Source organism: Methanolobus chelungpuianus (assembly GCF_024500045.1).
GTDB lineage: Archaea > Halobacteriota > Methanosarcinia > Methanosarcinales > Methanosarcinaceae > Methanolobus > Methanolobus chelungpuianus.
On record NZ_JTEO01000002.1, the window covers coordinates 1 to 57,671 of the forward strand.

At 47.8% G+C, this 57,671-nt stretch carries 52 protein-coding genes and 1 tRNA gene (1 of these 53 running past the window's edge); 33 read left to right on the forward strand and 20 right to left on the reverse strand.

Features of this window, described 5'->3' with window-relative positions; translation table 11 throughout:
* Positions 1-147 precede the first annotated feature (147 nt).
* Positions 148-1,170, reverse strand: coding sequence for a DUF21 domain-containing protein (locus PV02_RS00880; protein WP_256621449.1), 1,023 nt, complete (start codon positions 1,168-1,170; stop codon positions 148-150).
* Positions 1,171-1,423: 253 nt separating this feature from the next.
* On the opposite strand from PV02_RS00880, the gene tgtA reads away from it, so the two are divergent.
* From tgtA to PV02_RS00920, 8 genes are all read left to right on the forward strand, one after another.
* The gene (gene tgtA / locus PV02_RS00885; RefSeq protein ID WP_256621451.1) at positions 1,424-2,893 is read left to right on the forward strand and encodes a tRNA guanosine(15) transglycosylase TgtA; all 1,470 of its coding nucleotides are present in this window, start codon (positions 1,424-1,426) and stop codon (positions 2,891-2,893) included.
* Between the two features lie 197 nt (positions 2,894-3,090).
* Complete coding sequence (locus PV02_RS00890; protein ID WP_256621452.1) at positions 3,091-4,362, forward strand: rhodanese-like domain-containing protein; 1,272 nt, start codon at positions 3,091-3,093, stop codon at positions 4,360-4,362.
* Positions 4,359-5,333 carry an L-histidine N(alpha)-methyltransferase gene (gene egtD / locus PV02_RS00895; RefSeq protein ID WP_256621454.1) on the forward strand — a complete coding sequence of 325 codons (975 nt, stop codon included), beginning with the start codon at positions 4,359-4,361 and terminating at the stop codon, positions 5,331-5,333. The genes PV02_RS00890 and egtD overlap by 4 nt, the downstream gene beginning before the upstream one ends.
* Entirely contained in the window at positions 5,330-6,511 is a 1,182-nt protein-coding gene (locus PV02_RS00900) for an aminotransferase class V-fold PLP-dependent enzyme (RefSeq protein ID WP_256621456.1), read from the forward strand. Before egtD ends, PV02_RS00900 begins: the two co-directional genes overlap by 4 nt.
* A 7-nt stretch (positions 6,512-6,518) precedes the next feature.
* Positions 6,519-6,926: a SufE family protein gene (locus PV02_RS00905; protein ID WP_256621458.1), complete on the forward strand. Its 408-nt coding sequence runs from the start codon at positions 6,519-6,521 to the stop codon at positions 6,924-6,926.
* Between the two features lie 141 nt (positions 6,927-7,067).
* The gene (locus PV02_RS00910; protein ID WP_256621460.1) at positions 7,068-8,012 is read left to right on the forward strand and encodes a UbiA family prenyltransferase; all 945 of its coding nucleotides are present in this window, start codon (positions 7,068-7,070) and stop codon (positions 8,010-8,012) included.
* A gap of 33 nt (positions 8,013-8,045) precedes the next feature.
* On the forward strand, positions 8,046-9,203 hold the full coding sequence (locus PV02_RS00915; protein WP_256621461.1) for an NAD(P)/FAD-dependent oxidoreductase: 1,158 nt from the start codon (positions 8,046-8,048) through the stop codon (positions 9,201-9,203).
* Between the two features lie 19 nt (positions 9,204-9,222).
* The gene (locus tag PV02_RS00920) at positions 9,223-10,368 is read left to right on the forward strand and encodes a radical SAM/SPASM domain-containing protein (protein ID WP_256621463.1); all 1,146 of its coding nucleotides are present in this window, start codon (positions 9,223-9,225) and stop codon (positions 10,366-10,368) included.
* Positions 10,369-10,487: 119 nt separating this feature from the next.
* Here PV02_RS00920 and PV02_RS00925 read toward each other — a convergent pair whose 3' ends face one another.
* Both PV02_RS00925 and serB read right to left on the reverse strand, forming a co-directional pair.
* The gene (locus PV02_RS00925) at positions 10,488-11,348 is read right to left on the reverse strand and encodes a coiled-coil protein (protein ID WP_256621465.1); all 861 of its coding nucleotides are present in this window, start codon (positions 11,346-11,348) and stop codon (positions 10,488-10,490) included.
* A gap of 69 nt (positions 11,349-11,417) precedes the next feature.
* Positions 11,418-12,083 carry a phosphoserine phosphatase SerB gene (gene serB, locus PV02_RS00930; RefSeq protein WP_425438339.1) on the reverse strand — a complete coding sequence of 222 codons (666 nt, stop codon included), beginning with the start codon at positions 12,081-12,083 and terminating at the stop codon, positions 11,418-11,420.
* Positions 12,084-12,285: 202 nt separating this feature from the next.
* Between serB and PV02_RS00935 the strand changes: the two genes are divergently transcribed.
* Positions 12,286-13,119: a F420-dependent methylenetetrahydromethanopterin dehydrogenase gene (locus PV02_RS00935; RefSeq protein ID WP_256621468.1), complete on the forward strand. Its 834-nt coding sequence runs from the start codon at positions 12,286-12,288 to the stop codon at positions 13,117-13,119.
* A gap of 31 nt (positions 13,120-13,150) precedes the next feature.
* Positions 13,151-13,348 carry a hypothetical protein gene (locus tag PV02_RS00940; protein WP_256621469.1) on the forward strand — a complete coding sequence of 66 codons (198 nt, stop codon included), beginning with the start codon at positions 13,151-13,153 and terminating at the stop codon, positions 13,346-13,348.
* 1 nt (position 13,349) lies between these two features.
* Here PV02_RS00940 and PV02_RS00945 read toward each other — a convergent pair whose 3' ends face one another.
* Positions 13,350-13,937 carry a pyruvate kinase alpha/beta domain-containing protein gene (locus PV02_RS00945; protein ID WP_256621471.1) on the reverse strand — a complete coding sequence of 196 codons (588 nt, stop codon included), beginning with the start codon at positions 13,935-13,937 and terminating at the stop codon, positions 13,350-13,352.
* Between the two features lie 139 nt (positions 13,938-14,076).
* On the opposite strand from PV02_RS00945, the gene PV02_RS00950 reads away from it, so the two are divergent.
* A complete protein-coding gene (locus tag PV02_RS00950; protein ID WP_256621472.1) occupies positions 14,077-14,823 on the forward strand; it encodes a proteasome assembly chaperone family protein in 747 nt (248 codons plus the stop codon).
* Positions 14,824-14,827: 4 nt separating this feature from the next.
* Complete coding sequence (locus PV02_RS00955) at positions 14,828-15,220, forward strand: DUF473 domain-containing protein (protein WP_256621474.1); 393 nt, start codon at positions 14,828-14,830, stop codon at positions 15,218-15,220.
* A 46-nt stretch (positions 15,221-15,266) separates the two neighbouring features.
* Here PV02_RS00955 and PV02_RS00960 read toward each other — a convergent pair whose 3' ends face one another.
* From PV02_RS00960 to PV02_RS00975, 4 genes are all read right to left on the reverse strand, one after another.
* Complete coding sequence (locus PV02_RS00960) at positions 15,267-15,986, reverse strand: endonuclease V (protein WP_256621476.1); 720 nt, start codon at positions 15,984-15,986, stop codon at positions 15,267-15,269.
* A complete protein-coding gene (gene sepS, locus PV02_RS00965; RefSeq protein ID WP_256621478.1) occupies positions 15,979-17,598 on the reverse strand; it encodes an O-phosphoserine--tRNA ligase in 1,620 nt (539 codons plus the stop codon). Before sepS ends, PV02_RS00960 begins: the two co-directional genes overlap by 8 nt.
* 80 nt (positions 17,599-17,678) lie before the next feature.
* Positions 17,679-18,323 (reverse strand): translin family protein, encoded by a 645-nt coding sequence (locus tag PV02_RS00970; RefSeq protein ID WP_256621479.1) that lies wholly within the window; start codon positions 18,321-18,323, stop codon positions 17,679-17,681.
* A 105-nt stretch (positions 18,324-18,428) separates the two neighbouring features.
* Positions 18,429-18,695: a stationary phase-response protein gene (locus PV02_RS00975; protein WP_256621480.1), complete on the reverse strand. Its 267-nt coding sequence runs from the start codon at positions 18,693-18,695 to the stop codon at positions 18,429-18,431.
* A 118-nt stretch (positions 18,696-18,813) separates the two neighbouring features.
* Between PV02_RS00975 and PV02_RS00980 the strand changes: the two genes are divergently transcribed.
* Entirely contained in the window at positions 18,814-19,308 is a 495-nt protein-coding gene (locus PV02_RS00980; RefSeq protein ID WP_256621482.1) for an Sjogren's syndrome/scleroderma autoantigen 1 family protein, read from the forward strand.
* A 51-nt stretch (positions 19,309-19,359) separates the two neighbouring features.
* Here PV02_RS00980 and PV02_RS00985 read toward each other — a convergent pair whose 3' ends face one another.
* From PV02_RS00985 to PV02_RS01000, 4 genes are all read right to left on the reverse strand, one after another.
* The gene (locus tag PV02_RS00985; RefSeq protein ID WP_256621484.1) at positions 19,360-21,636 is read right to left on the reverse strand and encodes a DEAD/DEAH box helicase; all 2,277 of its coding nucleotides are present in this window, start codon (positions 21,634-21,636) and stop codon (positions 19,360-19,362) included.
* A 72-nt stretch (positions 21,637-21,708) separates the two neighbouring features.
* A complete protein-coding gene (gene glyS, locus PV02_RS00990) occupies positions 21,709-23,460 on the reverse strand; it encodes a glycine--tRNA ligase (protein WP_256621485.1) in 1,752 nt (583 codons plus the stop codon).
* Positions 23,461-23,921: 461 nt separating this feature from the next.
* The gene (locus PV02_RS00995) at positions 23,922-24,713 is read right to left on the reverse strand and encodes a 2-amino-3,7-dideoxy-D-threo-hept-6-ulosonate synthase (RefSeq protein WP_256621488.1); all 792 of its coding nucleotides are present in this window, start codon (positions 24,711-24,713) and stop codon (positions 23,922-23,924) included.
* 64 nt (positions 24,714-24,777) lie between these two features.
* Positions 24,778-25,290 carry a deoxyuridine 5'-triphosphate nucleotidohydrolase gene (locus tag PV02_RS01000; protein WP_256621489.1) on the reverse strand — a complete coding sequence of 171 codons (513 nt, stop codon included), beginning with the start codon at positions 25,288-25,290 and terminating at the stop codon, positions 24,778-24,780.
* 203 nt (positions 25,291-25,493) lie between these two features.
* Between PV02_RS01000 and PV02_RS01005 the strand changes: the two genes are divergently transcribed.
* From PV02_RS01005 to PV02_RS01020, 4 genes are all read left to right on the forward strand, one after another.
* Positions 25,494-25,652 carry a hypothetical protein gene (locus PV02_RS01005; RefSeq protein WP_256621491.1) on the forward strand — a complete coding sequence of 53 codons (159 nt, stop codon included), beginning with the start codon at positions 25,494-25,496 and terminating at the stop codon, positions 25,650-25,652.
* Positions 25,653-25,661: 9 nt separating this feature from the next.
* Entirely contained in the window at positions 25,662-27,206 is a 1,545-nt protein-coding gene (locus PV02_RS01010) for an FAD-dependent oxidoreductase (RefSeq protein ID WP_256621492.1), read from the forward strand.
* A gap of 177 nt (positions 27,207-27,383) precedes the next feature.
* Complete coding sequence (locus tag PV02_RS01015; protein ID WP_256621493.1) at positions 27,384-27,782, forward strand: cupin domain-containing protein; 399 nt, start codon at positions 27,384-27,386, stop codon at positions 27,780-27,782.
* A gap of 141 nt (positions 27,783-27,923) precedes the next feature.
* Complete coding sequence (locus PV02_RS01020; protein WP_256621494.1) at positions 27,924-28,832, forward strand: UbiA family prenyltransferase; 909 nt, start codon at positions 27,924-27,926, stop codon at positions 28,830-28,832.
* A gap of 4 nt (positions 28,833-28,836) precedes the next feature.
* On the opposite strand, the gene PV02_RS01025 is transcribed toward PV02_RS01020, so the two are convergent.
* The gene (locus PV02_RS01025; RefSeq protein WP_256621495.1) at positions 28,837-30,384 is read right to left on the reverse strand and encodes an ArnT family glycosyltransferase; all 1,548 of its coding nucleotides are present in this window, start codon (positions 30,382-30,384) and stop codon (positions 28,837-28,839) included.
* Positions 30,385-31,033: 649 nt separating this feature from the next.
* Here PV02_RS01025 and PV02_RS01030 point away from each other — a divergent pair.
* Genes PV02_RS01030 through PV02_RS01065 form a run of 8 tightly spaced genes read left to right on the forward strand, consistent with a single transcriptional unit; the run spans position 31,034 to position 39,790 of the window.
* Entirely contained in the window at positions 31,034-32,098 is a 1,065-nt protein-coding gene (locus PV02_RS01030) for a GDP-mannose 4,6-dehydratase (RefSeq protein ID WP_256621496.1), read from the forward strand.
* Positions 32,099-32,109: 11 nt separating this feature from the next.
* The gene (locus tag PV02_RS01035) at positions 32,110-33,219 is read left to right on the forward strand and encodes a glycosyltransferase family 2 protein (protein ID WP_256621497.1); all 1,110 of its coding nucleotides are present in this window, start codon (positions 32,110-32,112) and stop codon (positions 33,217-33,219) included.
* Positions 33,216-34,349: a glycosyltransferase family 4 protein gene (locus tag PV02_RS01040; protein WP_256621498.1), complete on the forward strand. Its 1,134-nt coding sequence runs from the start codon at positions 33,216-33,218 to the stop codon at positions 34,347-34,349. Before PV02_RS01035 ends, PV02_RS01040 begins: the two co-directional genes overlap by 4 nt.
* On the forward strand, positions 34,346-35,455 hold the full coding sequence (locus PV02_RS01045; protein ID WP_256621499.1) for a glycosyltransferase family 4 protein: 1,110 nt from the start codon (positions 34,346-34,348) through the stop codon (positions 35,453-35,455). Before PV02_RS01040 ends, PV02_RS01045 begins: the two co-directional genes overlap by 4 nt.
* Positions 35,442-36,419 carry a glycosyltransferase family 2 protein gene (locus PV02_RS01050; protein ID WP_256621500.1) on the forward strand — a complete coding sequence of 326 codons (978 nt, stop codon included), beginning with the start codon at positions 35,442-35,444 and terminating at the stop codon, positions 36,417-36,419. The genes PV02_RS01045 and PV02_RS01050 overlap by 14 nt, the downstream gene beginning before the upstream one ends.
* 1 nt (position 36,420) lies before the next feature.
* Complete coding sequence (locus tag PV02_RS01055) at positions 36,421-37,683, forward strand: oligosaccharide flippase family protein (RefSeq protein WP_256621501.1); 1,263 nt, start codon at positions 36,421-36,423, stop codon at positions 37,681-37,683.
* On the forward strand, positions 37,680-38,843 hold the full coding sequence (locus PV02_RS01060) for a prenyltransferase/squalene oxidase repeat-containing protein (RefSeq protein WP_256621502.1): 1,164 nt from the start codon (positions 37,680-37,682) through the stop codon (positions 38,841-38,843). The genes PV02_RS01055 and PV02_RS01060 overlap by 4 nt, the downstream gene beginning before the upstream one ends.
* The gene (locus tag PV02_RS01065) at positions 38,840-39,790 is read left to right on the forward strand and encodes a glycosyltransferase family 2 protein (protein WP_256621503.1); all 951 of its coding nucleotides are present in this window, start codon (positions 38,840-38,842) and stop codon (positions 39,788-39,790) included. Before PV02_RS01060 ends, PV02_RS01065 begins: the two co-directional genes overlap by 4 nt.
* On the opposite strand, the gene PV02_RS01070 is transcribed toward PV02_RS01065, so the two are convergent.
* Entirely contained in the window at positions 39,783-41,903 is a 2,121-nt protein-coding gene (locus tag PV02_RS01070) for a glycosyltransferase family 39 protein (protein ID WP_256621505.1), read from the reverse strand. The two genes, PV02_RS01065 and PV02_RS01070, sit on opposite strands and share 8 nt — an antisense overlap.
* Before the next feature lie 184 nt (positions 41,904-42,087).
* Here PV02_RS01070 and PV02_RS01075 point away from each other — a divergent pair, with 184 nt between their 5' ends.
* The gene (locus PV02_RS01075) at positions 42,088-44,637 is read left to right on the forward strand and encodes a LamG-like jellyroll fold domain-containing protein (protein WP_256621506.1); all 2,550 of its coding nucleotides are present in this window, start codon (positions 42,088-42,090) and stop codon (positions 44,635-44,637) included.
* A gap of 860 nt (positions 44,638-45,497) precedes the next feature.
* Positions 45,498-46,427, forward strand: a complete 930-nt coding sequence (locus PV02_RS01080) for a hypothetical protein (RefSeq protein ID WP_256621508.1) — start codon at positions 45,498-45,500, stop codon at positions 46,425-46,427.
* 77 nt (positions 46,428-46,504) lie between these two features.
* Here the strand turns inward: PV02_RS01080 and PV02_RS01085 are convergent, their stop codons facing one another.
* Complete coding sequence (locus tag PV02_RS01085) at positions 46,505-47,257, reverse strand: acyl-CoA dehydratase activase (RefSeq protein ID WP_256621509.1); 753 nt, start codon at positions 47,255-47,257, stop codon at positions 46,505-46,507.
* 5 nt (positions 47,258-47,262) lie between these two features.
* Positions 47,263-48,408: a double-cubane-cluster-containing anaerobic reductase gene (locus PV02_RS01090; protein ID WP_256621511.1), complete on the reverse strand. Its 1,146-nt coding sequence runs from the start codon at positions 48,406-48,408 to the stop codon at positions 47,263-47,265.
* A 259-nt stretch (positions 48,409-48,667) separates the two neighbouring features.
* Here PV02_RS01090 and PV02_RS01095 point away from each other — a divergent pair, with 259 nt between their 5' ends.
* From PV02_RS01095 to PV02_RS01105, 3 genes are all read left to right on the forward strand, one after another.
* Positions 48,668-49,078: a threonyl-tRNA synthetase editing domain-containing protein gene (locus PV02_RS01095; RefSeq protein WP_256621512.1), complete on the forward strand. Its 411-nt coding sequence runs from the start codon at positions 48,668-48,670 to the stop codon at positions 49,076-49,078.
* Between the two features lie 72 nt (positions 49,079-49,150).
* Positions 49,151-49,483, forward strand: coding sequence for a CGGC domain-containing protein (locus PV02_RS01100; protein WP_256621513.1), 333 nt, complete (start codon positions 49,151-49,153; stop codon positions 49,481-49,483).
* A gap of 533 nt (positions 49,484-50,016) precedes the next feature.
* Positions 50,017-51,315, forward strand: a complete 1,299-nt coding sequence (locus PV02_RS01105; protein WP_256621514.1) for a GntP family permease — start codon at positions 50,017-50,019, stop codon at positions 51,313-51,315.
* Positions 51,316-51,544: 229 nt separating this feature from the next.
* On the opposite strand, the gene PV02_RS01110 is transcribed toward PV02_RS01105, so the two are convergent.
* The 3 genes from PV02_RS01110 to PV02_RS01120 all read right to left on the reverse strand — a co-directional run bounded on the left by PV02_RS01110 (position 51,545) and on the right by PV02_RS01120 (position 52,498).
* A tRNA-Val gene (locus PV02_RS01110) sits at positions 51,545-51,618 on the reverse strand.
* Between the two features lie 65 nt (positions 51,619-51,683).
* Positions 51,684-51,881 carry a hypothetical protein gene (locus PV02_RS01115; protein ID WP_256621515.1) on the reverse strand — a complete coding sequence of 66 codons (198 nt, stop codon included), beginning with the start codon at positions 51,879-51,881 and terminating at the stop codon, positions 51,684-51,686.
* Positions 51,882-52,045: 164 nt separating this feature from the next.
* The gene (locus tag PV02_RS01120; RefSeq protein WP_256621517.1) at positions 52,046-52,498 is read right to left on the reverse strand and encodes a YqaA family protein; all 453 of its coding nucleotides are present in this window, start codon (positions 52,496-52,498) and stop codon (positions 52,046-52,048) included.
* A 201-nt stretch (positions 52,499-52,699) separates the two neighbouring features.
* On the opposite strand from PV02_RS01120, the gene PV02_RS01125 reads away from it, so the two are divergent.
* Positions 52,700-55,036 carry a PAS domain S-box protein gene (locus PV02_RS01125; RefSeq protein WP_256621518.1) on the forward strand — a complete coding sequence of 779 codons (2,337 nt, stop codon included), beginning with the start codon at positions 52,700-52,702 and terminating at the stop codon, positions 55,034-55,036.
* Here PV02_RS01125 and PV02_RS01130 read toward each other — a convergent pair.
* Entirely contained in the window at positions 55,030-56,364 is a 1,335-nt protein-coding gene (locus tag PV02_RS01130) for a DUF4139 domain-containing protein (protein WP_256621520.1), read from the reverse strand. The two genes, PV02_RS01125 and PV02_RS01130, sit on opposite strands and share 7 nt — an antisense overlap.
* 205 nt (positions 56,365-56,569) lie before the next feature.
* Between PV02_RS01130 and nth the strand changes: the two genes are divergently transcribed.
* Entirely contained in the window at positions 56,570-57,181 is a 612-nt protein-coding gene (gene nth, locus PV02_RS01135; RefSeq protein WP_256621521.1) for an endonuclease III, read from the forward strand.
* Positions 57,182-57,346: 165 nt separating this feature from the next.
* Positions 57,347-57,671, forward strand: partial view of a bifunctional 5,6,7,8-tetrahydromethanopterin hydro-lyase/3-hexulose-6-phosphate synthase gene (locus PV02_RS01140; RefSeq protein ID WP_256621522.1) — the start only. Its footprint extends 854 nt past the window's final position; 325 of the gene's 1,179 nt are visible here — the first part of the coding sequence; the start codon lies at positions 57,347-57,349; the stop codon falls past the right edge of the window.

Genomic DNA, 57,671 nt, shown 5'->3' on the forward strand with positions numbered 1-57,671 from the left:
GAGATTGTTCTTTGTTCTGAGTGTAGCAGCGCATGCTGTACATGGTCTTAAGGCCTGCTTTCATCAAGGCCACAGGAACCGTTCTTTCAATTAGACAGATGTGTCATAAAGTAGATAGCAGACTATCCTTTCTCTGTTGCAGGATGTTCACTCCACCCTGACAACTATCCCGCGCAGCAGGCGGCCGAGGATGTCCGAGCCTGTGATGATTCTTTTTTCAGGATCGTCCTTGTTCCAGTAAAGGATTAGATCCTGATCAATAACATCATCTTCTGAATCTATAGGATATACTTTCAGCCGATTAATGACGCTCCCTATCTTTTCCAGGGGGTCTGTTACCACGATAGGATGATGGCAGTACCTATATGGGTTAAAATCCCTGTCAACTCTCAGCGCCCCTCTAAGAAAGGCATCAGAATCGATAGCTATCTTTGGCACGTTCATCTCATTGACAATAATTGTCCACTTCTTGCCGGAAGCTGCTACTTGCTGCACCAAATCATCACCTGTGGTGCTCCCAACTTTAGGGAATATTGGTAAATCCCCCTCAAAGGGCAGCTGTATAATACTGAGCGGGTGGATAATGGATCCTTCCTTCTTGATGTCAAGGTCATCGATAGAAAGGAAATTCAATGCCCCGATTCCCTCACACCTGTCAATGTCCGAACTTGCTGAGCTCATATGCTTCATGATCATAGTCCTGAAAGCCCTTTCCTTAAAGTACTCAACCTTTTCCTTGCCAAGCCACCAGTCGAGGACTATTGCGGAAGGCTTTGCGACAGGATAGAGCAGGATACTGTAGATCTTAACAAGAGGTGACAGATGTGCACCCAGTTTAAGGGCATTACGTGAGAAATATGCCTGGGGTGCCAATTCACCAAAGCAGGCTATCAGCACCGTGGACATTACAAAAGCCAGAGTTCCTACCATTACCCTGTCAGTAAGCATTGCCAGCAGCACGTTTGTCCCTACATTGCCCCAAAGTAAAGTCGCCAGAAGGAAATTAGGATCTCTCCTGAACTCAATAACTTTCAGAGCGTACGGGTTCCTTGACTCAGCCTCGATCTCAAGCCTCAGGGGTGCCAGTCCGAAAAGACCGATGGTCAGCCCTGAGAAGATAGCAGACTGTATGAGACATAGAAGTATGAATAGCCACAGAATAGAGATCATGAGGATCAGCCGGTCTTAGGGAAAGCGGGAATAAGGAGTATACTTTCCAGAGTGTTCTCTAGTGTTCATTAAAGCTGTTACACCGACCTTCTCAACATGCATTGATAAGTAAAAACTAACGCAAGATCAATTCCCGGGCATTTGCGCATAAACATATAACCCCATTACTTTTCTTATAGTATAATAACTCATCGTGCACCGGGCGTCTCATGTAAGAAGTTACATATATCTTTACCTTTATCTAGTCCCCTATATGTCATCACGATTCGATATCATCCACAAGGACACTGCGGGCCGCATAGGCAGGCTCACAACACCCCACGGCGTTGTCGAGACCCCGACGGTCATGCCTGTGATCAATCCCAACCTCCAGACAATAAAGCCCTCCGAGATGAGGGATTTCGGGGCGCAGATACTGATCACCAACTCCTATATCATCTACCGCAAGGACGAACTGAGGGAGAAAGCCCTTCAGGACGGCCTTCACGCACTTCTTGATTTTGACGGACCCATAATGACCGATTCAGGTTCCTTCCAGCTCTCTGTATACGGAGAGGTGGAGGTCACCAACGAGCAGATAATAGATTTCCAGCAGAAGATAGGCAGCGACATAGGCGTACCGCTGGACATTCCAACTCCTCCCGATGTCAGCTTCGAACGTGCCAGCCAGGAACTTGACATCACTATTGAACGCCTGCAGGCTGCCAGGAAGCTCGTGACAGGGGACATGTTGCTGGCAGGCCCGGTGCAGGGCTCCACTTACATGCAGCTCCGGGAGAAGTCTGCAAGGACCCTTTCCGAAACAGGCTTTGACGTCTATCCCTTCGGGGCCGTTGTCCCGCTGATGGAATCATACCGCTATGCAGACCTGGTTGATGTCATAGCAGCCTCCAAGAAGGGTCTTGATCCCTCTGCTCCCGTGCACCTGTTCGGTGCCGGCCATCCCATGATGTTCGCCATGGCAGTGGCACTGGGCTGTGATCTGTTCGACTCGGCAGCATATGCGCTATACGCGAAGGATGGCCGATATATCACTAACAGGGGAACCTACCAGGTAAACGACCTGAAATACTTCCCATGCTCGTGTCCCATATGCCAGAAGTACTCCCCGGAGGAGCTCAGGAAAGCCCACAACTCAACAGAACTGCTTGCACGGCACAACCTGTACGTTACCTTCGAGGAAATACGCACTATAAAACAGGCCATCTGGGAAGGCAATCTCCTGGAACTCGTGGAGCAGCGCTGCCGTTCACACCCGCGGATGCTGGATGCTCTCAAGCAGATGTATACCCACTCAGACTGGCTTGAGAGGCTGGACCCTGCGTCCAAGTCCACATTCTTCTATTGCGGCCCGGAATCTGCAAAACGTCCCGAAGTGCTAAGGTTTGCCAGCCAGCTCGACCGCTTTACCATTCGCGGCTCGGCCCTGATACGCCCGTCTCCGGGAAAGATGGACAGTCAATATGACAACGTGCTTATCTTCAAGCCACCCTTTGGCGCCTACCCCCAGGAGCTTGCCGAGATATACCCGCTCAATGCCGAGGTCGTGAGAAATCCTGACTACGAGTCTCTGGAACAGGCTTATCTTAATACCATTAAACTTGTGGAACTGAACCCTGAAGCCGAGTTCACTCTTGTCATACAGGAGAGATTCGGGCATCCTCTCCTTAAAAAGCTGGAGGGAATGAATAATGTCAAGGTTATTTATCCGCAAGGCGAGTAATTCATTCCTAACCTTTACTTTTTTACATTCTGGGTAGGGGATCATCAGTTCCGTGACCCGTCAGGGCATCCTCGGCTCTGGCTGCTGAATTGCAGATATCAGGAACCAGATATTACTTATTCTTCTTGCCAAATTATATTTTTTATGCCACTAGCTGCTGAATTAGATATATATTCAGAGCAATCTTATATCCCTCTATGGGGAAAATAGGGGAAATTACAACTGAAGAACTATCTGTAGATATGGACAATTACAAACTGATCGATATAAGATCGGTTGATGCCTACAATGGCTGGAAAGAAGGTGGGGAGGTAAAAGGTGGCCACATAAAAGGTTCAAGATCACTGCCATATAAATGGATGCACTATATCGACTGGATAGAGATCGTCAGAAATAAAGGGATCCTGCCGGAAGATTCCCTGGTCATTTACGGTTACGACAGGCAGCAGACAGGGGAAGTGGCAAGGCAGTTTGAAAAGGCCGGTTATCCAGATGTGACTGTTTACAGCTCTTTTTTAGAATGGGCGGAGAGGGATATGCCCATGGAGCATCTTGAAAGGTACAGGCAACTGGTTCCGGCCAACTGGCTGAACCGGCTGATCACAGAGGGCAGCGCTCCTGAGTATGGCAATGACAGGTTCGTGGTATGCCACGCCCACTACATGAATCCTTCCGATTACGAGCAGGGACATATCCCCGGAGCAATATCCGTTGATACTAATTCTCTCGAGTCCCCTGAAACATGGAACCGTCGCTCCCCAGAAGAACTGAAAGAAGCACTGGAAAGCGCAGGCATATCACATGACACCACAGTCATTGTCTACGGAAGGTTCTCCTACCCAAGGAGCGAGGACCCGTTTCCGGGAAGCAGCGCAGGTCATCTGGGAGCCATGCGATGTGCGTTCATCATGCTCTATGCAGGTGTGAAGGATGTCCGCATACTTAACGGGGGTATTCAGTCATGGCTTGATTCAGGTTATGAGCTCACAAAAGAGCCTGCCTGGAAGAGCAGGGTATCTTTCGGGATCGATACCCCGCAAAGACCGGAGATCGCTGTCGACCTTGAAGAGGCAAAAGAGATCCTTGCATCTCCTGACAAGAACCTGGTTTGCGTCAGAAGCTGGCGGGAATACATAGGAGAGGTAAGCGGTTACAACTATATACAGAAAAAGGGCCGGATCCCGGGAGCGGTGTTCGGAGACTGCGGTTCGGATGCCTACCATATGGAAAACTACAGGAACCTTGACCATACAATGCGCGAATACCACGAAGTTGCAGAGAACTGGAGGAAGCTCGGTATCACTCCCGACAAGCGCAATGCCTTCTACTGCGGGACCGGCTGGAGAGGCAGTGAGGCATTCTTCAACGCATGGCTTATGGGCTGGGATAATTCCGCAGTCTATGACGGCGGGTGGTTCGAGTGGAGTAATAATGACCTTCCCTTTGAGACAGGTGTGCCGGTAGAATGATCATAGAGGATTTCATGCAAGAGGTCGGCGAAAGCTCGATCAGGGAAAAACTGCTAAGCTGCCTGAGATCAAACCCAAAGACACTTCCATGCACTTTCTTCTACGACCGCACCGGCTCGGAACTGTTTGAAAAGATTACAACGCTTGAGGAGTATTATCCGCCGAAGGTCGAGATTCCGCTGCTGCGGTCAACAGCCAGGAAATTCGACGGGGAACTTAAGGGCTGTGACATCGTAGAGCTCGGGAGCGGGGACTGTTCAAAGATATCCGTATTTCTTGATGAGGTTCTGGAAGAGAACCGCCAGACAATAGTGTACTACCCGGTTGATGTCTCCAGGGAAGCTATAGAGAAGTCCGGGTCCATCCTCCGGAAGAGATATCCTGAAATGGGACTTCATGGGATCAATGCTGATTTCCTCGAGCATCTTAGGAAGATGCTTGGAAAGAGAAGAGGGGAGAGAAGGAGTTTGTTCTGTTTCTTCGGGAGTACGATAGGTAATCTTGACAGGACAAAAGCTACGGAGTTTCTGAAGGATCTGGATGGGGTCATGAAGAGAGAAGACAGGCTTCTCCTCGGAATGGACATGGTGAAGGATATCGATGTGCTGGAGAGAGCCTACAATGACAGCCAGGGGATCACTGCGCAGTTCAACAAGAACATACTGAACGTTACAAACAGTCATCTTGGAACGGATTTCAATCCTGATGATTTCGAGCATGTCGCTTTCTTTAACAGGAACTATTCCCGTATCGAGATGCACCTTAGAGCAAAAAGGGATCTGGAGGTCACAAGTCCTCTGTTTGATGAGGACATAATCTTCAAAAAAGGCGAAACTATCCACACGGAGAACTCCCACAAATATACTGTGGATCATATAAGAGGAATGGCAGATGCTGCAGGTCTTTTCCTGAGGAACGTATATACTGATGATAAGAAATGGTTCTCTCTTGCTGAAATGGTGAAAGTATGACAGGTCCCGGGAAAGATTTCCCTATACTGGCTAAGGAGATATATGGGAAGCGGCTGGTTTATCTTGACAACGCGGCAACAAGCCAGAAACCGAATTCAGTGATCGATACTATTTCCGATTTCTACAGGTCCGATAACAGCAATATCCACAGGGGTGTGCACTACCTGAGCGAAGTATCCAGTGAGAGGTACGAGGAGGCAAGGGAGAAGGTCAGCAGTTTCATCGGTGCCGATGAGCCTGCAGAGGTGACATTCACGGCGGGGACTACCGACTCTATCAACCAGGTAGCACGTTCGCTTGAACCTGTCCTGAGGGGGAACGAGGTTCTGATCACCGGCGTGGAACATCATTCTGACATCGTGCCATGGCAGCTTGCAGGAGCACGGCTCAGGGCAATTCCCATGGATGAAGGTTGTGACCTGCTGACGGATTCCATTGAGATCACAGACAGGACTAAACTGATAGCTGTATCCCATGCCTCGAATGTCCTTGGTTCCGTCAATCCGGTCAGGGAAGTGACCAGGATCGCAAAGGAGCACGACATCCCTGTCCTGGTGGATGCGGCGCAGTCGATACAGCACATCCCTATAGATGTGAAGGATATCGGCTGCGATTTCCTAGCATTCTCGGGCCACAAGATGTACGCAGCAACCGGTATCGGCGTGCTTTACACCAGCGAGCGCTTCAGTGAGATCATGCCGGCAAGGGGTGGAGGAGGTATGGTGGATAAGGTGACCCTTGAGGGAACGACATACCTGAAGCCCCCTTTACGGTACGAGGCAGGCACTCCCCATATCGCGGGTGCCATAAGCATAGGCGCAGCGATCGATTACATGCAGGGTATCGGCATGGATAAGATAAGAAGAGATGAGCATGAGGTATATTCCTACGCAAGGGAAAGGCTGCTGGAAACCGACGGCGTGACGGTTTACGGGAACACCGGACAGATGTGCGGTTCCATTTCCTTCAACCTTGAGAATATCCACCACTACGACACGGGAATGATCCTGGACAAGATGGGTATCGCCGTCAGGACCGGCCATCACTGCGCCCAGCCGCTGATGAGGACCCTGGGTATCGAAGGTACGGTGAGGGCGAGTTTTGCATTGTACAACACGAAGGACGATGCCGACGCCCTGATCGACGGCATAGGGAAAGTAAGGATGATGTATTCATGAGGGATGTATGAGGGACGCCGTTCAGGACGAGATCATAAAGCAGTTCGAGGGCCTTGAATGGCTTGACAGGTACGCTCTCCTCATCTCATTTGCCAGGGAGCTTGAACCCATGGATGCGAGGTTCAGGACCGAGGAGAACTCCATCAGCGGCTGCCAGTCCAGGGTATGGATCATAAGCCATAGGGAGGACGGTAGGCTCATCTTCTATCTTGACAGTGAGGCCATGATCACCAGGGGTATCATGTCCCTTTTGATGAAGGTCGTGAACAATCGCCCTCCTATGGAGATCGTGGACCTCGACTTCTATTTTATCGAAAAGATCGGCCTGAAGTCGAACCTCTCGCCTGCAAGGGCTGACGGGCTGGCGTCGATCATCAGGAGGATCAGGGAAGTTGCCGAGGGGGAGGCGAATTAGGAAATGTGTGGAAACCGTACTCGTTAATCGATTTCGCAGGATACGTAAAGTGTCCTATCACTCCCTCCCACGGTCCGCCCTGATTTTCCAAAACTAAATATACGATACTGAAAATTAGGTGCTATAAATTCTGGTGATAACGTGGTTTCCACTTCTGACTCAAAAACAAGGAATCCTTATGTCGAGCTTCTCAGGCCTGAGATCTCCGACATGGACCTTGCGCTCCCTGCGGCCAGTGCTCTGCTGGCGACCTATCTTGCTACAGGCTCGTTCCCTGCGCTGATACCGTTCATCATAGCGGTGATAGGGGGGTATGCGGCCATAACCAGCTCCTATGTGTATAATGATTGCTGCGATATGGATATCGACAGGATCAACCTCCCCAACCGTCCGCTGGTGTCCAACCGGCTCAGGAGGGGCCAGGCGCTCAGGTATGCCTTTTTCCTGTTCATGATTGCAGGGGCGGCTGCGCTTTACCTTAACCCCGAGTCATTTGTGGTGCTCCTGATAGCAGTGGTGACGATCAACGTTTATTCAGCTATTGCGAAGAGGGCCACCTTCCTGAGCTTCGTGCCTGTGGGTATCGCTTACGGGCTTGTACCCATAGGTATCTGGCTTGCATTCGACCCTGCAGGGATCCTGAGGCAGCCCGACTACGGTGCCATACTGCCGCTCCCGGCCATCTTCCTTGGCCTGATGATGTGCTTCACCGACTGGGGTTTCACTCTCTCGGGTGTGGCCAGGGACGTAGAGGGGGACCGTGCCAAGGGTGCTCCTACCTTCCCGGTGACCTTCGGCGTGCCGGCGACCTCGAAATTTGTAATCCTCATGTGGGTTGTGGGCGTGATAGCTTCCATTGCTATCGGGCTTACTGCAGAACTGGGTCCGGTATTCTTTGCCGGTGCATTGCTCGCAGGCGGCTGGATGCTCACTCAGTCTGTCGATTTTATACGCAGCCCGACACCTTCACGAGGAGGGAGGCTGTTCCTTCAGGGCTCCAGGTACAGGGGCATCATGTTCGGCTCTCTCATACTCGATGTAGTGCTCTGTTTACTTGTGCCTGCATATTCCGGTATATTGTGGTAAGGTATAAAGGAGAAGTCAGGAAAGAGGTTCAACATGGATGCTGATATCATAGTAATAGGAGCTTCCCCGGCGGGAGTGATGGCGGCGAGGAATGCATCCGCAAAAGGCTGCAAAGTGATCCTGCTCGATAAAAAGGAAGCTGCAGGCGTGCCCACCCATCCGGCCAATACCTTCTTCAAGGGTATGTTCGACCGCACGGGAGAGGAAGTGGACCCGAGTTACGTTATCAAGAACCTCAAGGGCGCCTACATCATAGCACTCTCGGGCAGGAAGGTCCTCTTTGAGGGAGAAGCCTATTTCCTCGACAGGAAGAAATTCGACGAGTTCTACATCCGGCAGGCAGAAGCGGCAGGCGCAGATGTCCGCTTCGGTATCGAGGTTCTCAACGTCCTCAGGTCGGAGGGAGGATTCATGTTAAGCACGTCCAGAGGTAAGATGAAGTGCAGGCTCGTTATTGTTTCGGACGGCATCAACTCCCGTGCAGGCGCGCTTCTGGGCATGAAACCCATCAGATACCCGGAGGACATTGCCTGGTCCCTGGAAGCCGAGATCGAAGCCGAAGGCATTGGTGAGCCTGAATACTTCGAGTATTACGTAGGCAACCATGCACCGGGATGGAAATCCACATACTCTCCATGCGGAGGCAACCGGGCCACCCTGGGCATGTACGCCCGGAGGCAGGGTACCGATGTTTCCGATTTCTTTGATTCCTGGCTCGAAAGGTTCAGGAAACTAAAGGGACTCGATGAAGTGAAGATTATCAGCAGGTCCACAGGTGGCGACCCCATAGTCGCAATTCCCGGCGAGATCGTTGCAGACGGTGTAATGATAACCGGCGGCTCCGCTGCCCAGTCCGGTATAGGATATGGTATGCATGCAGGGCAAATGTGTGGTGACGTTGCGGCAGAGGCAATTGCAAAGGGCGATACCTCAAAGCTTTTCCTGTCGGAGTACAGGAGACGGTGGAACGAGGCATACAGGACGGAGTATTACCTGGGAAGGTTCGCCCTTGAGACCCTCCGGAAAATGAGTGATAACGAGGTAAACGGGATGATGAAGGTCTTTGAGGGCGAGGACCTGAAAGTGCTTGGCGGGACACCCTTCAACCAGGCAGTGCAGATATCCAGGATGATAATCAAGAAGAATCCCTCAGCTCTGCTCTCATATCGTGCCATCCTGCGGAACAAGTAGTGTCAGTTATAGGATAATCATGCAGAAGAAATATTTCTTTTACAGGAACCCTCTGTTCAAGGTGTATGCCAGAGTGGAGAACAATAAGGTGCGTATGGGCACATCAGGTCTTGTTTCCCCCATAGCTGGCAAATTCGTATCCGACATGATGGAGATCTTTGAAGGAACAAGGCCGTCGATGGTCTGGAATGACCGGCTCATCTATTCCACATGGATGCCGCCTATTCCAAGCAAAGCCTTTGACAGGCTTGTATCAAGCCAGATGAGCGCCATGCGGGGCCGCTACGTTCCCGAGCAGCTCACAATCTCGATCACTGAAGACTGTCCCAACAAGTGCATCCACTGCGCTCTGCCCGATACAAGGAACAAGGCAAAACTGGCATCGGATGTGGTGAGATCCGTTATAGATCAGGCGCAGGATCTCGGGACAACCCTGATCATCTTTGATGGTGGCGAACCTCTCGTATATGAAGGGCTGGAGGAGCTCATCAGTTATGTGGACCAGTCAAAGGCAATTCCCGGACTCTTCACTTCCGGCGTGGGCCTTACAAAAGAGCGCGCAGCAAGCCTTAAAAATGCGGGGCTTTACATGCTCAGTGTCAGTCTTGACAGTTCCACCGAGGCCGGACATGACTTCATGAGAGGGCGTCCCGGTGTTTTCAGGGAGGCCATGTCTGCTATCCGTAACGGCCTGGATGCGGGCCTGCTTGTGAACATGTATGTAGTGCTCTCCCCGCGCAACATCGGAGAACTGGATGACTTCTACTCTCTTGCAAGGGACGCGGGCGTGCACGAACTTTCCTTCTTTCAGATAGTGCCCACTGGCCGCTGGCTGGATCACAAGGATGAAGTGCTCTCAGCGGAAGACCTGCAGAAGCTCGATGAGTTTGTAGCGAAGGTTGCAGATATGGAAGGACCCAGGGTCTTCCCGATACCTCACATGGTCAAACGCTTCGGCTGCTTTGCAGGACGGAAATGGCTGCACATAACCCCTGAAGGCGACATTCTTCCATGTGCATGCATGCCGCTGCCTTACGGCAATATCCACAAGGAGTCTCTGGGGTCTGTTTGGAAGCGGTTATACAAGGACCCTCTTTTTACTGCAGGTCCGTGTCTGATGAGGGATGCAGATTTCAGGCAGTTGAAGCTCGGACTGGAAAAATAGCCCTTTTTCTGCTATATGGGATCAGCATCTCTACGAGTCTGCCATTCCTGTTCTTAAAAAAAGAAAAGTAATGTCCAGGGTGATATTCTCACCCTGTATGTGCGCATGATACGCTGAACTTACTTGAGGAGTCCCGATCTCTGGAGAGCCATGAGGTTCTCGGTCGTAAGCTTGCCACCGGACTTGAATTTATCAAAAATGTCCTCGGCATCCTTGCGGGCATCTGCTTTTGCAGCCTCTTTCTTCCCGTCGACATCGCCCTTCTTCATCTTGCGGAGTTCCTTGTCGATGTCACGTATCTCTTTCTGGGCTGCGATGAAAAGCTTGTGCTGCTCGTCTGCGCTTTCCTGGAACTTTACAAAGTCCTTGTGGGCGGCATCCGATTCTGCACGGATCTTGTCAGCCTCTTTGAAAGTGGTTATCATCTTATCATGGTATTCCTGTGCTTTCTGGGCATATTCGGAAAGTACCTTGTGATGCTCTGAAGCCTGGTCCCTGATCTCCTGGGCCTCGGTCAGCAGTTGCTTGAGTTCCTGGTTGCTTTCAAGCTGTCCCTTCTTTGCAACGTACTGCTTCTGGAGCTCTGTGATCTTGTTAACAAGCTCTCTTTCTTTGCTTGTTGTGAGAACCTCTGTCTGCTGGGCGAACTCGAGCCTGTCGATCTCCTTGCGTATGTCCTTGATGGAAGGACCGCCCAGGTTGTTCTCATTGCGTATCAGGTCGATCTTTGCAAAGATGTCGTTTGCCTTTGCGTTGACCTCGTCGCGGATGACCTTGTATTCCTTGACCTTCTCGTTGTTCTCGTCACGAAGCTTCTTGAATTCCTGCGCCTCGTTGATAAGGTCCTTGGTCTTCTTGTTCAGCTCATTACGCTTTGCAGCCAGTGTGCTTGCTTCTGCGTTGAGTTCGTTCCTCTTTACCTTGTAATCCTCTGACTGCTTCTTAAGCTCAGTCTTCTTGTCGTTCAGTTCCTTGAACATATCTTGTTAATCCTCCCTATCCAGCAAAAAAGCTGGCATTTCATGCATTCCTAATGCACGATTCTGGCTTTACACATCCAGCGCTTCTATCACTGGAATTACTGCCTCGAGGTTCTTCTTAGTAATTACAACATCTGCATATTGATGCAGTATGGGCTTGGCATTGAATGCAATGGCATATCCGGCTCTTTTAAAGATACAGATGTCATTTGCCCCGTCGCCTATCACAATGCACTCTTCAGGTTCTATCCCATATTCACGGGAGATCCCTTCCAGGACAAGTTCCTTGTTTCCCCGTCCCGTAAGCGGCCCCGTGACCTCTCCTGTAAGGCAGCCGTTGTTAATTATAAGCTCGTTGGATACCACATGGTCCATATCCAGTGCATTACCCACCCTTTCAGTGGCAAGGGTGAACCCACCGGATATCATGGCGGTCTTGTAACCCCGGGATTTGAAGAATCTGACCAGTTCGTGTGCTCCTGGCATAAAAGGCATCCTGTCCAGGGCTTCCTGCGCCTTCTGAACCGGAAGTCCCTTCAGAAGCCTTACCCTCTCATTAAGGGCCTGTGAATACTCGAGTTTTCCATTCATAGCCATTTCTGTGATCATGGCTACCTTATGTCCAACCCCAGCTACCGCTGCAAGTTCATCAATGGTCTCAGCATCAATTAAGGTGCTGTCCATGTCAAAAACCACTAACTTTACCCTTTCCTGAGAATTGCAAGCATCACTCACACGATCAAACCTAAGCTTTTAATCCCGTTGTGAAACAGTATATAAGTGCCGAGATTGATGTGAAATATGCCACATTACTTTTAAGGTTTTCGGACACTAACTTAAATCTTTCCCTTATATGCCCTTTTGCCTTCCTGGATACCTCGCTGTTTTTCCAAAAGTAATATATGCTACACTGCCCATTGCAATACGGTGATTTTTCATGGCAAAGATTGGATTTATCAAGTTAGGTAATCTTGGTATGAGCCAGGTTATCGATCTGGTACAGGATGAGATCGCAGCAAGAGAAGGTATCTCCGTTCGCGTTTTCGGTACAGGTCCAAAAATGGGTAAAGATGAGGCAGCTGCAACTGCAGAACTCAAGAACTGGGGTGCAGACTTCTATGTGATGATCAGCCCCAATGCAAGCGCACCAGGCCCGACCGCAGCCCGTGAGATATACAAGGACGTACCATGTATCATCATTTCCGACGGCCCGACCAAGAAGGAAGACCGTGAGGCTCTTGAGGCAGCAGGATTCGGTTACATCATAATGACCGTTGACCCGCTCATCGGCGCAAAGACAGAGTTCCTCGACCCTGTCGAGATGGCATCATTCAACTCCGACGCAATGAAAGTGCTCTCCACCTGCGGTGTCGTAAGGCTCATCCAGGAAGAGCTTGACAAGGTTGCAGCAATGGTGGACGAAGGTAAGTCCGGTAAGGACCTTCAGCTCCCGCGCATAGTCGCAAAGCCCGAGAAATGCATCGAGAGAGCAGGATTCAGCAACCCCTATGCAAAGGCAAAGGGTCTCGCAGCTCTCCACATGGCCGATATGGTCGCCAAGATCAACTTCCCTGCATGCTTCATGCTCAAGGAGATCGAGCAGGTCACACTCACAGCCGCAGCAGGCCATGAGATGATGCGCGCAGCAGCACAGCTGGCAATCGAGGCAAGGGAAATAGAGAAGGCCAACGACAGCGTCTTCAGGCAGCCACACTCCAAGAAGGGCGGCAGGCTGATGACAAAGACCAAGCTCTACGAGAAGCCACAGTAAAGTACCTTCCAAGGTACTCCTTTTCCTTTTTATGGAACCACTTACTATTCTTGCAATTGCCCTTGCGGTATTTGCCTTATTTGTACTGATAACCGCTTACATCCTCAAGTCTACAATTGCTTTCAACTCACTTAGAGCAAAATCCGCTCCTCCTGAAAAGGACTTCCCGGAAGGTACGATCATGGGTGAAGAGGAAGGGCAGGATAAAAATGAAAGAAGGATAAAGTAGATCAGTCTTCCTTTGCCCTGGGCATTGCTATTATCTCTCTGACCTGCAGGCTGAAGAAATCAAAGGAATGTGCAGGCCTGAGTACAAGGGCCACATCAGCGCCCTGCCGGGTACCGCCAACGGCAATGATCTCAGTATCTTTGGATACCGGTATATGTCCAGAGTCTGCTGCCATCATTGCACACTCAATGGCGACCTTGAATCCCTTGCCGAACACCGCACGCAGTGTATCCGATATAACGTCTCCCCTGCTGGCACCTCCCAGGCGCTTGGAGATGGCACGCTCGACACCGGAGAACATGTGGGACTGAGTGGTCATGACAACTCCCATCTCAGTAAGTCTTTTGAGCTTGTCCTCTTCAACTTCCCATTTACCGTTCTCCTTCAGTCCGTACTGGTGAGAGATAGCTATTATCTTTACTTTCTGCCCTGAGAATATCTCAGCAGCTTTAAGGGCAGTCTCGCCGGTGGTACTCGCAACCACCACATATTCTATCCCGAGCTCTTTTGCCCTTAAGGCTGCTGCCCGGAGCACTTCCTCCGTGTTCTTCGGGCCCACGTCATCAAAATATGTTATTGATTTTTCCATCCAATCACCTGTTCCTTTAGATACAGTTCCTTCGCTTATCGCAATGTACTTAATTTTTTCGGATAAACGATGCTCTTATCTACTGTTAACTATATATCATCATCAGGGAGTAACTTAGTGCTAACAAAAGGTGATCTTTTTGTCCGAGACTGATTATGAAGATACTAATGTGAAGATTATCACAAATGACATCAAGTCCGTCAATCCTGTCCTGATAGAGGGTTTTCCGGGAATAGGGCTTGTCGGGAACATTGCCAGCCAGCAGATAATAGATGAGCTGAAAATGGAATACATCGGTTCCATTGATTCAAGGCATTTCCCGCCCATCGCTGTCCTCTATGAAGGTCTCATCAACATGGCTGTGAGGATATACGAAAGCCAGGAACACAACATCCTTATGATCGTTTCAGATATCCCGGTAAATCCTGTTGTGGCTTACGACATAAGCAAGGCCATCCTGGAGTGGGCACAGTCCGTCAAGGTAAAGGAAATAGTCTCGCTTGCAGGCATTGCAACAATGAGCGAGGAACATAAGGTGTTTGGTGCTGCAACAAATACCGAGATGCTTGAAAGGATCAAGGAGAAAGTCGAATTGTTCCAGATGGGCACGATCTCAGGTATATCCGGAAGTATCATGTCCGAATGCCTCGTAAGGCACATGCCTGCTATAAGCCTGCTGGGCTCCACAAGAAGCCAGAACCCTGATCCAAGGGCAGCTGCTGTTGTCATTGATGTTCTGAACATTCTTTATGGCCTCAATGTCAATACTGAGAGCCTGATCGAGCAGGCGGAGAAGATAGAAATTGAAATGCAGAGGCTTGCCGAGGATGTAAGGACTACCGAACAGCCGGTAACCCCCAGGAAAGAGTTCCCGATGTATGGGTGATACCATGTCAGAATACGTAGCACTGACGGGAATGTCCGAACACGTGATCTCAGAACTGAAGCAGAACCGCCTGCTCACTATTGAGATCCGCAGCCCTCACAACTTCTTTGCAGCGATGAGCCTCCAGCCGGGAGATTTCGTGTTCCTTACACGCACAAGCCCGGATGACCTGACAGGAGGCAACACGGGCATAGTCGCCAAGCTGCTCAAAAGTCAGATAAGCACGTTCCGCGTGCTGCAGAGCGGGGAGATGTATTATGAAGAGCGCGAGATGACAACCCTCCGGCTGCAGCTTGATCCCCGATGCATTGCACGCGTGCGCAAGGTCCTGAGCAACCGCATCGGCGAGGTCTCAAAGGTGGAAGCCGAGGAAATACCTCTCTACAACGCGCAATGAATCCTTAAGGCAGCGGGTTTTGGTCGCTGCCTGAGCACTCATTTTATCAGTAATTCTCATTAAAAGTAGTCTGGTGTCCCTTTCCCGCTTTCAGTTCCTCTCGCAGCTCGGCAGCGTACAGGTGTGCGAGCCTTGTGGGTTCTGGCAGCTTATGTCCTTTGAGGCAGTGACCCACGATCTCAAGACAGGACTGCATGGAAACCTTATGTCCGGGTGATGCGATGATAGGATTACTCCTCTTGCTGGTCTTTAGTACCCACCCGACCTGTTCTCCTTCGTACACAAGTTCATGGTACTCGCCGACCTCTGTCGGAACCAGGGCCTCTCCGCATAGTATCTTCTTGGAAACCCCGATGGTAGGGTGGTCCATGACAGCGCCGAAATAGGAAGCCATCCCTGATCTTCTCGGATGGTTGATGCCACAGGAATCCATTATAAGCACATCGGGCTTCTTTTCAAGTTTCCCGAAAGCGGAGGCCATGGCGCATCCTTCCCTGAAGTTCAGGTAAGTGGGTATGTAGGGCAGCCTGACCTTCTGGACCACATGCTCCCTTTTGATGATGTCGAGAGTTGTGTAATCAAGCACAACTATCGCACATATTATGCGATCACCAAGATAGGAGCAATCCATGCCCGCAACCGTTCGAAGCTCACGAAAGCCGTCCCTCAGGTCTATCATAAGGGTGGCTTCGTGTTGCAGCTCCCGCAGTTCCTTAAAACTCCTGGACTGCGGGTCGAACCATCTGCGCAGGTATTCCTTATCCAATAGTTGCCCTCACGGTTGTAAATACCGGACCGCGCACGTCTATCTTCTTGTTGTTGCTGGTGATGTAGTAGTTCGCAAGCGGCTCGAGGCGGATGTTGATCTCCGATGGTACTTTGACTATCCTTACCCTTGTCTCAACCTCACTCTCGCCGCTGGCAATGGCGTTCTCGATGTCCCGGGCGGCCTGCGCAGCAAAGGCATCAAGGAACCTCACACCTGTCCTTGCAGAGTGGTTCTCAAGGGCCTCCTTCCATTTCTTGTTGTCAGGCACTCCCAGGATATCGTTCTTGAAGACGACAACCTCATTGAACACCGCAGGCCCGCAGAGCTTTGTATCGTTCTCAGGCTCCACAACGGATACCTTCACATGCTTCCCTGAGATCTCACCCTCCCATGCGGGGAACTCACAAGGGCTCGGTGTGGAACCATGGGCTTCGCAGATTGCAACTATCGAGTCTGCTATCTCCTTCCCCTGCTCTGTCTCAGGCACGTTCTCCACATATATGAGCCTTGCAAGCTCATCGTCTCCCATCCTCCATTCCGAGTACTGGGCGATCTGCGGGAAAGCAAGCTCCCTGACATCGGTTGCATTGTAGAGTATCATTGCAAGCCTTTCCACGCCAAGTCCAAGGTTCATCACCGGGAAGGGTATGTTGTACTGGGCGAGTGCCGTGGGCGAGTAGATGCCGAAGGTCGCAACCTCCACCCAGCCGTCGGAGTACTTTGTCTTCGAGCCCACAAGCTTTGGGTGGTACGCAAACACCTCTATCTGGGTGTCCGGCGAATAATATTTGCTGCGCTTGTCATCGGGCCTGAACATGAACTTCTCGAAGCCGAACTGCGATAAGAGTCCCTGGGCCACTGCCTTACCGTGGTCCACTGTGACATTCTCGTCTGCAATGACGCAGGATGCGGAATAATAGGTCATGAGCCTTGCAGCATCCTCGTCCTGTTCTCTCCTGAAGCAGCGGTCGACGGAAAAGAAATGGAAGGGCGGGCTGGCACGTTCTGCAAGGGACGAAAGGCTGATGAACCAGCCGGATGTCATGTGGCTCCTGAGGGTCTTCCTTGTGGACTGGGGCACAAGCTCCTTGAATTCAGGGAACACCTGGTCTATCATCTCGACTATCAGTGAATCCGAAATATTGATGGCAGCCGATATCTCAGGCACCAGGTCATCTCCCTCTACATCGCCCTTCTTGTATGCGTGGAAGATCTTCCTGATGGTCTCGATGGCCTCATCATCCACGTTCCCAAGGATTGCCCTTATCGCCTCTATACGCTCATCGGATATCCCTACGTTAGGGCGCGGAAGGCCTGCCAGATAATAGCACCTGTCAAGAACGGCGAGTGCCTCATGGCCGAACTGCTTGTGGACTTCCCTTTCATCCACAATGAGAGGATTCATCATTTCCTCAAAACCCATGCGCATATATGCTTCACGCAGCCTTGAGATGGTCTCGTATATCGGGTGCGGCTTGCCGTACCGCAGGGACATGTGGGGATACTGCTCGTTAAGTCCCGACCTTTTGATGAATTTTTTTCCTTCTGTCCATGCCTGATCAAAATCCTTGCCGGCCCATTCCTTAATCTCATCAGGGTTGAATCTCATAAATAGTCCTCATATAATTAATAATAAATCCTATGAACGGGGTCAATTGATATTGATTTATATTTCAGCACCGCACCAAACTACTGCCTTAACTCCCGGATGGACTCTTCCAGTCTCCGCTGCCCTATGGCTGTTGTAAGGTCGCCCCTGGTCCTCTCGATCAACGAGCGCGCTGTGTCGGTCTTATGCCTGAGCCCGCGTGTCATGGCGTCCGGGAAATCGAACATCATGAGACATCCGTATATGTCTTCCATGACCTCAAGGTATTTCTCTCCTTCCAGGGGTCTGTTATTCCTTATAAGGTCAAGGGTATGTCTCCTGAGCTCGCCCACCACGTCAGCCAGGCCGTTAAGATATGCTGCATAGCTGACCCCCAGCTCATCAGGGCCGATGATATACGTTTCATCTCCCCTGTTCTTCACGAGCGCAAGCAGCACAGCACCCTCAGCATACTCCTGTTGCGCATGTTCCACAAACCCTGCATGGTAGATATCTGGATGTTCCCGAAGCAGTGAACTGATGTTTTCAAGCATGTTTGCAGAATCCTCGAGCAGCCCGGAAGCTTTTTCAAAATCCCCTTTATGGATGCTGAACATGGCTGTTCTGCAGTTGCGCACAACATCCCTTGATACCGCCAGGCTTTTTTCCCTTGCAGCATCCTTCTTCTCAAAATTATCCCTTATCCTGTCGGAGATCTTACCGATCATGTAAACCCCATCTCCCATCTGCAGCTTAGTATATACATTTTTGCAGAAGATGCTACTGTTAATTGAGACAGCCCTAAGCAGGCAGGCCGTGGCCGGAAGCCCGAAGGAAAAAAATGTTATCCCTTATTCGTCAACAGGGATAGTTTCAAGCTGGCTGGCTACATCCCAGATGAGGGTCCTTGTGTGGACAGGGATGTTAGGGTCGTTGCTGATGTCTTCAAGTATGGATATACTTGATGAGGTCCTCAGGAATAAGGGCTCTTTTCCGTTGCTCAATGTTTCCAGAACTTCATTCGCAGAACGCCTGATATTTCTAGGAACGGAGTTATCATTGGCTATATATTCCAATTTCTGCTTGCACTCCGCAATGACTTGCTCAAAATCTGACATGTGGATCACCTTGATGCTAAGAATGAAAATAAGTGTTGCTCAAGTTACTTCTAAATAGTTATATTGTATAAAAAGACTTTCATTGGTATATATTTTGCGTAAAACCGGGAGTAATTCAATGTCAGATATGGACGATGACAAAATACAGATGATATCCAGGATGCTGGAGATCGGCGGTACGATGCTTGCACAGCACTGTGATAGTTGCGGGGCGCCCATGTTCAGGTATAAGGGGGATGTCTTCTGTCCCGTATGCAAGGAAGTTGATGACCCGCGCACAAGACTGCAGCCGAAGACATCCGCAGAAGCGTCTCCTTCGATCAAGGCGATCGGCACTCCTGTGACAGAGCATATAGTTCCGCATAACGTCTCTCATTCTGTCGACGCTCAGGAGCATATAAAGGAAGCCACTCCTGTGCCAGCTGGTCCGAAAAAGACCCCTGCACATCAGGAGGGGTCGGCGGCAAAGGAACTCGAAGACCTGCTGATGCAGAAGATGGTATCCCTCGCGCGCTCCATGCAGGATGAGGCCGATATCCGGAAGATGTCTGATGCGCTGGACATTCTCGAGCGCGGCATCTCTCTTATAGAGAAAATGAAAAGGACGCTCTGATACTCTCCAGGTACATCCTCAAGGGATAGCTAGGGGCCAGCCCCTTTTCCCTTATTTGTACTCACTGGAAACTATCTCCCTTATCCTGCCTGCAGTCTTTGGCCCGATGTTCTTTACCTTCAGGAGATCTTCATAGTCTGCCTTGATGACGTTCTCTACGGAACCGAAATGCATGAGCAGACTCCTGGCAGCCTTGGGGCCGATATCAGATATCGATGATATTATGTACTCCTGCTGCTCAGGCAGCATCATGGACGATTTCTTACCGTGCATGGACACATCCCTTTTCTCATCGGTCTGCTCCCTTTTTGCTATCTGCTTCAGCAGGCTGGCCGTGTCCTGTGCATCCCTTGTATGGAATACCGCAAGGCCGAAATCAAGCGCAATGGATGAGAGAGCACCGTGAATGGCATTGGGACTGAGGTTCCTTGTGTTGAACAGGTTCTCTCCCTCGATGACGAGCACCGGCTTTTCATAGGCCCTTGCAAGGTTCGATATCTGCTCGAAAAGCTTGTGTTCGATGAGGGAACCTGTAAAGTCCTCGCAGCTCTTCCTTTCGGCAGCAACGCGGTCACTGAGTATGTAGTCCCCCACTTCCAGCGTCCGGAGCATTATGTCCACACCTGCTCTTTCCAGCTCCCTTGCAACGGAGCTCTTCACTTCGCGCTGGTCCACCACAATTTTTACGGTATCGTTCCCGAAATCAAAAAGTGTGACCTGCTCTTTCCTGTCTGCAGTACCAGCTATGCCGTCAGCAGCTTCCGGGATGTCGGAAAAGCTTTCCGCCGTCCTGGCAGGCATCATGTTCTGGAGCTCGGACATATTGCTCAGCATCTTTTTTTCCTTGGACTGGCTGCTCCAGTAGTATCCTTCGTCCCTGGTCCCTCTGGTGATGAGTACGACAACACGTCCCTCATGCTTTCTCCCGGTCCTGCCCTTCCTCTGGATGCTCCTGATCTCGGAAGGAATGGGTTCATAGAACAGCACGAGGTCGGTAGACGGGATGTCCAGTCCCTCCTCCGCGACAGATGTGGCTATCAGGGTGTTGTACTCCCCTGACTTGAACTTCTCGATGATCCCGACCTGCTGCTTCTGGGTAAGTCCCTTGTCCTTGTACTTGCTTGCCTGGCCCACGAAGCGGATAGGCTTAATCAGTTCGATCTCTGCAAGCGCGGTGGTGATCATCTCTGCAGTGTCCCTGTAATTGGCAAAGACAATAACCCTTGAATCCGGACTGCTTTTTATCTGATCCAGCACGATGTGCTTCACATGCTCCATTTTCGGGTGCTCACAATCGCAGCCTTTCAGCCTGTTCACTGCCTGCCTAAAATACAGGTCTTCAGCAAGTCGTTTTGATGCCTTGCTTCCGTTCTTGGAGCCTGCTTCGTTGTCCAGTCTCTCCATGTACATGCGCAGGGCTCCCAGGCCCTGGGTTTCCGTGATCTCCACCGCGTGGCTTATCTTCATGATCTCGGCCATGATGGAGATGGCTGTGTAAACGGACGGATCGGGTGAACCCCTCAGCTCCCCCTGCAGTTTTTGCTGGAGGGCAAGCAGGTCCTTTTTGGATACATATCTGGAATTATGTATGGGGTATCCCGCATCCTCAAGTCTCTTGTACCTGTCCTCAAGCACCTTGTTGAGCAGGTCCCTTATCTCCCTCATCTCCGCAGGCAGGTCGATGCGCTTCCATTCGATTTCCTTCTTATGGATATAGGGAGCCACATCCCTGTCTGATTCGGTCTTCACCGCAACTGACTCGATATGCAGGGCCTGGCAGACCTCTGCTATCTTCTCTTCGGAGCTTCCGGGACTTGCAGTGATACCCAGGCAGAGTGGGTCTTTTGCAAGCTGGAAATATCTCTCGGCGATGTATGTGTAGGCATAGTTGCCTGTTGCCCGGTGTGCCTCATCAAAGGTGATGTGAGTGACATCCTCAAGGCTGATGCGCTTTGTAAGTATGTCGTTCTCGATGACCTGGGGAGTGGATACGATGACGCGCCCCTTCTCCCAGAGTTCCGCCCTTGCAGAAGGGCTCGTGCTCCCGGTGAACGTGAGTATCTCTTCTTCCGGTATCAACAACACCTTTTTCAAAAAAGATGCGTGCTGCTCCACAAGCGGCTTTGTGGGCGAGAGCAGCAGGACCTTCCCTCCAGCCTTCTCAAGGCGTGAAGCGATGACAAGAAGCGCTATTATGGTCTTTCCCATGCCCGTGGGGAGCACTACCAGCGTAGGTGCGCCCAGGGCTTTTCCGGCAAGGTCGAGCTGGTAGAGGCGCTGTTCCACAGCATTGGGCCTGATCAGGGGATGTCTGATATAGTCGGGCATGTTTTCAGGTTTAAAGTTTGCCAATAATACAATCCTTAAACTTTTAAACCTGCCGTAAGCGGAGTGAAAGTATTAGAGTGCCCTGCCTGCACTCTGGAACTCCCTGCCCCTGTACATCAATCCGTAGAGCACTTCCTCGATACCCTCCACCGGAGTGCGGACCTGCTTCATACCGTCGCGCTCGCGTATGGTCACGGTCATATCCTTCAGGGTATCATAATCGATGGTGACACAGTACGGGGTACCGATCTCATCGTTCCTCCTGTAGCGGCGGCCGATGGTTCCCGAGTCGTCATAGGATACGAGCAGTCCCCTTTCCCTGAGCCTGGACTCGATATCCTTTGCAGGGCCGATGAGCTCCTCCCTTGTGAGCAGGGGCAGGATGGCTACCTGCACAGGAGCGACCTCGTTCCTGAATCTCATGACGATCCTGTTCTCCTCTCCTTCTTCTCCCTCCTCGGCTGAGGACACTGCCTCCTCATCGAATGAATGCTCCATGACCGCATAGAATATCCTGTCGATACCGAAGGAAGGTTCAACAACATGGGGCACTATGTTCTCTCCGCTTACCTTAACGGTCTCTTCTGCAAATTCCACGACATCCTTAGGGATAATTATCTCCTCGGCATCCACTCTGACCTTGATCTCTTCCTTTTCAAGCTCCTCTCTCGTGAGGGCCTTAAGGGCTTCGGCAACCATCTTTGCCTTACCTTTGAAGAGTGGTCCCAGCTTGCCCATGTCAGGCTTGACAACAAAGCGGGTGACCATCTTTGGTTCCGGGTATTCCCTGTATATGGTAAGCTCTGTCTTGCTCACTGCAGCGTGGGCTGAAAGGTCGTAGTTAGTCCTGTCGGCTATTCCCACGATCTCGACCCAGCCGAACCTGTCAGTGCCAACCTCCGCATCCCAGCAGTCCATGGCATAGTGGGCCATCTCGTCTTTCTTGTGCTGCCTGAACCTCAGCCTGTCGGAAGCAATGCCCACCCTTGTGAGGAAGAGGTTTGTGAGGCCGATCTGGTATGCAAGGAACTCGTGGGCGATGATGCCCTGCTCAAGCGCCTGTCCGAGAGTCATCTTGTCCATTGAGCCTCTTTCCTGAGCAGCGTCGGAGTAAAGGTTAAGTTCTGTGTCTGCAAACCGCTTTATATTGGGGTGGCTCTTGTCAACGGGATCAATGAATATCTCAGCTTCGGCCTGGGTGAATTCCCTGAGCCTGATGACTCCCTGCCTGGGAGAGATCTCGTTCCTGTATGATTTTCCGATTTGTGTGGCACCGAAGGGCAGCTTCTCACGATAGAAGCGTGCAAGCCTCAGGAAATCCACGAACATTCCCTGGGCAGTCTCAGGACGCATGTATCCCTGCCTGCCTGTGCCTGGTCCTATCAGGGTCTTGAACATCAGGTTGAACTCATAGGCTTCCCCCAGGTCTCCTTTACACTCAGGGCACTTTACCATGTGCTCTCTGATGAGCCTGTCCAGCTCAAGGTTGGAGAGCGCATCGGCGCCTTCCAGGATGTGGCTGACAAGGTGATCGGCCCTGAAAGCCTCGCCGCATTTGGTGCATTCGCAGAGTGGGTCGGAGAAACCTCCCACATGTCCCGAGGCCACGAACACATCCTCAATACCTACAGTGGGAGTCTCTATTTCCATGTATCCTTCATGAATGACATAGAGGTCTCTCCAGATCTGCTCTATCCTGCGTTTAAGTGTGCTTCCCAGGGGACCGTAATCGTAGAACCCTGCGGTTCCCCCGTAAAGTTCGAATGAGTTCCATAAGAATCCCCGGCGCTTTGCCAGTTCTATAACCTGCTCGTATCTATCCATAAGTTATCCTCATAAGTGAGATTGATCAGAGATAAATAGAACATCGACATTCCCATTGCATTTAATAGTAACGAGACTTCATCCGGAGCCGTTGTGTGAATGTTTCTTCTGATTTTATGTACACGTTCCTGAAAAACAAGTTCATAAATATTATATTTGTGTACAGGGATTCTGTATATTAAGCAAGGTCAGCAATACAATCATATTTCATATCGTACCACCACCAACCATATATGATTCATTGGTCATTTCAACTTCTGGCCTTGCTTTCTACTACTTCTGCCAATGCAGATATGCGGGAGCACGCCGTATATCCTCTTGCTGATCACTTTGAATCCGGCCTTTTAACTGAAGTCGGTTTTCAGAGATCTGGATACAAAGCCTGCAGCATAAGCTGAGAGCAGCAGGCACGAAATATTCACTTAAAAAAGTACCTGCCCTGTAGTGACAGGGCATTGGGCTTATACTTTAAGGACTTCTTCCACAGTGTATCCTTCGTGGAGGATCTTGGATATGTGGGATACCAGCTTTGTGGGGTCATTTGACTGGAACACGTTCCTTCCAATGGCGACACCTCTTCCGCCTGCCTGGACGGAATCATAGACCATTTCAAGCAGTTCCTTCTCGGTCTCCATGCGCGGGCCGCCTGCTATCACAACAGGTACAGGGCATCCTTTCACGACCTCCCTGAAGGAGTCTATATCTCCGGTGTAATTCGTCTTGACGATATCTGCACCAAGCTCCGCGCCTATTCTTGCTGCATGCTTTACGTACTCGACATCGTGCTCGGATGTTACCTTTGCCCCGCGGGGGTACATCATGGCGAGCAGCGGCATTCCCCATTCATCGCACTGGCGGGCCACCCGGCCAAGATCCTGGAGCATTTCAGCCTCATCCTCTGCACCTACATTGATGTGCACTGACACGGCATCGGCGCCTACCTTGATAGCCTCTTCAATGGTTGTCACCAGCACCTTGTGGTTTGGGTCCGGTCCCAGTGAGGTGGAAGCGGACAGGTGGATGATAAGTCCTACATCCCTTCCGTACCCCCTGTGACCGTGTTTCGGAAGTCCCATGTGCCCGAGTACGGCATTGGCCCCTCCTTCAGCTACCTTGTTCACCGTGGCGGGAAGATCAATGATCCCCCTGATGGGCCCGGCACCTACACCATGGTCCATAGGTATTATTATTGTACGATGCGTGTTACGGTCGAATATCCTTTCCATCCTTACGGATTTGCCAATTTCGCTCATGCATCCTCCATATATTTGATTCTACATAATTTTAACGCGGAACAAAGCTGTTGACCGAAGTGTGTCAGATATTCTCATGCTGGTATCTGCCGTTGTAACCCTGTTCAACCTTGCTCTGAAGGCTGTAGAAAACAAGCTGTAAGAGGCGTGCATTTTTCCTGACCCTGAACCCGTAGGGGTTATACACCACAAGCATGGACTCGCTTCTTCCCCTGTATCCCGAGTCCCATACAGCAGATTCCACTGTCACGCCGCATCTCAGCAGGCTTGACCTTGGTCTTGCGATAGCGGCAAGGTCAAGGGGTATGTTCACGATCTCATTGAACGTCACCTTATATGTTCCGGGAGCCAGCAGTATCCATCCCCCGCTGTCAAACTCGAGGTTCTCGCTCTGCGGGACTTGCCTCTGGCTGTTGTCAAAGTCCACAGCTCCCAACCCCTTCAATGATTCCACAGTTCTGAGGGTCAGCTCCACGCTGTTGGGCTGCAGCTGCGTATCCTTATCGATCATATTCTCGACAAGCGGTGTTTCCCAGGCGATCCTTTCTCTCAGTTGGTCTCTTGATAACATCGTCATGGGCTTTATCTTTTGGATGATGGGATATTATTATTGCGGCCTCATCAGATGTCTGCAAAAGACCGATGCCGGTGCACCATGCATAATTCCCAATGCGCTAATATTGTTTTGAAGAGAATTAAAAACGTATATAAACCATGCAATTGATGTTTTAATTAAGGGTAAGTAAGGATGTTGAACGAGGACATCAGGGGGAAATCTTTATGGATGGAACTATACTTGCAAAGACAGCGTCCTGCATAGATGCAATCATTGCCAGGATGGATTTTGACGAGACCGACTGGAAGATCAGGCTTATCTATGAACTGCTGTCTGTCTCAGGAAGTCCGGGTCATTATAAATCATTGGCTGATATCCGGTGAGTGCAATCCATGGCTGGCAATAAGGAAACGGAATACGCTCTTCCTGGGATGCCGGAATCCTACTGGATAGCGACCACACAGGAGTCCCGCTATCCTTCTCTGTCGGGGGATATTGATGTGGATGTGGCGATCATCGGAGGAGGCATCGTAGGTGTTACCTCTGCACTGCTTCTTAAGGATGCAGGTCTGTCGGTAGCTCTCATTGAAGCAGGCCGGATGCTGCATGGCGTGAGCGGGCAGACCACGGCAAAAGTTACGTCCCAACATGGGCTGACCTATGAACGCTTGATCTCGGATTTTGGAGAACAGCAGGCACTACAGTATGCCGAATCCAACCAGGCTGCGATAGAGAAGATCGCTTCCCTTGTTAATTCCTATAACATAGATTGTGACTTTATGCGCAAGCCCGCATATGTTTATGCAGGTTCCGAAGCTTCAGCGGGGAAGATAGAAAGGGAAGTGGAAGCAGCCAGCAGCCTGGGTATTCCTGCCTCCTTCGAGGAAACGCCTCCTCTGCCTTTTGAGACCTATGGTTCTGTGCGCTTTGATGATCAGGCCCAGTTCCACCCGCGCAAGTACCTCTGTGCCCTGGCAAGGAAGATACCGGGTGAAGGATGCCATATATTTGAGAATACACGCGTTCACAAGATCGAAGGTGAGGGACCCGTAACAGTAAAGACCGAGAATAACGGGCTCATCAAGGCCCAGGATGTGATCCAGGCCACACATTTCCCTATCCATGACAAGCCAGGGATGCTGTTCTACAGGCTTTATCAGTCACGCACATACCTGCTGGGAACGCACATTGAGGAACCTTTTCCTGAAGGTATGTTCATTAATGCTGAACAGCCCTCCCGTTCTCTGCGCTCCCAACCTGATGGTGACAGCGAACTTGTGCTTGTAGTGGGAGAGGGCCACAGGACAGGAGAAGGCGGTAACACAAGAGACTATTACAGGCATCTGGAAGAGTGGATCAGGTCCATCTATACTGTCAACTCCATTGACTATCACTGGTCGACGCAGGATGTCATAACCGCTGACAATATTCCCTACATAGGAAGGATCACATCTGAGAGCAAGCACTCCTACCTGGCGACAGGATTCCGTAAATGGGGCATGACCACAGGTACGGTGGCTGCGATGATAATAAGCGACATGATCCTTGACCGGGACAATCCCTGGGCTGAGGTATACAACCCTTCCCGCCTCAAGCCGGTCGAATCCGCAAAGAATCTCATCTTCCAGACCCTGGAGTCGGGCAAGGGTCTTGTGGGTGCCAGGATCCTTCCAGTACCGGAGGATGCCTCACACATAGCGCCCGGAAAAGGTGATATAGTAAAGATCCGGGGTGAAAGGGTTGCTGCCTATCGTGATGACCAGGGTGTTCTCCATACCCTTGATCCTTCATGCAGGCACATGGGCTGCATAGTTTCATGGAACGATGCTGAGAAGACTTGGGACTGCCCATGCCACGGTTCACGTTATAACATCCGTGGGGAGGTCGTCCACAATCCTGCAGTGCACGGATTAAAGGAAAAGGAAACACAGGAATAATGTCGATACCTCTGACTGTTTTACTTAGAAGTTGCGACGTCTTTCATAATGATCTTATATATACATATAAAAGCCGCTTAATTATTTATTTTATCTAATCTATTTAATTATTTCTTTAAATTAGCGCAAATTTAACTCCCGAATGATTTTATATGCGATTAATCCTTATGTAAAGGTATGAAGGGATTTTCAATCAATATCGAAGATGCAACGCTTGAGAACGACAATTTCCGCAAGGTCCTCTACACATCAAAACACAGCCAGCTGGTGCTCATGAGCCTCAGGCCCATGGAAGAGATCGGCATGGAAGTGCATGAGGAGAATGACCAGTTCTTCCGTTTTGAGAGCGGACAGGGGAAGTGCATAATTGACGGCAATGAATATGAGCTCGCTGACGGTGTGGCAGTGGTCGTACCTGCAGGCGCACAGCACAACGTCGTCAATACTTCGAAAACTGAGGATCTGAAACTTTATACTATCTACTCTCCGGCCCACCACAAGGATGGCATCGTGCGTGCCACAAAGGAAGAGGCCGAAGCTAACGAGGCGGAATTCGACGGGAAGACAACTGAATAAGTTATACCGGGTGGATTGCTCCATCCGGAGCTGACGATGGCTGTGCCTCATCAGCATAGAATTTTTTAACCAGGCAGGATACCCTTTCCTGATGATTCTCCATGGCCCTATGTCTTTGGCAATATCCTGCCGGTTGCCCGGATGTTTTTCAAAGAGTCTGAAAAGTGTCCGCTTATAGGGAACGATACAATGTCCATGAAAAAAGCAAAAGGCTTTGTGAGGTTGTTAAGGTTCGAGCTTCCATTCTCTGCCGGGGTATGCGTAGTTATGGGTCAAATCCTGGCTTTGGGAGGGTTTGCATCTGCCTCTGAGATCCTGTATGGCTTTTTCTCTGTATTCTTTATCTCAGCTTCGATATTAGTATTGAACGATTACTTCGATGTTGAGACTGACAGGCTCAACGCACCTGATCGCCCGATCCCTTCAAAGCTTGTCACTGCATCAGAGGCTCTATTGCTATCAATAAGCCTTATGCTCGCTGGTCTTGTCCTTAGTTACCTGATCAGTTTTATGGCGTTATTGTTGTCACTTGTTCTACTGATCGTTGGATCTCTCTATAACCGGAACTACAAGAAAAGCGGCCTGCCCGGGAATCTGATGGTGAGCTTTTCGGTAGGGATGACATTTATCTATGGCGGCGTGTCCGTAGGGCTGCCCTTCAATAGCATTGTCTGGCTCTTTGCAGCAATTGCCGCATTAATAGACCTGGGGGAGGAGATAGCTGCTGATGCTATGGATATGCAGGGAGATCTTCTTATCAGTTCAAGATCCCTGGCAATAAGATATGGGGGCCGTTTTGCTCTGCGGATAAGCGGTTACATTTTCTTTTCTGTTATTCTGCTTACATCAGTTCCTTTCATATTCGGATGGCTGCCTGCTATCTACTTGCTCCCCATTGCAATAATGGATATTTCGATCGCTTATTCGTCTCTGAGATTATTGGGGTCCGGGAATGATACGAGGGCAGGAAGGAAATATATCCGTCATATCTATTTGGGTTCAACATCAGGGCTGTTGGTCTTTATATTGATGAGGCTTCTTGAAATGTGACAAGTTACAAAGACGGACACACGGATTCATTTGTATGATCCCACATGTAAACCCTTATAGTCGGATCCTGCAGTTGTCTGGTTGTGTTGGACTCGATAAAGTCCCTGGACTGTGGCGATATTTTGTGCCATGCAAGGGTATCTGTGACAATCCAGCCTCTTTCATGTTGACAGGTAACATTTTTCAGCATTTCGGTATCTTTTATAACTATTGAGTTGGAGTATTTATCGCGGGTTGCATTTTCTACTGTAAAGGGTTCCATCCCGGTGCCCATTACATTGAAAGCAAGCCAGTAATCGTTTTTCCCCAGATAGAACTGGGCAGGGGCTGTCCATGCGGATACTACAACATCCCCTGGTTGCATATTGCTGTCCACATAGGAGTACGCCTTCCTGAAATCCGAACGTGGGGCATTAGGGCCCAGGTCATATGCTTCCTTTGGCATGAAAGTAAAGGCGGGGGAGAGGTACATCAGAACGATTAGAAAGATCATTGTTATTGAGCATACAATCGGACGAACTTTTGAACAAGGATATTGCCTATCGCCATAAGAAAACAAACGACTGCATTTCCGACTTGCCATTTCCGAAGTATGATTAATCACAAAGTCAAGGAAATAAGCCACAAGTACCAGCATCGCAGGTATCACGAAATACAGGTAGCGGGTAGCAAATAGGAGTACGTGGAAAAAGATCACATAAAAAGGAATTATAAAGGACATTGTCAGAAGTAAACCTTTACTCCAGTCCCTGCTTAAAAGCACGGTCGCCCCCGGAACTGCAAAAAACAAAGCAAATCCGAGGTTTCCTTTGAGGAAGTAGATATATTCATCATAATAATTTACCTGTGTCTGAACGACGTTCGAGATCACACCTCTGTTGTAGGCCAGGCCAAGAAGAAGTACGAGAACCAGTGCGATGTACAACACACTTTTTTTCCCCGGGACGTTATAATGTTTCTCTTTCAGGAAATAGGCGGCTATGAAAACCAGGAACACTCCTATAAGGACATAGCCGAACACGTGGGACAGGATCGTTGCTGCGAATGAAGCTATGAGTAAACCCAGATGCTTTTTGTTCCTGTGATTCACGTACTCATAGAACAGATATAACGACAGCAGATAAAAAAATTGCAGTTGTTGATACATCCTTGCCTGTCTTGACCAGGCAATTTCCCACACAGAAAATGCCACAAGGATTGCTGCGAGAAGACCTACTCTCTTGTTCCCCCACCTGGATCCCATATAATATACGAGTAAAATTGTCAGGGTTCCTAAGATCACACTTGGTAACCTGCCTGCAAACTCGCTGACTCCCAGGAAACTGAATGAGACTGCTATGAAAAAAGTGTTCAGTATCGCACGGCTATAGAAGAGGCCAGACGGGAAGACCGGAATCCCATTCTCGATCATGGAGATTGCAGCTATCGAACTTATCGTCTCGTCAAACCAGAAAGATTCGTGTCCGAGATCATATATCCTTAGGAATAATCCGAATGACAATATAAGCAGGAGTATGATATTGTCCTTAATGAACTGCAGTCCGTATTTCATGATAACCTGTCATAGGATGTTTAAGACCAAATATTTTGGAACAATATAGTATCAGGCATATTTTATATTTAAAGCGTTGGTCTTTTTCCTTAATGAAATACTTATCCGATACAAATCAAAATCATTTATCGGACTTGCACAACGCTTTTTTTCTTTCAATGGCCTATGGCTGTTTTTTTTCTGTTTACTCTGTGATGTAATTTTATCCCGCCTAAATCTCCTCTGCTGGGCCGTGCCAGAATCACATTCAAAATACGGATAATACGACTATTATGCATATTGTGATCCGACATAACCAATATTAACATGAACATATATGGACACAATAGGATAAATTTAAATAATATACTTATAAATAGTATAGTGCTGTATGTAGCAACACTCTTAATTTGTGTAGAAACTTTCCGGATTCATGCACTTATATATGAGATAATAAGTTCCTGTCAGCAGATCACAGGAGAGCAATATACAGTGGTAATGAAATGGGAGGCACTCAGTAATAGTAAAAATCCATGCGAGTCGAAATAATGGATGATAAAAGCAATAATTGCAAAAATACTTTCGCATCATTGCGCCCACACATTAAAGATTTATTTAAAGTATGCCGTGTTTAAACGGTAAGCAAAAAAATTTTTAAAAAGGTGATTATTTGGCAATATTACTCACAGGCTGCGCAGGGTTTATTGGTTCCCATGTGCTGGACAGGCTTCTTTCCATGGATGAAGAGGTCATTGGGGTGGACAATTTCGATTCTTATTATAATCCTCTGATCAAAGGTAAAAATATAGAGCACAATCTGAACAATAAGAACTTCACCCTGTATAACACCGATATCAGAAACATTCAGGAAATGGATCGCATTTTCAGCGACAATTCGATTGATACAATTGTTCATCTGGCAGCAAGGGCAGGGGTCAGGCCTTCGATAAATGATCCTATGCTGTATGAGGATGTCAACATCAAAGGCACCCTGAACCTGCTGGAACTCAGCATAAAGTACAACGTAGGTAATTTTGTTTTCGCATCCACATCCTCCGTGTATGGTGCCAATGAGAAGATACCCTTCAGTGAAGAGGACAACGTTGACAGGTCCATTTCACCTTATGCAGCGTCAAAAAAAGCATGTGAGACCTTTTGTTATACCTATCACCACCTGTACAACCTGCCCGTAGTATGCCTGCGCTTTTTTACGGTCTACGGCCCCAGGCAGAGGCCTGAGATGGCAATACACAAATTCACGCAGCTTATCGACGAAGGCCGCGAGATCGAAATGTATGGAGACGGAAGCTCCAGGAGAGACTACACCTACATAGGCGACATCGTGGACGGCATAGTCAATGCCACAGGGATCAAGGAAGGCTACGAGATAATCAACCTCGGCAATTCCGACGTGGTGGAACTGCGCTACCTTATCCGTGTCATAGAACAGAACCTCGGTAAGGAAGCAAGGATAAAAGAACTTCCTGACCAGCCCGGGGACGTCCCGATCACCTATGCAGACATCTCCAAGGCCAGATCCCTCATCAGATATAACCCTCAGGTGAAGATAGAAGAAGGTATCAAAAGGTTTGTGGAATGGTACCGTAATGAGCGTATTGTATTCCAGGAAAGCGACATCAGTGAGATCAGCAAGATCATTGAGAGCCATATCCCTGCTGTTGTACAATCCCCGGATGAAGACAGAAGCAAGGAAAAGAAGTACATAGCTGTATAAGGGTGATTATTTTGAGATCCATTGCTGTTCCATCCTATGAAAATAAGAGGAAGGTAATTTCCAGGCACAGGAAAATCCATGAATCCGTAGATCCGCTTGAAGATGACTTAGGGGAATTCTTCATTGATGATATGCCGGGAGATAACATCTACAGGATGAGGACCGGGCTGTCAGGAAAAAGTGCGTTGATATCTGTTGTTGTCCCATTCTATAATGAGGAAGATAACGTAGTGCCTCTGTACGAGGAAATTTGTGAATCTGTCAATCCTCTTGATAACCAGTTTGAGATAATCTTCGTTGACGATGGGTCCACGGATGCCACCTACAGAATGATGGCCGACCTGTCAAAGAAGGACCAGCGGCTCAGGATCATAAAGTTCAGGAGCAATTTCGGCCAGAGCGCTGCCCTGAAAGCCGGCTTTGATAACGCTAAAGGGGAATATGTGATTACCCTGGATGCCGACCTGCAGAACGATCCTCACGATATCCCCGCCATGATCGACAAGATAATGACCGAGGACTATGACGTGGTATGTGGCTGGCGTTTCAACAGGAGAGATACAGGCTCAAAAAAGGTGTTTTCAAAATTCGCTAATTTCCTGAGGAATCAGCTCACAAGTGAGCAGATACATGATTCCGGGTCTACGTTCAGGATATACAAGAAAGAGTGCACTGAAGACCTTGAACTCTACGGGGAGCTGCACCGTTACATCCCTGCAATGCTCTCCTGGAAAGGCTACAAAATAGGGGAGATCAAAACAAATCACAGGGAAAGGCTGCACGGGAAGACGAAATACAATTACAAGAGATTGATAAAAGGTTTTCTTGATCTTATAGTCATCACGTTCTGGCAGAAATACTCGCTCAGGCCGATACATATTTTCGGCGGCTTAGGCATGGTCTTCAGCGTTCTGGGCGGGTTAATAACCACATACCTTGTATTCATAAGATTGGTCTACGGAACTGGGCTTGCTGACCGGCCTCTGTTCACAGCGGGTATTTTCTCCATGATCATAGGCATACAGTTCTTCACATTAGGAATTCTTGCTGATGTCATGGTAAAGATATATTATGGCCAGAACGGAAGGAAAAACTATCTTGTAGAGAGGAACATCGGATGAGAATCCTGATGCTCAACTATGAGTTTCCCCCATTGGGAGGAGGTGGAGGCGTTGCCGCCAAAAAACTGGCAGAAGGTTTCGTCAAGCTGGGTCATGAGGTTGATTATGTTACAACTGCATATAAAGGCCAGAAAGAACATGAAGTCATAGACGGAATCAATATTTACCGGGTAAGGGTCATTGGCCGCAGGGATCTGGCTACAGCTACAATGCCTTCTATGATCAGTTTTCCATTACTGGCCTATGCCAAAGCATGCAAACTGTGCCGGCAATACGAATACGGGTTCATGAACACGCATTTTGCCGTTCCCACAGGACCGTTGGGAATGTGGGTTTCCGGTAAGTTCAAGATACCTAATCTCCTGTCAATACACGGCGGTGACATTTATGATCCCTCGAAAAAGAGCTCCCCTCACAAAAAACTGTACTTGAGGAAAACTGTCGAAAAGGTCCTGAACGATTCATCTTATATCATTGCCCAGTCATCCAATACCAGAGAAAACGCCTTGAAATACTACGATGTTAAAAGAAAAATACACATCATACCTCTGGCGCATCAGCCGTTTGAATTCAATCATGTGGAAAGAAAAAGCCTCGGGCTGAAGGAAGAATTGTTCTATACTATCAGTGTCGGAAGACTGGTCAAAAGAAAGGGATTTGACTTTCTGATCAAGAGTATTGCACAAACCCCTCCAAATGTTCATGCATTGATTATTGGCGAGGGTCCTGAAAAAGAAAACCTGGAATCCCTGGCACGCCAATTGAACGTTCAGGAGAGGATCCATTTTCTGGGCTTTGTTACTGAAGAGAAGAAATTCCAGTATCTTCAGAATGCGGACCTTTATGTTCTATCTTCCGTGCATGAGGGGTTCGGTATCGTGTTGCAGGAAGCAATGCAGGTTGGCCTGCCAATAGTTTCAACTGATTACGGGGGCCAGGTCGACTTTGTCAAAGAAGGTGAGAACGGATATCTTATCAGTTATGGGGACCTGGGTGCACTATCAGGTAAGATCCGGCTTTTCGCAGAAAATAAAAAATTATGGGATAAAATCTCTGCAACTAATAAAGAGCAATGCAATATGTTCTCGCCTGAAAGGATATGTCGCCAGTATCTGGAGATGCTGGTATGAGAGTAGGCGTTGATGCAAGGACCTTGAATATCAAGGGAGGAAGCAGAACCTATGCATCGAATCTGTTGTCCAACATACGTGACCGCGATGACATTACTCTCTTTGGTGTTGATGGATATGAAGATTATACCTGCGTGGAAGAAAAGCTCGATCAACAGAACCCGCTAAACAGGCTATATTACGATAACATCAAACTGCCTAAAATGCTGAAAAGTCATGATATCGATATCTTTCACGGGCTAAAAGGAGTCGGGCCTAAAGTAGAAGCGGTTAAAACGATAATCACAGTCCATGATATCCATGTTCTGGCTTACCCCCGGTTTGCAAAATTCAAGGATCTCGTGTACTGGAAATATTTCTCTCCGGCCAGCATTAGAAGAGCTGATAAGATCATTTCCGTCTCGAAAGCCACAAAAAAGGACCTGATGGAAAAAATGGACATCCCTGCTGATAGGATAGTAGTCATCCACGAATCATACGATTCAAACCTCTACTGCAGGAGAGAGGGTGCCTATCAAAGGGTCAGCTCATTCCTTGCTGAAAAAAGGATAGATATCTCCAACAAAAGAATAATACTGAATGTCAATACAGTAAGTCCGCGCAAGAATATAGACGGTGTCATTAGGGCTTTTAACCTGGTTGCAGGCACGGAAGAAGACCTTGTTCTGATCATAGCGGGCAGGGATGGATGGAAAACGAGACAGACTTACGAAGAATACAACAGTTCCCCTTTTAAGAGCCAGATCCATTTTGTAGGCTTCACCCCTGACGAGGTCGTTGCGGACATGTATAATGTTGCAGAGGCATTTGTCTACCCTTCCTTTTACGAAGGATTCGGCCTCCCGATATTAGAAGCGCAGGCATGCGGATGTCCTGTCATAACCTCCGGCATAAGCAGCATGCCTGAAGTTGCCGGAAGAGGTGCGTTGCTTGTGGACCCTTACAAGGTGGAGGAAATATCCGATGCGATATCGGACATAATTGCTGATCAAGCTTTGAGAGAATCATTGATTAAGAAAGGATTAGCCAATTCTGCGAAGTTCTCATGGGAAGAATGCGCCAATAAAACATTGCAGGTATACCAGGAGGTGTATGATGAAGGATGAGGAGTGCCCCCTGATTAGCATAGTAATGTTAAACTATAACGGATTGGAGTATTTGAAAAAGACAGTCCCCTCTGTTCTAGAACTGAACTACCCGAACTATGAATATATAATAGTCGATAACGGCTCTTCGGATGGCAGCATTGACTTTATCAGGGGTTTTGAAAGAATAAGGCTCGTCGAGAACGGGGAAAATGTCGGTTATTCAAAGGGAAAGAACATAGGATTCCGGGAAGCAAACGGCGAGTACGTACTCTCACTGGACAATGACATACTGCTGACCGACCAGGACATACTTGGAAAGCTCCTGAGTATGCGCGGGAAGGATACAGGTTTCATCCAGGTCCTTTTCACAGATATTGATACTATGCACACGAAATACTACGGGATCTATTTTTCCTTTTACGGAGCTAATCTCCATCTGAAGCCGCAAGACGTAGAAAAAATCCGAAACTGTAAAAAGCAAATCCCAATAGGAGCCGCTACCGGAGGATGCTTCTTTGTGAGTAAGAAGAACTGGGATTATATAGGCGGTTTTGATGAGTCCCAGTCATTTAATCTCGATGACATGGATGTGGGGCCCCGTGCATGGATGTATGGATTTAAGAACTACCTGTACACCGGATCCTATGCCATACATCTGGGAATTAATAAGACGCAAACAGCAGAATCATATGCTAACCGGTTCAGGCTCTTTTTTTCAGGCCATGCGAGGAGCATGATAAAAAACTACCGGTTAGGCAGCTTAATAATATGCCTTCCTTCATTGTTTGCGTTCCAGTTTGTGAAATCACTGAGGTATTCCGTAAAGAAAACGAGCCCGAAGATCTTTCTTGCTTTCCTCGGATCAGTCGGCTTTTTCCTGAAAAACCTGCCCGACACTCTGGACCAAAGGCGGATAGTCCAGTCTAAAAGAACTGTAAGTAATGACCTTTTTCTGAAAATAGAGCCACCAAAGTTTGATTGAAATGAAGAACAGGATAAAACGTACCTATTCAAGGCACCGGGAAACGATCCACAACTTCGGCTGGAGGGCTCTACAGACTTTCGGGAAGCAAATTGTCACATTCAGCATCCTGGCATTATCCGCTAAACTCCTTACGCCTTACGATTTCGGTGTTTACAACTACGTATTAACAATCATCTTTCTGCTGATAATATTTGGCGACTTCGGGATCTCAACTGCGACATCGAAATACGTTGCCGAATACAATGCCACTGATAAAAAGAAATTAGAGTTGATTCTGTTCAATTCCTCCGTCATATTGGTGGTCCTGGCCACAGCCATATCCCTCCTGACCGTAGTTTTTGGAAAATATGTGCTTGAAGATAAGTACGCTTACGTACTTTATGTGCTACCGATGTTGTTCTTTGCACCGATCAGTTCTCTGTATGACGGGATCTTCCGCGGGTTGAAACGGTTCAAGGACCTGGCTATCATATCGTTGTCCGTTGGTTTTTCATCTCTGCTCTTCGTATACATCCTTATCGGCAAATACGGCCTGGCAGGAGCTCTGGTGTCCCAAAGCCTGTTCTACGTTATCCTGACAATAGTGCTGTTCTCAAGCTATGGGAACCTGCATGTCCGGTTTGACGGAAAGATAATGAGGACCCTTTTGAACTACTCCCTGGTGATTGGAGTATCCAGCATAGCTTATTTCCTGTACTCCAGAGTGGACATCCTGGTTCTGGGACACTACGGGTATGTTGAAGAGATAGGGTACTATGAACTGATCAACAAGGGATTTGAATTGATGTTCCTGCCCTTTGCCTTACTGGCACAGGTTATTGCACCGGACATAACTGCCTGCTTTGCCAGAAAGGACTACTCCGGAGTAAGAGCGAAACTGTCCTCATTTATGAAAATAATTATTCCGTCATCGATCCTCATAGCAATAATGTTCTATTTCATGTTTCCTTTGGTGATAAGGGAGTTCTTAACGGAATATTACGTCGAAGAAATGCTGATAGCGATTTTTATCTTAAGCTTTCTGATCCCGGCTAAAATATGGGGCGTGTTCCAGACCCAGAGTTTTATCGTGGCAACCGGATTTGCCCGGATCGTTGCAGTTACTACCATGATAGGCGGGATCCTGAATATATTCCTGGACATAGTTGCCATTAATCTGGTAGGTTTCACAGGCGTTTTCTGGGTTACGCTGATAATACACTCAATGAACATAATCTTTCAGACTGTATACTATAAACGTGAGATAGGGGAGGTAAAATGAAGGACGTAAAGGATTTTGTCTTGGGTTTATACTCTAAAGATGGCTCTTTCAGTTATTCTCCTGCTAACAGGATAAGCAATCTTTATTCTACCTGCTTTGGGGTCATGTGTCTGGACCTGATCAACGGGATGGATACATTTGAAGATAAGGACCGGGTATCCAATTACATACAAAGCTTCCAGGATGAAAGAACGGGTTACTTTATAGATAATACCGCGATTCCTCAGAACAATGCCTCCCATGATCAGGAGTATATCTGTTTGCAACTGACGGATTTTGCGCAACTGGCCTTGTCGGCACTGGGCAAAAATGCGAAGTATGAATACGCTTTTCTGAAGAAGTATAAGGATGAGGAATATCTGAGAAAGTGGTTCTACGGGCTTAACTGGAAAGACCCGTGGCTTGTCAGCAACCTCGTAATGTTCATACTGAACTCGATGATCTATGAGAGTGAAACTGAAAATAAAAAGTATATTGATACTATAATCTCTCTGCTGAACCGGTCCCAGGATCCTGGGACCGGGTACTGGAATCTCGGAAACAAGGTAACCCTCCATAATCAAATGGCTGGGGCTTACCACTTCATTTTCTTCTATACCTATCTGAAAATCGAACCCAATCACATCGACAGGATAATAGATTCGACGCTCATGGTACAGAATTATGACGGCTTGTTCAATTATGAGGGAGGAGGAGGCAGCTGTGACGACCTGGATGCTGTGGATCTTCTTTGCAGGGCTGCTTTTTATTCGGACCATAGAAAAGCCGAAATAAGGGATTCCTTGGGCTTTGCATATCAGGCACTACTAGATAATCAAAATCCTGACGGCGGGTTCTGCTGGGCCAAAAGGAACAAGCTAAAGCTTGGCGATTTCAGCCACCTGCTCAATATAAGAATGCTAGAACATAAGCCTGATTTCCTATTGAATGCGGCCTCAAAGGCAAAGAAGATAGGATATAATATAAGCAATAATCAATTCCATTGGAGATACTCAGGATTGGAGACCATGAAACTGAAAAATGACGACAGTGATTTGTTCTCGACATGGTTCCGGCTTACCGGTATAGCCTTTATTGAAACGACTTTTGGGGAAGCCTTCAAGAAGTCATATGAGTGGAAACTGAGAAAAAAATGTGGATTGGGGTTTTATAACAAATGAGTGAACCGGAAATATCAGTCGTGATGTCCGTATACAATGGGGAAAAGCACCTTGACGAATGTATCGGAAGCATCCTGGGCCAGTCATTCCGGGACTTCGAGCTGATAATAGTCAACGATTGTTCCATGGATGGCAGCCTGAAGATAATTGAAAGGTATGAAAAGAGCGATCACAGGATCAAGGTGATAAATAACCCTGAAAACCTTGGCCTGACCAAGTCCCTGAACATAGGAATAAAGATCTCCAGGGGCAAGTACATTGCAAGAATAGATGCTGATGATATTTGTTCACCTGACCGCTTTGAGATCCAGTATCAATTCCTGGAAAAGCAAAAGCACATTTTCTTGGCAGGCTCAGGGACAGACAAAATCGATGAGAGCGGGAATACCGTCTCAAGGCACAGGCCTATCGTGGAGGAAAAAGAAATAGAAAAAGAACTATCCCTTCACAACTGCGTAAGCCATCCGACAATTATGTTCAGAAACGAAGGGTTCACATACAGGGAGAAGTTTGTCTATGCGCAGGACTATGATTTTTACTTAATCTTACTTTCCGGCGGGAAAAAAATATCTAACATTCCTGAACCCTTGGTGAAATACAGAATAAGCCCATGCGCAATCTCATGGTCCAAGAAAGCAAAGCAAGACCTTTTTGCGCTGAAAGCAAATGAGTTCTATCAGCAGAGACTGAAGAACGGTAGTGATCAATATGGGAGTTTCAATCCTGGTGAGATATTACATATTGAAATTGAAGAATCTACTGACAGGCTCGTATTGAAATCGGAAATTGAGGCAAGCTTCAAGCTGAATGATTTCAAGAGAGTAAGAAAGCTTTGCAGGACCTATTGCATTCATTACGGTTTTGTCAATTGTGGATCCTGCTATTACGTATTGTCTTTTGCAGGAGAAAGGGTTATAAATAAAGTAAGGCTGATCCTGTTCAGCTAGTATCCCATGAATATATCTGGAATCCATTGATGGTGTTGATATGGCGGAAATGGACATCATACAACTGAAAATCCCTGCTTGATAACTTCATTTCCTCCTGCCCGTTTTCCGAGAGAATGACTTTATCGCTCGAAACATATATTCCTTTTTTATTAGCGTCCACTGCTTCATTGAGCTCCGAATACCCAAAGTAGGTGGACTGGACATAGGTCTTCCGGGATATGTCGTAGTATAGTGTACCGTCGGAACTGCGCCGTACTAATTTTCGTCCGTTGTCCATGGGTCTGTCAAGATATAATATGAATTCCGCATACCGTCCGTCAAGGACAAGAACGTTATCTTCGTTAATACCCATTTCTTCCAGATATTCCACAACCTGCAATAGATTAAATCGCCCGATGCCAATATTGTCAACCTGGACATTGGATATTTTTTCATTCTGGTACGCTAAGACCGGGTTCACTGAATATAACAGGGCGGTTGGATTGATCAGAAGGACCAGAGTTATAATAAGTACTGTTCTCTCAGGTCTTGAACTGAACAGCTTAATCAGGTTCAGGACCGAATTGGCAAATATGATAATGTAAGGAAGGAACAGGAAATACAGGTACCTTACCGGAATATATTCAAGGTGAGTCTCATATTTAAGGCCGTATAGAACCAGCCCGAATACAAACGAAGAAAACAGAATTAACAGGTACTTTCTTGGCACCTCGCTCGAATCAAAGGAGAAAAGGCCCAGTAAGAACATCCCATAGAAGAAAAGAGATTTTATGTCCACTCCATAGAACCATTGCCACGGTGAGTCTGTCAGGGGATTGAAGAAGAAATCAAAGTAAATAAAATCTAGGTCCTTAAACCCGAACACAAAGGGAAACTTTTCGATGAGGAACAATGCAGACAGCAGCGCTGAATAAACAGCAACCCAGTAAACAAGGTTCACACTTCTTATATTTGCACGTAATACTGTCATGGCCCGCATCCCTGAAAACGTGCCTCCTGCAACTATCTTATTAAGAAGGTGATTGAGGATGTATAATGCAGTGAACAGGACATATATACCTACAACGATAGTCTGTGAACGGATGTTGTGATACACAAATACAAGGGATAGCGGTACGAAAGAGAAAAAAAGAAGATACAATAAGATCTTTTTCGGGCTTTCTGTTTCACTAATTTTCCTGTAGATGACAAAACACAGGTATAGGGCTATCGAACCGACCATAAGATCAAAGGAATAATCCCTAGTAATGCGTGCATGGATTATTGCCCAAGGTGATATCACATACAAAAAAGAGGATACTAAAGCCAGATTCCTGTTTATCAGACCAGAGCTTAAGTAAATGAAAATTAAAGTAATGAAACTATAGAGTATAAAAGGTATTTTGATGGTAAAAAAATCGAAACCAAAAGAAGTAACAATTTTTAACATCAGGAAGTCAGTTATCGGGGAGTATCTGTAGACAGACATCCCATTTTCATACATGTTCTTTATGCCCAGGACATTGTAATTATCTGTGCCGTTAATAAAATCAGTATCGTACAACCTGGTAATAAAAAACAGCGTGAGAATGACCAACAGAAACGCGTTATACCATAGATTCTCCCTGCCTGTCAGCATATAAATTAATTTTCCAACTCCTTTTGCCTTTCCCTTTGCCGGCATTTCCATGATTTCTTCAGTAAGCCCGGCCTTTGCCGGGATACTCTCCTTCTTAAAGTGGAGCATTAAAAAGCCAGCTCCAATTAAAAATACGATTAAATAGGGTTGGACAGAGGAAATTGAAGATTCGATCGATTTTAAAAAGTGATTCTGTTGTATGAGATCAAAGCTTAATCCACTGAGAACAACCAGCAGGAGACAAAATAAAAAAAGTCCTTTCATATGCGGTTGTGTAATCTCCCTGAAGTGTTCCTCATCTTTCTGTATATATATGAAAAACCAGGCGAAACCACATGCAACAGTAGCAACCATCAGCAAATGAACATCGATCCAGATGCTGACGACAAAAGATGTCAGGTAGTGGAGTATGATCAGTATGATTTCAACAATAAGTAAATTAGATGTTATTTCCAGTAATAAATCCCTTTTTTTCTGTATGAACGTTATCATTTGTAAATCTCACAAAACAGGTGCTTGAGTAAACAGATTTTATAAATATAAAACTACTTAAATCATTTGTTATATTTATACAATTATTATGCTAGGGAAAATTAATTAAAAAACCTTTTGTTAATTATATAAATATCACTGTATGATCCACTACCTCTTAAAAAAAAGCCCAAGGTGTTATAATTTGTCAAAAACCACGCGATACTCATTCCTGATCTTACTGGCCACTATACTGATATTAACTCCGCTTGCTTCGGCAAATCATCTTGGAGAAGACCTTATACAAAATTCCGGTTTTGAAGACTGGAACGTTGGAAAGCCCCTTTACTGGACCACGCCGAACGCTGACTGGAATGTCGTACAGGTCAGGGGGGAAGAAGGAAACTATGCTTTGATGCTTGAAACCAGTAAGTACGCCTCTACTGCCAAGGGTGTTATGGAAAGCGAAAGTTTCGATGCAGAAGAAGGAGATATGTTCCTTGTTACAGCACGGGTTAAAAGCACCAACGCAGTCGAGACTAAAGCAGTGATAAGGGGCTATAACAGTGAGAGGAAAAGCTGGGTCACACTTAAGACTTTCAATCCTTCATCTGATAAGCAGCACGCATTCATAACAGTGCCTGAGAACATAAACGCTCTCCGGGTGAGGCTTGAAGCCGGATACGTGAGCGACAAAGACAAGGGTGCTGCAAGGTCCTCTTTTGATGAAATGAGAATCATAGACCCTGCTGTGGAAAACGCAGAATTCTACGTCAGTAAGGGAACAGTGAATAAGGGCGGGCCTTTGACCATAGGTCCTTATGAACTGAGTCTTGAGGAAGCAAAGGGCAGTAAAGCACTTATCAAAGTCTCTTCCTCTGGCAAGACGATCAATTCCGCAGTACTGGCACCAAACGAGCCTGTAGAGTTCAGGTCAGAAGGTGACAAGTATCTCGTATTCCAGGTCGATGATGTCTTTATAACTTCAGAACACCCCGAGATCAGACTAAGCGAGTTGCTGGCAGGCAGAATAATTTCTGAAGCTCCGGCGATTAAGCCGGTCAAAGAAGAAAACCTTATACTGTATTTGCCGCTTGACGAGAATGCAGATCTCGCAGCATACGATTACAGCGGGGGGAACAATCATGCCACTATCTATGGAGCCGAATGGATAAAAGGCATGGAAAACTATGCTCTTCGGTTAGACGGGCTGACGGATTATATAGAGGTACCTAACACGAAAGATAAATTTGAAGAGGGCGACCATACATTTTCATTATGGGTGAAATCCACAGGAATCCGGGACAGCACAAAGTATGTCCTGTGTCACTATAACTGGCGCATTATATGGCAATCGGACACGAAAATCGGCTTCAGTACAGGCAGAATGAATAACAAGGATGGTCCCACATATACCGTCACTGCGGATGTAGCAGAGATTAAAGACGAATGGATCCATGTGGCAGGCGTATACAAACCCTCTGAGAATAGAATCCTCTTGTACATCAACGGAGAACTCGCAGGAGAAGAAAAGATTGGCGAAGACAGTATATGGAAAGACTACGGGAGCCATAATCTGTTGATCGGGACCTCCAAACACGGTTCAGCAACATTCTTTGAGGGAACTGTCGATGAAGTGCGCATCTATGACCGTGCCCTCACCCAGCAGGAAATAAGGGGACTGATGTCCAAGCCGCTTGGACTTTCAGGGATCTCCTCATACCAAAGTTCCATGTCGCTTGAGAGAGGTATGACTTTACCAACAGGGAACGGTTTCCGGATACAGTACTCAGATACGCCTTCTCCGAACCTTGCACTTGTAGACGGGGAGCAGACATATAGGTATGCACTTGCGAATGTATCAGCGGGGCAGATCATATTTTTGAAGAACGCCTCGGGTGTGCCTGCGGTGAGGCTGACTGTAGACAAGATAACTGATAAAATGCTGAGCCTGTCGGACATATGGGTTGCTGACGAAAAAGCGAACGTGCCTGTCCTGAAGGTCAAGTCGATCGATCTTCCAAAGATAAGGGCTTATGAGCCTGCAGTAGTCAAAGTGACAATATTCAACGATGGACAGAAACCCTATCCAGGGGACGGTAGCGGGTCTATAGACCTGTATCTTGGTGAAGACGAAGTGGGAAGCATCAGCATTTTCGGAAGCCTGGCTCCCGGGGAGACGCTGGTACACAGCTTCGAACTGAACTCCAAAGAAGCCGGCGATAACGAACTGAGGGCTGTTGTCAGTACTAAATATGGCACTGAAAGCTTAAGCAATGCGATCAGGATCCAGGCTCCCATAAACCCTCCCGTGAGCGGTATTCCCCTGTACGTGGAAGAAACGGAGTCGGGAATAAAACTGGGCCTGATATTAAAAGGTCCGGGTATTAATGGGGAGTCGTGGAAGGATGATGCACAAGTATCCATTAGATTACTGAGCCCTCTCGGGTCAAGGACCTTCCTTGACAGGTCATACCCGATATCAGGAACCGAAAATAGTATCGAGATACCCTACGAGGACTTCTACCAGGGTGATGGGCAATACCTGATAACCGTTAAGTTCAGAGAGGGCGAGAATATTGTCGTGACAAAAGTGTCCGGAGAAGATGGTATCTATAATCCTCCAGACAATTACTACTTACTGCTCTTATTGCCAGTACCGGTAGTAGTCTACATTGCCAGAAGGAAACTGTTCACGAGAACGGAAAAAAGGAACCAGGTATCCGGAGAAGGAACTGAAAGACTACAGTTGTAAATGCCATAATATCCAGGTTCCAAAAACAACTTCTTTAAAGTACCTGATATTACGGTCACAAGCTTTACTCCAGATACTTCTCCCGGGACATGAGCTGACAAAGTCCAGGCAGTGCAAAGGCTCATTGTCCACGTATTTCTTTAAGGCCGGAATGACATGCCGAATCCCTCTTTTATTCCCGGAGCATGCATAATGTGCTGATCATAGAAGAGCCGTCGTTTTTTCCGGCACACTGCTTAAGATCACTCATGAGTAACATCATTTCTAAGGAATAATGCTAAATATTGGAAGTGCATATTGCCAATTAAATATATAATATGAAGAATAAATAAGATGATTAATGCAAGAGGAACGAACCTGATGTTAAAAATGGATAATAATGCCTGCCTGGCAGCCCCTGGGCTCGGGAGTTTCCCGGTCTGGCTTCCAGACACGTACAGGGGTCTGCCGTTCAAGGGTGTTCAATATGCTTGAACATATGAATGCCACTAAGAAAAATGTGTTAGTGCCATTGACTTTGGTCTTTCTTTGACCAGCAGGGATTATTTGTGGAATTTAAGAACATACCCTCCTCTTTTTATGAACATGGATTTCTTATACGTGTGCATAAAAGGTACATACAAACGTTAATTGTAAAGAGCATCAATTCGCCGTATCGGCTGCAGTTCCGGCCGACTACAGCGGAGAAGTTCAGCGACTCTGGATTTCGTTAGGGACATATTGATTAAAGTGCGGCGGTGCCAGTATGAATGAACAGCTCTATTATAAGGATCAGTTCCGAAGCTTGAGGAATATATCAAGAAAGAGGAATTCCTGCTTATTGCATAATATGGGGATATGGGAGTCAAAGGGGCTTCTCCGTGGAATACGAAGATGTCATCAGGATCTACGAATTCAAGCTGGTAAAAAAGGAGTATGAGAAAATGGATGGAAAAGGATTACTGAATATGAGATACGCAAGCGTTGCGGTGACTGTGGCAATAGTGATAATGCTCGTTTTGTCCGGACCTGCAACTGCAGTGCAGATCAGACTGAATATAGACAACAACACACCCGTTCAGGGTGAAGAGATCACATTCACTGTTACAGCAGACATAACGGGGATGGACAGGTACGTTCCGATGAAGGACTTCTCATTGTTGCTCTATGATAATGACGGAATCGTGCGAAGTGTCGTTTTTGCGCCCAACGGGACCATTCTCTCTGATAGTCCGGGAGTGACCATCGACCCAATATCAGTCCCGTCATCATCGGATTTCGGTTATGGCTATGGTTATGGTTATGACTATGGCTATGGTTATGGATACAACTTCGGTTATGGTTATGGGTACGCTGCAAATAACGGGGCCGGTGGCTCTGCGCGCATCTACGCATACAATGTCTCCATGGACACAAGCAGCCTCGATGCAGGAGAATATAGTGCAAGAGTGATGCTCAACACAGGCAACGGTATAAAACCGGATTTCTCCTCGGTTTCAGTTAAATTCAGCATCTTGCCTGAAGAGCCTGCGAACAACCCGTCTGAAAGACTCAAAGACCTTCAGAGTTACATCTGCAGTTTGGAAGGTGTTGACACGGGTACCAAGAACTCTCTTGCGGCAAATCTCAATAACGCAATTATAATGATCGAGAAGGAAGACTACGAAAAGAGCACCCAGAGACTTGAGAAGATAATCGGATCTATCCAGGAACAATATCTCCCAAGGAACAGATTGTCTTCAGAACAGGCGGAATACATAGTTAGTGAGCTGGAAAGTATCATAGAGCTCATGCAGAAAGGAGAGGGATGATCTCTCCTTGCCTTTTCTTTTTCTTATTATGCTCTGATATCAGTTCTTTCTGAACGTTGCGCAGCATAAAACTCCCTTCAATCGATTCTGTACAGTGCTGCCCCCAATGCTCCAGTGACCTGAGGTTCAGGAGGCACATTAAGTGATATGCCCAGCTCTTTCTCAAGTGCTGCTTTGATACCTGCATTCTTTGCCACTCCTCCCACAAAGGCCACATTTCTTTTAAGCCCCACTTGCCGGGCCATGACAGCAACCCTCCTGGCAATGCTCTCAACAAGCCCGGCTGCGATATCCTCTTTTGAATAGCCTTTTGCACGCAGCGATATCACTTCCGATTCCGCAAAAACGGTGCACATGCTGCTTATGCCTGCAGGTGATCTTGAAGCAAGCGCCATCCTTGCAAGTTCCTCTATTGGCACTTCGAGCGCCCTTGCAGTATACTCCAGGAATTTACCTGTGCCAGCAGCGCATTTGTCGTTCATCAGGAAATCAGTTACTTTCCCTTTGCTGACCGCTATTACCTTACAGTCCTGGCCTCCAATATCTATTATGCCTTCTACTTCCGGGTATAGGTGATGTACGCCCTTTGCATGGGCAGTTATCTCACTGATGGACCTGTCGGCAAATCTTATGCTGTTCCTGCCATATCCCGTTGAATATACGTGATCCACCTCTTCTCTTCCAATTCCGGCGCTTCCAAGCACATCTTCGTATGCCTTTTCTGCAGCAGAAACAAAATCAAATTCAGTGGACCGGATGGATTGAACGATGCTGCTGTCCTCCTTGACAAGCACCGCCTTGGTCGTAGCGGAACCTGCATCAATTCCCACCGAGATCAGGAGATCATCTCCATGAATGCATCTACACGAAGTCCGATTTGCTCAACGTCAGAGTCACTGTAATCCGTTTCAATAGAGAGCATTGGGATCCCGGCTTCCTTCAGGGCCTTCTGTACCTTCTGCTTTTCGATGTTGTACCCGTGGCAGAACTGCAGTGTATAGTGGATCACGCCATCGACCCTGAACTCTCTGGCAAGTTCGAGGATATTATCTATGCGCCTGTCGTTGGGGCTCATGCAGGAGCATGGTATTTTTATGTACCTTTCGGCCAGTGCGGTCATCGGATCCTTATCCTCGTCTACCAGGTACCAGAAAGACCTTGTACCGGTACAACTTTCCTCCGCAACAATGACGCCGCCTCTGCTCTCTATGATATCGGTCACTTTCGTGTTACCTCCTGGCATTGGGCAGCCTGAGACCATTATCCTGGGCTTACGGACCTGCCCGGGCTCGACGCTCTCCACTTCTTCGATAAGCATTCGCAGGTATTCCTTAAGCTTATCGGGCGATAAGAAATACTGCTTTTGAAGGATTTTCAGCACCTGGGAGCCACTTATGGGGCTTGGATCCTCTTTACGTAGTTCATAGAGCCTGTGAAATAGCCGTCTTGTCTCATTCGAGGATCTGATCTCCTGCCTTAATCCTTCGGTAGTCACTTTGTTGCCTGTAAGCTGTTCCATAACACCTCTGAATTTTTCGAGCTCGGATAAGAAATACTTCAGGGCTTCAGGAGTGTCAGGCTTTTGGGGAAGGTCAATTACATAGGTTGGAACATACTCCCCAAGCAGTTCATACATCTTCTTCTTACTGTCACAGGTATTCTCGGCTACGATCATATCCACCATACTGAAGTGAGAACAGGATCTTATGCCTGAGCAGCCATTATTGACAATTGAGCCGAAAGAAGACTTGACAAGCGGGCAGATGTTTCTTGGCAGATACTGCTCTGCTATCGATACGGTGTCATTCTTGCCTCCGCAGAGTATTACACGGTCAGCTCCGGCTGCAAAAATGATCTCGTCAGGTACGAAGAGGCAGAAAGTGCCGACTAGTTTCTTTCCAGACCTTCTTTGATCAGCTATCTGGCTAATGCGCTCGCCATATGAGTTTTTGAGATATTCGATAGTTTTAAAGCACTGCATTGTCTCTTCAGGCTTTGTCCTTAACCAATATTAAGCCTTTTGAGGATATCCGCCAGGCTCCGGTTCCCTGAGTCCGCGCCAGAGGAAACACTGATACGGAACTTATCAATGCCTTCGACAATAGTAATGCCATGAATATAGCATGCAGAATATGTATATATGAAAGAAGCCCGCTCCTTATTCTTGCAATATGACTGCTTGGTGAACCGGGGAGAAGGAGATACGCCATAACGACTGATGTTTATAAGGAGCGGGGCATATGAAACTGCTACTATTCGATGTGGAATATTTTTGGTTTGATACTCATTGCAAGACAATTGAAAGCGTGGAGGATGTCGAGATCGAAGAGAGGATAGAGAACACTGCTGTCGTTTTCATACATGCCGAATCGGAAGACGAGGAAAGAAAGAGCAAGATCGTCAAAAGCGCAGTGGGGAACATCAAATGGTATCTCAATAAGGTGAATAAGGACAAGATCGTATTACATTCCTTTGCTCATCTGTCATCCAGCAAATCATCACCGGAGTTCGCAATGGAAGTTATCGTATCGATTGAAGAGAAACTGAGGAGCAAAGGCATAAGCGTTTATACGGTGCCTTTTGGATATCTTTACCAATTCTCTATTCATGTTAAAGGTGAATCCCTTGCAAAGGTCTTCGTTGAGATCTGAAAATGCCGGCATGCCGGACACTTCAGTTTTGCTGGCGGAAAGTGTATTTATAAATGTGAAAGAGGCGGAATTATGAAAGCAGGGTTGATCAGGTGTATGCAGACAGAGGACATATGTCCCGCAACAACGGATTTGATGGTTATGAAGGAGAAAAAGCTTGCATTCGAAGGCGTCGAGGATGAGATAGAAGTGATCGGTGTTGTCTCATGCGGCGGTTGCCCGGGAAAGAAAGCGGTCTGGAGGGCTGCTGAAATGGTCAGGCGCGGAGCTGACACGATTGTTCTTGCTTCATGTATCACGCGAGGAAATCCTATCGGTTTTGCCTGTCCGCATGCCGGACAGATGAGAACGGCAATTGAAAAGAAGATTGGCGATTCGATACGATTAATTGATTATACTCATTAGTGATCCTGTAAAAATCCTTTATTCCCGGGCTGACACCGGTATAAGTGTTTCAGGAGGGCTTCTGCTATGAGTAGTCGTAAATGGCATCTCAATGTCATGACAGTAGAAAGAGTCTCCTGGATTCTGACTGGCCCCGTACAGGGCACCACGATTGTTGGAAGGGCCCGTTACCTGAAATAAGGTGCAGCCGGAAAACGAGGATGCAGTGAGTAATGGAGAAGCCCATGGTGTGAAGATACTCACTGACTGACAGGTTTTTTCTTCCGTCTGTAAAAGGTCATTCAATTTGATCTAATTTTCTTATAATAACTAAGGATGTAGTGTTAGGGACGTTTGTTAGAAAAATTAATAATCATCTTAAGCCCTTACTTATTCTGTAAAAGAGTGTGGTGGTTATGTATCTCAAAAAAAATCTGCTGTTAATAGCTGTGCTTATCTTTCAGATTTGCATGATGTATGCAGTGAGAAATGCAAATCCGGGTCTAGTCGGGCCAGACGGGAATATAATAACGCAACATAGGAAGGAAGAGTAAATGAACCCGATGCTCATTTTCCTTGTAGCGCTGGTTTTCATACTGGTTCTTACTGCGCGGTTAAGGGTCCATCCATTTATCAGTCTGATAGCAGGGTCTGTTCTGGTGGGATTCCTTGCGGGTGAAACCGAAGCGATAATTGAAACAGTAACCGCGGGCATGAGTAACATTTTCTCACAATATGCTATTACAGTTACCTCTGGAAGCATAATAGGCGTGATACTGCATAAGAGCGGGGCGACTGCACTGATAGCCAGGGATATTACAAAGCTCTTCAAGAAACCCATACTGGCAATCGGCCTGCTCGGATTTGCCTTTGCGGTCCCCATGATGTGCCTGATACTGGCTTTCATCATATTCCTTCCAGTTGCTAAAGACATGAGTACTAGGTATGGGTTTCCAAAGGGGCTTACTGAAGTTGTTCTTGCGCTTGCGACAATGGCATCTTTCGGTCTCCTGTACCCTTCACCAGGTATCTACGCCTTTGTAAATCAAATGGGGCCTGCGGAGGTAGGGGTAATCAAGGTATTAATGATAGGATCTGTTATCGCCATTGTAGCAATGTTAGCAGGTTACCTGTATGCTGCAAAATATTATGGGTTCAGTATAAGCACCGATCATATACAAAACGCTGTCAACGGGTATACGACGGATGAGAAAGAGATAGCAGTATTCAGGACTGCCTCTTACACACCTATTGTCGTTCCTGTCGTGCTCATTGTCGCACGCCTGTTTACAAACGTCCCGATCATCGAGTTCGTTGGCCATGAAAGCATGGCCCTTCTGGCAGGCGCCATACTTGCAATGGTACTTTTTACCCGGAGCCATACATCTCCTGATATAAGGGCATGGGTGGAAAAGGGAATACGCAGGGCAGGATTAGTACTGCTGGATATCTGTGGGGGAGGTGCGCTTGGGGCTGCTTTAGCACTTGCAGGTGTAGGCGAGGCACTCGGGGACACACTCTTAGAATCAAGCATACCCGCATTGCTTATACCATTCCTTATTGCTGCAGCTGTGCAGACTGTCCAGGGTTCAAGAATGGTGACGCTGTTCATCGCATCCGCGCTCGTGATACCTATTATGCCGGAACTGGCCTTGCCTGCCGAGATCGTTCTGTTCTCAATGGCTTCGGGAACATTCCTTATATCCCATTTCAACGACCCGTACTTCTGGATATTGGCCGATTTTGCAGAGATGGAGACTCCCGAAGTGCTGAAGACATATACTATCGGCGGAGCGATCATGGGTGTGTCCAGCCTCCTTCTCACAGGTGCGATCTATATGGTATTTTACTGAACGGGCCAATTCCCGTTCAGACAATACCATCCCGCCGCCCTGTCAAGGCGTGTCCGGGACTTTACTTCGGTTAACCAAGTAGTACCAACATCGGAAAGGTAAATAGATGATGGCCCCGCGGAGATCCAGAACCCAGATCCTGTTTCTGGAGCACGGTTCGAGGCATCTCGCTGCGCACGATACCGCAAAAGGGATGAACTGGTAACAATGAAAATGTATAAAACAAGAGTGGGCCCGCGGAGATTCGAACTCCGGACCTCCGCCGTGTGAAGGCGACGTCATGACCAGCTAGACCACGAGCCCATGGACAAGAGGTGTAAATGGATATGCAAGGCTATATAATTATCGCATCGAAAGTGATGCAGAGTTCAGTTGGACCTTGTCCTTACAAGGGCATAGGTGATGAGCGATATAAGCACTGCGCCGCTGATCACTGACATAAGGGCTATTTCCTGAGGCAGGTAACTGTAGGCCAGTATCGCTATCAGCGTTCCGGCCACGAATGCAACCGGTATCAGCACAGAGTTTTTTACAAGCTCTTTTTGGTCTATGTCGAACGTGGTCATGATATATCCAGTCCATTGTTATTAACATCTATTATATATTTAAGGATATATTGATACCCGGGTATTTAAGCCTATCTAATGTTCCTGTGTAAAAACAACTGGCTCAGGTAGTATCCCGAAAGGCGGTATCCTGAAGTCTGATGTATTGGTATCTGGTCACCGGCTTATATGCCTGCGGCAATATACGCCAGCACCAAGTAACGTGCGAACTTCCCGATAAAAACATAAATGGAGAATATCCTGAAATTAAGCTTTAGGAGCCCTCCTGATGCTGTAATGGCATCGCCTATGAGAGGCACCCAGGTAAACAGCAGGGCATACGAGCCATATCTCGTAAACCATCTGTCTGCCTTCTCGAGATCCTTCCTTGAAATGGACAGGTATTTCTCTATGACCCCTGTTCGTCCTTTAAGGCCTATGTAATACGTTGTGCAGGCTCCCAAGTAATTTCCTGTCGTTGCTACGAGGACCACTACGGGAAGATCATAACCGGACCTTATAAGCAGTATCACAAGAGCTTCTGAACCTATGGGAAGAACAGTTGATGCCAGGAAACTTGTGATAAAGAGGCTCATGTATGCATAGGCGGATACGGGGATCATGAGCTGCTCAAACATAAAACCCTCCATTGTCCTGCCCGTTTAAGAACCTATGCCCGCAGCAGGCCAGGTCCGATGTTTTTGTACTGAATTATCAGAAAGAACATTTGATTTCCTGCCCTGAATTTAATTATTTCGGCAAAGGAAAATTTATTATATATAATGCATCGCTATAATACTACATTCAAGGCCCGAGGGCAGAAACAACCGGTACGCAGCATGAGCGATAAAAACAGATCGAAAATACTCGTTGTCGACGACGACGTCCTTAACGTCAGGTTAATCGAAGCCCAACTTATGGCTGATTACGAAGTGAAGGCTGCCTACAGCGGGGAAGAGGCCCTTGATATCATTGACTCTGAAAGACCCGACCTTGTAATTCTTGATGTCATGATGCCGGGCATGAGCGGCTATGAAGTATGCAGCAGGATGAGGTCCTCAAAGGAAACCTGCTTCATTCCGGTCATAATGGTCACATCTCTCTCTTCCAGGGATGACCGGCTGGAGGGTATCAAGGCCGGTGCCGACGAGTTCCTCACAAAGCCTGTTGACAGGTTTGAAGTCCTGACACGTGTAAGGACCCTGTTAAAGAACAAACTGCTCTACGATGAACTGGCTGCAGAGAGCCGGAAAACAAAGCAGTATCTCGATATTGCAGGCAGCATGATCGTTGCCATAGATGCGGGCCACAAAGTCACCCTTTCCAACTCAAGATGCAATGAAGTGCTTGGTTATGCTGAAGGGGAACTTATCGGATCAGACTGGCTGGAACGTGTCATTCCTCCCGAAGAGCGGGTTCTTACCGAGTCCCTGTTTGCGAGGGCGGGGACGGACGTTCCGGGTAATCCTGAAAGTTTCGAGGGCCATGTTGTTACCAGGACCGGGCAAAAAAGGCTGATATGCTGGCGTAACTCCTTTATCATTGATAGCTCGGGTATGATCGCAACCATCCTCTGTTCCGGTACGGATGTCACCGATCAGAGGAGCGCAGAACAAAAGATAAAGACTTCAGAGGAGAAGTTCAGGGCCCTTTTCGAGAATTCCGTAGATCCTATAATGATACTTGATATGAACTGCACTATCCTGGAGGTGAACCCTTCTCTGTGCGATCTGCTCCTGTACAGCAAGGAAGAGCTTTTGCATTTCTCGAAATCCCATCTGGTCCCGCCTGAGCATTTGCACAAGTGCAAGGAAGACTTTGCAGCTGTCATAGAAAAAGGGCATGTAGTGTTTGAGACCGAATGCCTCAGGAAAGACGGTTGCCGGGTTCCGGTGGAGATGAGTGTCAAGCTGATTGAATATGATGGAAGGCCTGCAATTCTAAGCAGCGGGCGTGATATTACTGAAAGAAGGAGGGCTGAGCAGACCCTTCGGGAAAGCGAGGAAAAGTTCCGCCTGCTTGCAGAGAATGCCAGTGATGTCATCTGGACCATGGACAGGGAGGGCAGGTTCCTGTATGTCAGCCCGTCTGTCCTTAAACTGAGGGGCTATACGCCTGAAAAAGTGATGGGCCAGAGTCTCGTTGAGATCTTCCCTCAGGACAGCATTTCCAGGATCAGGCTTGCAATAGATGCTTTTTTTGAGGATTTCCGGAAAACCGGCAAGAACAACCGTACGGAGGTCCTGGAGGTGGAACAATTCCACAAGGATGGTCACCGGATCTGGACAGAGTCAATTGCACGTCCTGTGTTCGACGAAAAAGGCCAGTTCAGGTTCTTCCTGGGCGTGAGCCGTGATATAAGCGAACGTAAGAAAGCCCAGGAGTCTATCCGCAGATATATCGATGACCTGGCAAAGGCCAATGAGTCACTTCAGTCCCTGGACCGGATGAAGGATGAGTTCATCTCAAACCTCAGCCATGAACTGAAGACTCCCCTCATATCCATAAAAGGTTACAGTGAACTTGTGCACGATGAGGTGCTGGGCCCCCTGAACGAAAAACAAAGGAACGCCATGCAGATAGTCCTTGACAAGTACGATCACCTGAGTTTCCTGCTTGATTCCCTCATCTACATAAGTATCGTCAGGTCCGGCAAAGTAAGCTACAGGTTTGACCCCCTCCGTATAGAGGATGCATTGAAAAAGGTCATGGACTACTTCAGTTTCAAGGCGGCAGACAAGAAGATAAGGATGTTCCGCAATTTTGAAAAAGATCTTCCCCTCATCAGGGGCGACGTGGAATATATCCCTTACCTCTTCAGGTCCCTTCTTGACAATGCTATCAAGTTCAGCAGGAATGAAGGCTTTATCGATGTATCAGCTTTCAGGGACAAGGGCGACGTGCATGTCGTGATAACAGATAAGGGTATAGGCATTCCCCCTGCTGAGTTCACTAATATATTCAACCCCTTCTATCAGGTGGACAGCTCAATGACAAGAAAGTACGGGGGCAGCGGGTTGGGGCTTTACGTCAGTAAGACGATTGCTGAAGTACATGGCGGGAAGATCTGGATCGAGAGTGCAGAGGGAAGCGGTACTGCGGTACATGTATCATTTCCTTCCTACACTCCCTCGCATATAGCTGCTACCGAATCCTCTAAGTCTGATCCTCAGTAAGGGATCGCCTGCTGATAGCGTACCTCCACTGTGTATGTCAGTGTCTCCTCTCCGTCTGCCGGGACATCCACGTCAAACTCGGCGGTGAATGCGTCCACTTTCGTATAGTTGTGTGAGGAGTTGGTTATTTCCCAGTCCCCGTATATGTTCTCGACCACAGTGACATTCACATCCTCTGGCTTCTGGTTCGTGAGATTTATGCTGTAACTTCTCCGCTCTGCGGATTCACCCAGGCTCTGGAAGTCTGTCTGGGTCTTCTCCCCGGTAATATCAAAAGCATATCCTACGAACATGCGCACTTCCTGTCCTATGGCCGTGTGTCTTATCTCATCCTCTCCGACAAACTGCAGCATCCCGTCGGAATCCTCCGCATAGGTGCTGACTATACCTCCCGGAAGGGGTATCCCAAGCCCGTTGGATTCTGTGTTCTCAGTGCTCATCATAACCTTTATCCTGTCACTTATACTGCTCTCAAAAAGATACTCCCTTTCCACAGGCACGTCTCTTTCGGACAGCAGCGATATCTGTTTAGTCTCGCCGTCCTCCAGACTTGTGGTCCTGTTCAGGGTATATATGTGATATTCGAACAGCGACTCCTCATTGAATTGCTCCGGTGCCTGCTCGCTTACTGCTTGGTCGGTGGCATATTCGGGATCGGCACCTCCGGACACCCTGCGCACGTCCCCTGCGATCAGTTTGATCCTGGCGTCATTGAAGCCGGTGCCTGCCTGGTTATCTATGGTGGCCCACCCGTCAATGCTGGCCTGGCTCTCATTGTCCGTGAGCCTCACAATGTAGTTGGCCTCCCAGTTAATATCCTCTGTCAGGTAGGACATCAGCAGTGTCCTGCTTCCTGCCTCCGGGGAGTATATCTGCCAGGTGAGTGCAGGCCCTGCAAGGATATCTCCACTGGCTTCGAACTCTATTCTTGAGGGATCCATGAATGTGATGATGTTCCCGGAACTATCGATGACTATCCTGCCGTTCTCATGGCTTAGCAGTATTCCCGTATAGGAGCTGCCTGCCTCGTCTGTGACAGTGATCTCCCTGCCCAGGCTATTTTGCAACAGCCTGGTGACGGTGGCGTTATCAGTACTGAACTGCTGCTCTATAATGTAAGTTCCATTCTGCTCTGTGTCTTCAAGGATGACCGAACCCGGATCTATCCGGGAAGCAACGCCTGTTATATTGACAACGTTGATACCTTCCTGAAGGTCCACCGTTATACTTTCCCTTACGAGTGCAATGTTCTGGGAATATATTGTAAGTTCTGTGCCTTCACTGGTGTTCTGTGCTGAGGCACTGCCCATCAGGGTTAATGCCTGCATTTCCTGAGTATACAGCAACGAAGCGGCTGCAATAAAAAGAACAATAGATAATGCGTAAGTATATAATTTATTCACTCCCATGAATAAAAATAAGGTCCCCTAGTATAAAATACATGCCTTTAGATACTGAACTATGTGTCCCTGGCAGTGTCTCTCAGGCAATATTACAGAAAACGGTTTATAATTTGCTAATCTACAATCCCTGATGTTTGCCGACGAACTTATTTCCTGTCTCAGGGAGATGTATCCGGGGGGCTATTCCCATACCTGCAGGGACCCCTTCTATATGCTGGTATCCACGGTGCTTTCCCAGCGGACACGCGATGAGGTGACCATTCCGGCGACAAAGAGGCTCTTTGCAGTCTATGACACTCCCCGGAAGATGGCGGAAGCCGATGCCGAGGATATACAGGCCCTGATCAGGGATGTGGGCTTCTACAGGGTCAAAGCCCGGCGCATTGTCGAGATATCCCGCATCATACTGCAGGACTATGGGGGTGTTGTTCCCAACAGCATGGAAGAACTGCTCCGCTTGCCCGGTGTGGGGCGAAAGACTGCCAACTGCGTGCTTGGCTATGCCTACGAGCAGGATGTCATAGCAGTGGATACTCACGTGCACAGGATCTCGAACCGGCTGGGTCTGGTAAAAACCTCCGGGCCGGATGAAACGGAGAAGGAACTTGAGAAAGTGGTCCCAAAGGATGCGTGGAAAGATGTTAACGGCCTGATGGTGCTTTTCGGTCAGAGCATATGCCGTCCGACGTCTCCCAGATGCGAGGAATGCAGGCTTAAAGCCATCTGCCCACGAATATTGTAACCTGGATCGGTAGTTTCTGTCTGAAAAGCATATCCTTTTTGAAGAAGGTATTTATTATAATACTATATATTGCACGCATAACATGCCTTGTGCCGCAACTGTCATATAAAAAGTGCCGGTTCTGCACGGGTACGATAGATCCCATTTATCTATGTAGGTGAATTGATGTTCTTAATCGGAGAAGCTCTAATTGGCGAGGCACCAGAACTCGCGCACGTTGACCTCATGATCGGTAACAAGAACGGTCCTGTAGGTCAGGCATTTGCAAACGGCTTAACACAGCTGTCAGTAGGACACACCCCTCTGCTCTCAGTCATACGTCCCAACCTTCCAACAAAACCTGCGACGCTCATAGTCCCGAAGGTCACTGTTAAGAACATGGACCAGGCAGCCCAGATCTTCGGCCCTGCACAGGCCGCTGTGGCAAAGGCAGTGGCCGACGCCCTTGAGGAGGGCGTGTTCGGCGAGATGGACATCGAGGACATCGTTG

Excerpts from the sequence above, each read along its gene's own strand:
- PV02_RS00880 (WP_256621449.1), bottom strand. The coding sequence starts at position 1,170 with ATGATCTCTATTCTGTGGCTATTCATACTTCTATGTCTCATACAGTCT.
- tgtA (WP_256621451.1), top strand. The coding sequence starts at position 1,424 with ATGTCATCACGATTCGATATCATCCACAAGGACACTGCGGGCCGCATA.
- PV02_RS00890 (WP_256621452.1), top strand. The coding sequence starts at position 3,091 with ATGGGGAAAATAGGGGAAATTACAACTGAAGAACTATCTGTAGATATG.
- egtD (WP_256621454.1), top strand. The coding sequence starts at position 4,359 with ATGATCATAGAGGATTTCATGCAAGAGGTCGGCGAAAGCTCGATCAGG.
- PV02_RS00900 (WP_256621456.1), top strand. The coding sequence starts at position 5,330 with ATGACAGGTCCCGGGAAAGATTTCCCTATACTGGCTAAGGAGATATAT.
- PV02_RS00905 (WP_256621458.1), top strand. The coding sequence starts at position 6,519 with ATGAGGGACGCCGTTCAGGACGAGATCATAAAGCAGTTCGAGGGCCTT.
- PV02_RS00915 (WP_256621461.1), top strand. The coding sequence starts at position 8,046 with ATGGATGCTGATATCATAGTAATAGGAGCTTCCCCGGCGGGAGTGATG.
- PV02_RS00920 (WP_256621463.1), top strand. The coding sequence starts at position 9,223 with ATGCAGAAGAAATATTTCTTTTACAGGAACCCTCTGTTCAAGGTGTAT.
- PV02_RS00925 (WP_256621465.1), bottom strand. The coding sequence starts at position 11,348 with ATGTTCAAGGAACTGAACGACAAGAAGACTGAGCTTAAGAAGCAGTCA.
- PV02_RS00935 (WP_256621468.1), top strand. The coding sequence starts at position 12,286 with ATGGCAAAGATTGGATTTATCAAGTTAGGTAATCTTGGTATGAGCCAG.
- PV02_RS00940 (WP_256621469.1), top strand. The coding sequence starts at position 13,151 with ATGGAACCACTTACTATTCTTGCAATTGCCCTTGCGGTATTTGCCTTA.
- PV02_RS00945 (WP_256621471.1), bottom strand. The coding sequence starts at position 13,937 with ATGGAAAAATCAATAACATATTTTGATGACGTGGGCCCGAAGAACACG.
- PV02_RS00955 (WP_256621474.1), top strand. The coding sequence starts at position 14,828 with ATGTCAGAATACGTAGCACTGACGGGAATGTCCGAACACGTGATCTCA.
- sepS (WP_256621478.1), bottom strand. The coding sequence starts at position 17,598 with ATGAGATTCAACCCTGATGAGATTAAGGAATGGGCCGGCAAGGATTTT.
- PV02_RS00970 (WP_256621479.1), bottom strand. The coding sequence starts at position 18,323 with ATGGGAGATGGGGTTTACATGATCGGTAAGATCTCCGACAGGATAAGG.
- PV02_RS00975 (WP_256621480.1), bottom strand. The coding sequence starts at position 18,695 with ATGTCAGATTTTGAGCAAGTCATTGCGGAGTGCAAGCAGAAATTGGAA.
- PV02_RS00980 (WP_256621482.1), top strand. The coding sequence starts at position 18,814 with ATGTCAGATATGGACGATGACAAAATACAGATGATATCCAGGATGCTG.
- PV02_RS00985 (WP_256621484.1), bottom strand. The coding sequence starts at position 21,636 with ATGCCCGACTATATCAGACATCCCCTGATCAGGCCCAATGCTGTGGAA.
- glyS (WP_256621485.1), bottom strand. The coding sequence starts at position 23,460 with ATGGATAGATACGAGCAGGTTATAGAACTGGCAAAGCGCCGGGGATTC.
- PV02_RS00995 (WP_256621488.1), bottom strand. The coding sequence starts at position 24,713 with ATGAGCGAAATTGGCAAATCCGTAAGGATGGAAAGGATATTCGACCGT.
- PV02_RS01000 (WP_256621489.1), bottom strand. The coding sequence starts at position 25,290 with ATGACGATGTTATCAAGAGACCAACTGAGAGAAAGGATCGCCTGGGAA.
- PV02_RS01005 (WP_256621491.1), top strand. The coding sequence starts at position 25,494 with ATGGATGGAACTATACTTGCAAAGACAGCGTCCTGCATAGATGCAATC.
- PV02_RS01010 (WP_256621492.1), top strand. The coding sequence starts at position 25,662 with ATGGCTGGCAATAAGGAAACGGAATACGCTCTTCCTGGGATGCCGGAA.
- PV02_RS01015 (WP_256621493.1), top strand. The coding sequence starts at position 27,384 with ATGAAGGGATTTTCAATCAATATCGAAGATGCAACGCTTGAGAACGAC.
- PV02_RS01020 (WP_256621494.1), top strand. The coding sequence starts at position 27,924 with ATGTTTTTCAAAGAGTCTGAAAAGTGTCCGCTTATAGGGAACGATACA.
- PV02_RS01025 (WP_256621495.1), bottom strand. The coding sequence starts at position 30,384 with ATGAAATACGGACTGCAGTTCATTAAGGACAATATCATACTCCTGCTT.
- PV02_RS01040 (WP_256621498.1), top strand. The coding sequence starts at position 33,216 with ATGAGAATCCTGATGCTCAACTATGAGTTTCCCCCATTGGGAGGAGGT.
- PV02_RS01045 (WP_256621499.1), top strand. The coding sequence starts at position 34,346 with ATGAGAGTAGGCGTTGATGCAAGGACCTTGAATATCAAGGGAGGAAGC.
- PV02_RS01050 (WP_256621500.1), top strand. The coding sequence starts at position 35,442 with ATGATGAAGGATGAGGAGTGCCCCCTGATTAGCATAGTAATGTTAAAC.
- PV02_RS01055 (WP_256621501.1), top strand. The coding sequence starts at position 36,421 with ATGAAGAACAGGATAAAACGTACCTATTCAAGGCACCGGGAAACGATC.
- PV02_RS01060 (WP_256621502.1), top strand. The coding sequence starts at position 37,680 with ATGAAGGACGTAAAGGATTTTGTCTTGGGTTTATACTCTAAAGATGGC.
- PV02_RS01065 (WP_256621503.1), top strand. The coding sequence starts at position 38,840 with ATGAGTGAACCGGAAATATCAGTCGTGATGTCCGTATACAATGGGGAA.
- PV02_RS01070 (WP_256621505.1), bottom strand. The coding sequence starts at position 41,903 with ATGATAACGTTCATACAGAAAAAAAGGGATTTATTACTGGAAATAACA.
- PV02_RS01090 (WP_256621511.1), bottom strand. The coding sequence starts at position 48,408 with ATGCAGTGCTTTAAAACTATCGAATATCTCAAAAACTCATATGGCGAG.
- PV02_RS01095 (WP_256621512.1), top strand. The coding sequence starts at position 48,668 with ATGAAACTGCTACTATTCGATGTGGAATATTTTTGGTTTGATACTCAT.
- PV02_RS01100 (WP_256621513.1), top strand. The coding sequence starts at position 49,151 with ATGAAAGCAGGGTTGATCAGGTGTATGCAGACAGAGGACATATGTCCC.
- PV02_RS01105 (WP_256621514.1), top strand. The coding sequence starts at position 50,017 with ATGAACCCGATGCTCATTTTCCTTGTAGCGCTGGTTTTCATACTGGTT.
- PV02_RS01115 (WP_256621515.1), bottom strand. The coding sequence starts at position 51,881 with ATGACCACGTTCGACATAGACCAAAAAGAGCTTGTAAAAAACTCTGTG.
- PV02_RS01120 (WP_256621517.1), bottom strand. The coding sequence starts at position 52,498 with ATGTTTGAGCAGCTCATGATCCCCGTATCCGCCTATGCATACATGAGC.
- PV02_RS01125 (WP_256621518.1), top strand. The coding sequence starts at position 52,700 with ATGAGCGATAAAAACAGATCGAAAATACTCGTTGTCGACGACGACGTC.
- PV02_RS01130 (WP_256621520.1), bottom strand. The coding sequence starts at position 56,364 with ATGCAGGCATTAACCCTGATGGGCAGTGCCTCAGCACAGAACACCAGT.
- nth (WP_256621521.1), top strand. The coding sequence starts at position 56,570 with ATGTTTGCCGACGAACTTATTTCCTGTCTCAGGGAGATGTATCCGGGG.